The 57,671-nt window shown below is 62.2% G+C and carries 47 protein-coding genes, 4 tRNA genes and 1 pseudogene (1 of these 52 running past the window's edge); 47 read left to right on the forward strand and 5 right to left on the reverse strand.

Annotation, left to right across the window (positions count from 1 at the left end; all coding sequences use genetic code 11):
* Nucleotides 1-97 precede the first annotated feature (97 nt).
* Together LK493_RS03580 and LK493_RS03585 are read left to right on the forward strand one after the other, a co-directional pair.
* Complete coding sequence (locus tag LK493_RS03580) at nucleotides 98-676, forward strand: xanthine phosphoribosyltransferase (RefSeq protein ID WP_035138016.1); 579 nt, start codon at nucleotides 98-100, stop codon at nucleotides 674-676.
* A 152-nt stretch (nucleotides 677-828) separates the two neighbouring features.
* Nucleotides 829-1,140: pseudogene (locus LK493_RS03585) on the forward strand (peptide chain release factor-like protein); the annotation flags it as partial.
* An 85-nt stretch (nucleotides 1,141-1,225) separates the two neighbouring features.
* Here the strand turns inward: LK493_RS03585 and LK493_RS03590 are convergent.
* Together LK493_RS03590 and LK493_RS03595 are read right to left on the reverse strand one after the other, a co-directional pair.
* Nucleotides 1,226-2,188 (reverse strand): diacylglycerol/lipid kinase family protein, encoded by a 963-nt coding sequence (locus tag LK493_RS03590; RefSeq protein ID WP_227790139.1) that lies wholly within the window; start codon nucleotides 2,186-2,188, stop codon nucleotides 1,226-1,228.
* 87 nt (nucleotides 2,189-2,275) lie between these two features.
* Nucleotides 2,276-3,697, reverse strand: coding sequence for a chloride channel protein (locus LK493_RS03595; protein WP_227790140.1), 1,422 nt, complete (start codon nucleotides 3,695-3,697; stop codon nucleotides 2,276-2,278).
* 211 nt (nucleotides 3,698-3,908) lie between these two features.
* Between LK493_RS03595 and LK493_RS03600 the strand changes: the two genes are divergently transcribed.
* The 16 genes from LK493_RS03600 (at nucleotide 3,909) to LK493_RS03675 (ending at nucleotide 19,514) form a co-directional block, all read left to right on the forward strand.
* Nucleotides 3,909-5,171, forward strand: coding sequence for a molybdopterin molybdotransferase MoeA (locus LK493_RS03600; protein ID WP_227790141.1), 1,263 nt, complete (start codon nucleotides 3,909-3,911; stop codon nucleotides 5,169-5,171).
* A 10-nt stretch (nucleotides 5,172-5,181) separates the two neighbouring features.
* Nucleotides 5,182-5,661, forward strand: a complete 480-nt coding sequence (locus tag LK493_RS03605) for a MogA/MoaB family molybdenum cofactor biosynthesis protein (RefSeq protein WP_227790142.1) — start codon at nucleotides 5,182-5,184, stop codon at nucleotides 5,659-5,661.
* Nucleotides 5,662-5,864: 203 nt separating this feature from the next.
* A complete protein-coding gene (gene modA / locus LK493_RS03610) occupies nucleotides 5,865-6,737 on the forward strand; it encodes a molybdate ABC transporter substrate-binding protein (RefSeq protein WP_227790143.1) in 873 nt (290 codons plus the stop codon).
* Nucleotides 6,738-6,805: 68 nt separating this feature from the next.
* Complete coding sequence (modB, locus tag LK493_RS03615) at nucleotides 6,806-8,248, forward strand: molybdate ABC transporter permease subunit (protein ID WP_227790144.1); 1,443 nt, start codon at nucleotides 6,806-6,808, stop codon at nucleotides 8,246-8,248.
* 3 nt (nucleotides 8,249-8,251) lie between these two features.
* The gene (locus tag LK493_RS03620; RefSeq protein ID WP_227790145.1) at nucleotides 8,252-9,322 is read left to right on the forward strand and encodes a sulfate/molybdate ABC transporter ATP-binding protein; all 1,071 of its coding nucleotides are present in this window, start codon (nucleotides 8,252-8,254) and stop codon (nucleotides 9,320-9,322) included.
* 434 nt (nucleotides 9,323-9,756) lie between these two features.
* Nucleotides 9,757-11,040 carry a double-cubane-cluster-containing anaerobic reductase gene (locus tag LK493_RS03625; protein ID WP_055286139.1) on the forward strand — a complete coding sequence of 428 codons (1,284 nt, stop codon included), beginning with the start codon at nucleotides 9,757-9,759 and terminating at the stop codon, nucleotides 11,038-11,040.
* 154 nt (nucleotides 11,041-11,194) lie between these two features.
* Nucleotides 11,195-12,358, forward strand: a complete 1,164-nt coding sequence (locus LK493_RS03630) for a double-cubane-cluster-containing anaerobic reductase (RefSeq protein ID WP_227790146.1) — start codon at nucleotides 11,195-11,197, stop codon at nucleotides 12,356-12,358.
* A 155-nt stretch (nucleotides 12,359-12,513) separates the two neighbouring features.
* Nucleotides 12,514-13,278, forward strand: coding sequence for an acyl-CoA dehydratase activase (locus LK493_RS03635; RefSeq protein WP_227790147.1), 765 nt, complete (start codon nucleotides 12,514-12,516; stop codon nucleotides 13,276-13,278).
* 70 nt (nucleotides 13,279-13,348) lie between these two features.
* Complete coding sequence (gene selD / locus LK493_RS03640) at nucleotides 13,349-14,398, forward strand: selenide, water dikinase SelD (RefSeq protein WP_265333258.1); 1,050 nt, start codon at nucleotides 13,349-13,351, stop codon at nucleotides 14,396-14,398.
* Nucleotides 14,399-14,455: 57 nt separating this feature from the next.
* On the forward strand, nucleotides 14,456-15,082 hold the full coding sequence (yedF, locus tag LK493_RS03645) for a sulfurtransferase-like selenium metabolism protein YedF (protein ID WP_227790149.1): 627 nt from the start codon (nucleotides 14,456-14,458) through the stop codon (nucleotides 15,080-15,082).
* A gap of 19 nt (nucleotides 15,083-15,101) precedes the next feature.
* Nucleotides 15,102-15,353 carry a DUF3343 domain-containing protein gene (locus tag LK493_RS03650; protein ID WP_196022389.1) on the forward strand — a complete coding sequence of 84 codons (252 nt, stop codon included), beginning with the start codon at nucleotides 15,102-15,104 and terminating at the stop codon, nucleotides 15,351-15,353.
* Nucleotides 15,350-16,489, forward strand: a complete 1,140-nt coding sequence (locus LK493_RS03655; RefSeq protein ID WP_227790150.1) for an aminotransferase class V-fold PLP-dependent enzyme — start codon at nucleotides 15,350-15,352, stop codon at nucleotides 16,487-16,489. The genes LK493_RS03650 and LK493_RS03655 overlap by 4 nt, the downstream gene beginning before the upstream one ends.
* A 68-nt stretch (nucleotides 16,490-16,557) precedes the next feature.
* The gene (gene brnQ, locus LK493_RS03660; RefSeq protein ID WP_227790151.1) at nucleotides 16,558-17,916 is read left to right on the forward strand and encodes a branched-chain amino acid transport system II carrier protein; all 1,359 of its coding nucleotides are present in this window, start codon (nucleotides 16,558-16,560) and stop codon (nucleotides 17,914-17,916) included.
* 91 nt (nucleotides 17,917-18,007) lie between these two features.
* Nucleotides 18,008-18,084 (forward strand) — tRNA-Pro (locus LK493_RS03665).
* Between the two features lie 6 nt (nucleotides 18,085-18,090).
* Nucleotides 18,091-18,164, forward strand: a tRNA-Gly gene (locus LK493_RS03670).
* A 348-nt stretch (nucleotides 18,165-18,512) separates the two neighbouring features.
* On the forward strand, nucleotides 18,513-19,514 hold the full coding sequence (locus tag LK493_RS03675; protein WP_227790152.1) for a hypothetical protein: 1,002 nt from the start codon (nucleotides 18,513-18,515) through the stop codon (nucleotides 19,512-19,514).
* Nucleotides 19,515-19,655: 141 nt separating this feature from the next.
* Here LK493_RS03675 and LK493_RS03680 read toward each other — a convergent pair whose 3' ends face one another.
* Nucleotides 19,656-20,111 (reverse strand): PIN domain-containing protein, encoded by a 456-nt coding sequence (locus LK493_RS03680; protein WP_227790153.1) that lies wholly within the window; start codon nucleotides 20,109-20,111, stop codon nucleotides 19,656-19,658.
* Entirely contained in the window at nucleotides 20,104-20,427 is a 324-nt protein-coding gene (locus tag LK493_RS03685; protein WP_227790154.1) for a type II toxin-antitoxin system RelB/DinJ family antitoxin, read from the reverse strand. Before LK493_RS03685 ends, LK493_RS03680 begins: the two co-directional genes overlap by 8 nt.
* A gap of 428 nt (nucleotides 20,428-20,855) precedes the next feature.
* On the opposite strand from LK493_RS03685, the gene LK493_RS03690 reads away from it, so the two are divergent.
* The 29 genes from LK493_RS03690 to LK493_RS03835 all read left to right on the forward strand — a co-directional run bounded on the left by LK493_RS03690 (nucleotide 20,856) and on the right by LK493_RS03835 (nucleotide 57,207).
* The gene (locus LK493_RS03690) at nucleotides 20,856-21,374 is read left to right on the forward strand and encodes a 4Fe-4S dicluster domain-containing protein (protein WP_022095206.1); all 519 of its coding nucleotides are present in this window, start codon (nucleotides 20,856-20,858) and stop codon (nucleotides 21,372-21,374) included.
* A gap of 76 nt (nucleotides 21,375-21,450) precedes the next feature.
* A complete protein-coding gene (gene fdhF / locus LK493_RS03695) occupies nucleotides 21,451-23,673 on the forward strand; it encodes a formate dehydrogenase subunit alpha (RefSeq protein ID WP_265333259.1) in 2,223 nt (740 codons plus the stop codon).
* Nucleotides 23,674-23,751: 78 nt separating this feature from the next.
* Nucleotides 23,752-24,369, forward strand: a complete 618-nt coding sequence (locus LK493_RS03705) for a 4Fe-4S dicluster domain-containing protein (protein WP_022095203.1) — start codon at nucleotides 23,752-23,754, stop codon at nucleotides 24,367-24,369.
* Nucleotides 24,362-26,380, forward strand: coding sequence for a hydrogenase 4 subunit B (gene hyfB, locus LK493_RS03710; RefSeq protein ID WP_227790155.1), 2,019 nt, complete (start codon nucleotides 24,362-24,364; stop codon nucleotides 26,378-26,380). The genes LK493_RS03705 and hyfB overlap by 8 nt, the downstream gene beginning before the upstream one ends.
* Nucleotides 26,381-26,392: 12 nt before the next feature.
* A complete protein-coding gene (locus LK493_RS03715) occupies nucleotides 26,393-27,319 on the forward strand; it encodes a respiratory chain complex I subunit 1 family protein (protein ID WP_118237871.1) in 927 nt (308 codons plus the stop codon).
* A gap of 15 nt (nucleotides 27,320-27,334) precedes the next feature.
* Nucleotides 27,335-28,792, forward strand: a complete 1,458-nt coding sequence (locus tag LK493_RS03720; RefSeq protein ID WP_227790156.1) for a hydrogenase 4 subunit D — start codon at nucleotides 27,335-27,337, stop codon at nucleotides 28,790-28,792.
* A 13-nt stretch (nucleotides 28,793-28,805) separates the two neighbouring features.
* Nucleotides 28,806-29,459 (forward strand): hydrogenase 4 membrane subunit, encoded by a 654-nt coding sequence (gene hyfE / locus LK493_RS03725; RefSeq protein WP_195363860.1) that lies wholly within the window; start codon nucleotides 28,806-28,808, stop codon nucleotides 29,457-29,459.
* A gap of 3 nt (nucleotides 29,460-29,462) precedes the next feature.
* Nucleotides 29,463-31,022: a hydrogenase 4 subunit F gene (locus tag LK493_RS03730; protein ID WP_227790157.1), complete on the forward strand. Its 1,560-nt coding sequence runs from the start codon at nucleotides 29,463-29,465 to the stop codon at nucleotides 31,020-31,022.
* 3 nt (nucleotides 31,023-31,025) lie between these two features.
* A complete protein-coding gene (locus LK493_RS03735) occupies nucleotides 31,026-32,798 on the forward strand; it encodes a hydrogenase large subunit (protein WP_022095197.1) in 1,773 nt (590 codons plus the stop codon).
* A 1-nt stretch (nucleotide 32,799) separates the two neighbouring features.
* Nucleotides 32,800-33,516 (forward strand): formate hydrogenlyase complex iron-sulfur subunit, encoded by a 717-nt coding sequence (locus LK493_RS03740; RefSeq protein WP_227790158.1) that lies wholly within the window; start codon nucleotides 32,800-32,802, stop codon nucleotides 33,514-33,516.
* Nucleotides 33,517-33,518: 2 nt separating this feature from the next.
* A complete protein-coding gene (locus LK493_RS03745) occupies nucleotides 33,519-34,301 on the forward strand; it encodes an NADH-quinone oxidoreductase subunit B family protein (RefSeq protein ID WP_227790159.1) in 783 nt (260 codons plus the stop codon).
* The gene (locus LK493_RS03750; protein ID WP_227790160.1) at nucleotides 34,302-34,883 is read left to right on the forward strand and encodes a formate hydrogenlyase maturation HycH family protein; all 582 of its coding nucleotides are present in this window, start codon (nucleotides 34,302-34,304) and stop codon (nucleotides 34,881-34,883) included.
* Entirely contained in the window at nucleotides 34,883-35,386 is a 504-nt protein-coding gene (hycI, locus tag LK493_RS03755) for a hydrogenase maturation peptidase HycI (protein ID WP_227790161.1), read from the forward strand. The genes LK493_RS03750 and hycI overlap by 1 nt, the downstream gene beginning before the upstream one ends.
* A 38-nt stretch (nucleotides 35,387-35,424) precedes the next feature.
* Nucleotides 35,425-36,264, forward strand: coding sequence for a formate/nitrite transporter family protein (locus tag LK493_RS03760; protein WP_227790162.1), 840 nt, complete (start codon nucleotides 35,425-35,427; stop codon nucleotides 36,262-36,264).
* Nucleotides 36,265-36,386: 122 nt separating this feature from the next.
* Nucleotides 36,387-38,504, forward strand: a complete 2,118-nt coding sequence (locus LK493_RS03765) for a molybdopterin-containing oxidoreductase family protein (RefSeq protein ID WP_227790163.1) — start codon at nucleotides 36,387-36,389, stop codon at nucleotides 38,502-38,504.
* A gap of 52 nt (nucleotides 38,505-38,556) precedes the next feature.
* Nucleotides 38,557-40,014 carry an L-seryl-tRNA(Sec) selenium transferase gene (gene selA, locus LK493_RS03770; RefSeq protein WP_227790164.1) on the forward strand — a complete coding sequence of 486 codons (1,458 nt, stop codon included), beginning with the start codon at nucleotides 38,557-38,559 and terminating at the stop codon, nucleotides 40,012-40,014.
* Complete coding sequence (gene selB, locus LK493_RS03775) at nucleotides 40,011-41,978, forward strand: selenocysteine-specific translation elongation factor (protein WP_227790165.1); 1,968 nt, start codon at nucleotides 40,011-40,013, stop codon at nucleotides 41,976-41,978. The genes selA and selB overlap by 4 nt, the downstream gene beginning before the upstream one ends.
* Before the next feature lie 36 nt (nucleotides 41,979-42,014).
* Nucleotides 42,015-42,111: transfer RNA gene (locus LK493_RS03780), tRNA-Sec, on the forward strand.
* Nucleotides 42,112-42,266: 155 nt separating this feature from the next.
* On the forward strand, nucleotides 42,267-42,899 hold the full coding sequence (mobA, locus tag LK493_RS03785) for a molybdenum cofactor guanylyltransferase (protein WP_172676322.1): 633 nt from the start codon (nucleotides 42,267-42,269) through the stop codon (nucleotides 42,897-42,899).
* A 15-nt stretch (nucleotides 42,900-42,914) separates the two neighbouring features.
* A complete protein-coding gene (locus LK493_RS03790; protein WP_227790166.1) occupies nucleotides 42,915-43,310 on the forward strand; it encodes a DUF3343 domain-containing protein in 396 nt (131 codons plus the stop codon).
* Between the two features lie 257 nt (nucleotides 43,311-43,567).
* Nucleotides 43,568-44,923 carry an NADP-specific glutamate dehydrogenase gene (gene gdhA / locus LK493_RS03795; protein WP_227790167.1) on the forward strand — a complete coding sequence of 452 codons (1,356 nt, stop codon included), beginning with the start codon at nucleotides 43,568-43,570 and terminating at the stop codon, nucleotides 44,921-44,923.
* A gap of 132 nt (nucleotides 44,924-45,055) precedes the next feature.
* Nucleotides 45,056-45,958, forward strand: a complete 903-nt coding sequence (locus LK493_RS03800) for an FAD binding domain-containing protein (RefSeq protein WP_227790168.1) — start codon at nucleotides 45,056-45,058, stop codon at nucleotides 45,956-45,958.
* Nucleotides 45,958-48,789 carry a molybdopterin-dependent oxidoreductase gene (locus LK493_RS03805; protein WP_227790169.1) on the forward strand — a complete coding sequence of 944 codons (2,832 nt, stop codon included), beginning with the start codon at nucleotides 45,958-45,960 and terminating at the stop codon, nucleotides 48,787-48,789. Before LK493_RS03800 ends, LK493_RS03805 begins: the two co-directional genes overlap by 1 nt.
* Before the next feature lie 140 nt (nucleotides 48,790-48,929).
* Nucleotides 48,930-49,013 (forward strand) — tRNA-Leu (locus LK493_RS03810).
* 88 nt (nucleotides 49,014-49,101) lie between these two features.
* The gene (gene tig / locus LK493_RS03815) at nucleotides 49,102-50,403 is read left to right on the forward strand and encodes a trigger factor (RefSeq protein WP_227790170.1); all 1,302 of its coding nucleotides are present in this window, start codon (nucleotides 49,102-49,104) and stop codon (nucleotides 50,401-50,403) included.
* A 162-nt stretch (nucleotides 50,404-50,565) separates the two neighbouring features.
* Complete coding sequence (locus tag LK493_RS03820; RefSeq protein ID WP_227790171.1) at nucleotides 50,566-51,186, forward strand: ATP-dependent Clp protease proteolytic subunit; 621 nt, start codon at nucleotides 50,566-50,568, stop codon at nucleotides 51,184-51,186.
* 1 nt (nucleotide 51,187) lies between these two features.
* Nucleotides 51,188-52,600 (forward strand): ATP-dependent Clp protease ATP-binding subunit ClpX, encoded by a 1,413-nt coding sequence (gene clpX / locus LK493_RS03825; RefSeq protein WP_227790172.1) that lies wholly within the window; start codon nucleotides 51,188-51,190, stop codon nucleotides 52,598-52,600.
* A gap of 286 nt (nucleotides 52,601-52,886) precedes the next feature.
* Nucleotides 52,887-55,583 (forward strand): valine--tRNA ligase, encoded by a 2,697-nt coding sequence (locus tag LK493_RS03830; protein WP_227790173.1) that lies wholly within the window; start codon nucleotides 52,887-52,889, stop codon nucleotides 55,581-55,583.
* A gap of 280 nt (nucleotides 55,584-55,863) precedes the next feature.
* Entirely contained in the window at nucleotides 55,864-57,207 is a 1,344-nt protein-coding gene (locus LK493_RS03835) for a bifunctional folylpolyglutamate synthase/dihydrofolate synthase (protein ID WP_227790174.1), read from the forward strand.
* A 105-nt stretch (nucleotides 57,208-57,312) separates the two neighbouring features.
* Here LK493_RS03835 and LK493_RS03840 read toward each other — a convergent pair whose 3' ends face one another.
* Nucleotides 57,313-57,671, reverse strand: the 3' end of a protein-coding gene (locus LK493_RS03840; RefSeq protein WP_227790175.1) for a M24 family metallopeptidase. It continues 730 nt past the right edge of the window; only the last 359 of its 1,089 coding nucleotides appear in the window; its start codon lies beyond the right edge, outside the window — the gene reads right to left on this strand; it ends in the stop codon at nucleotides 57,313-57,315.

Raw genomic sequence — 57,671 nt, forward strand, 5'->3', positions numbered from 1 at the left:
ATGCGGCTTGTGGGGCGGGCGGGGGTAGGTCCGTGGTAGACTATCGAACAACGTTTATTAATCGCGCGGTATCGTTGCCGCGAGAAGGGGTTGCGCCATGCAGGAGCTTGAGGATCGTATTCGCCATGACGGCATCGTAAAGGCCGGTAACGTCCTTAAGGTTGATGCCTTCCTCAACCACCAGTGCGACGTTGAGCTGTTCGACCACATGGGTGCCGAGTGGGCCCGTCTGTTCGAGGGTGTCGAGATCAACAAGATCCTGACGATCGAGGCTTCGGGCATTGGTATGGCCTGCATTGCAGCCCAGCATTTTGGCGGCGTGCCGGTGGTCTTTGCCAAGAAGGCACAGTCCATCAACCTCGACGGCGAGCAGTATGCCACGACCATCTATTCCTTTACCAAGCAGAAGGAGTACCCGGTCATCGTTGGCAAGCGCTTCCTGTCCGAGGGCGACAAGGTCCTGATTATCGACGACTTCCTGGCCAACGGCTGCGCGCTCGAGGGTCTTATCAAGATCTGCGAGGCCGCAGGTGCCGAGGTATCTGGTATTGGCATTGCGGTGGAGAAGGGCTTCCAAGGCGGTGGCGATAAGCTCCGCAAGCGCGGCTTCCGCGTTGAGAGCCTGGCCCGTATCGCCGATATGGACTGCGAGAACGGCGAGATCACCTTCGCCTAGGCTCGCAACGCAAGCGATTGGTATGCGATGTGACAAAGGGGCTGTCCCTTTGTCACATTTTTTGTATGAGGGGAGGTGTCGATATGGATGAGAACAAGATGGGATGGCGCGAGTATGCGCGCTATGCCGAGATGTCGGTCGAGGAGTTGGCGCGCGATTGCGAGGTGCAGGTGTTTCGCGCGACAGGTCCGGGCGGGCAGGGCGTGAACACGACGGATTCAGCGGTGCGCATGAAGCATGGGCCCACTGGGATTACCGTGACGGCGCGCGAGAGCCGCAGCCAGTTTCAGAATCGTGCGAGCTGTTTGCGTAAGCTGAGGGCAGAGCTTGAGCGTCGCGGGCGTCCACCGCGTCGACGCGTAAAGACCAAGGTGCCTCAACGCTCTCGCCAGCGCAGGCTCAACGACAAGCACTTCAACGCGATTAAAAAGGCCAACCGTCGCAAACCGGGCAGCGACGAATAGCCACCCCTAAGTTGCGGTGAAATAGGGACTGTTTATGCAGCTAAAGCCGCAAGGCAGTCCCTATTTCACCGCAACTTAGGTGGGGTTAGTGGGTGGGGTGCCAGACGTGGAGGGCTCCGCCGAGGACGTCGACCTCGATGCGCGAGGCGACAACGGGCTCGCCGTCGGCCTGGATGGGGTAGTCGGGCTCCTCGAACGTGAGCTCGGCATGACGGCAGCGGCGCATGCGAACCGGTGGCAGCTTGGTATGATGGCCGTCCTTGGCTGAAAGGAACATGGGCAGGGCGACCGCACGGGGGACGGGGCCGCAGGCGTAGCAAACGTCGAGTATGCCGTCGCACGGGTCGGCGTTGGGACAGATGCGATAGCCAGAGCCATAGGTGGGCCCCAGCTGGATGGCCATGATAATCGCCCGCACGCGCTCGGCGGGCGCGCCGTCAAAGCTGACCGTCATGGGATAGTTGCGGTAGCGCAGGCCAAACTGCTCAAGTCCCGATAGGGTGTAGAGCGGAGCGCCGGCGAGGCCCGTCTTTTTGCGCAGCTCGGTGGTGCCAAGGCCGATGGCGGCATCGATGCCGACCGAAAGCGTCTGGTCGTAGTACTCAGCGGCAGCCTCGCCGCTGCCGCTTGCAGGGCTCCACGAGCGAATGCGCCCGATGTCCTGATGCTGCAGCTCGCAGGTGAGCAGCGCGCCAAAATCCTTGCCGGAGAAATCGTCGATGCCGAGTGTTTGGGCAAAATCATTGCCGGAGCCTACGGGCAGGACGGCAAGCGCCGGTCGAACCGCCTCTTCTTGCGCCATCAAGCCATTGACGACCTCGTGGATCACGCCGTCGCCGCCGAGTGCGATAACCGTGCGGTAGCCCTGGGCCCGTGCGGCAAGTTCCTTGGCATGTCCCATGCGCTCGGTCAGCACCAGGTCAAACTGGGATGCGCGCGCGGTCATGTCCAAAAAGCGCTGCAGGCGCTCAGCGACCTCGCGCGCCGCACCCGACTGGGCGGCGGGGTTGGCGATGATGAGCGTGCGACCAAAATCAGTTACGTGCATGGGGCGACTCCCGGCGTATGACGTGACGGTGCGGTCGCGCTCAGGTCGAATTGCCCCCGATTGTGGCTGCACGGCGAATACTTACGTCTACTCTATCAGGTCGTTGTGGCGCTCGATAGCATCCGCTACCGTACCGCCCTCATCCACAATAAGCGAACGACGCTTGGGTGAGATAATGCGCTGGGCGGGGTACACGCCGCGGTGGCCGCCGACGAGATAGCTGATAAAGGCCACGATGACAAAGAACCCGGCGGCCGTGCCGTGGAACAGATCGATGGCCATCATGCAGGTGGTGATGGGCACGTTGAGGCCGGCGCAGAACACGCCGAGCATACCCAGCGCTGCCAGAAAGCTGGGGTCGATTCCGACGAGGCAACCGATCCAGCCGCCGAGCGCCGCACCGATACCAAACAGGGGCGTGACCTCGCCGCCTTGGAAGCCGGCACCCAGGGTGAGCGCCGTCACCACGAGCTTGATGGCTGCGTCGGCAAGGGTCGTGTTACCGGCGAACCCGGCGCCCGAGAGCCAGGTGGCAAGGCCGGCATACTTCCAGGCGTCGAGCATCGCGTAGGCCGCGAGCACCACGAGCGCGCCCACGAGTGCGCGAGCAAGGTAGTTGGTGATAAAGCGACCGTACAGGCTCTTGACGGTTCGAACCGACCAGGCAAAGAGGCGTGCCGTCAGACCGAAGATAATGGCGCTGATAACAACGATGACAACCGTCCGTGGTGTCATTTTGGGAACGCTGGCGATAACATTCGCCTCGTACTCGGTTCCCAAGGCAAGCGACGTAAAGTAGCCGGTAAACGAGGCGACCAGGCAGTAGATGCCCGCGGTGTAGTCGATCTTGCCGATAAAGCACATCTCCATGCCAAAGAAAGCTCCGGCAAGGGGCGAACCGAATACGGCGCCAAAGGCCGACGAGATGCCGGCGAGCATGAGGTCGTGGTGGTCATGCTTTTTGAGGTGGGCGAGGCTCGAGATGTTGCTGGCGATGGTGCCGCCAATCTGCACCGCGGCGCCCTCGCGGCCGGCCGATCCGCCCGTTAGGTGCGTGAGCGTGGAGCAGACGAAGGTGAGGACGGCCATGCGCATATGGATAAGGCGTGTGCCCAGGGCGGAGTCGATGACCAGGTTGTTACCTCGTTTGGCGGCAAGGCCATGGTTTTTGTACACCCATGCGGTGGCAACGCCCACAACGGGAAGCAACACGTAAATCCACACGTGGTGCTCGCGATAATCGGTCGCGATATTCAGCGAGGCCAAAAATGCCCAAGCGGCAACACCCATGGCGAGCGAGACGATGACGACGAGCGCGAGCAGTTTGGCGCTTGCAAACAGGTTGCGGGCGTTGCGGCGTGTGTCGGCGGCCAAGAGCTGCTCGGAGCGGGTGAGTTGACGCCTGCCGGCCATGATGACGTCGCTAAGGGAGAAAAAGCCGCCATCGTCGAGCGGCTGGGAATGATCCTGCGCTTCGTTTGCGCTTTCGGGTTTGTTGTTATGAGCCATATATTCCTCTTTTAGGTTGCAACGCAAGCATTATAAAACGCGGCAAGCGCGACGAGCCGGTGGGTTGGTTTCCATTCTGTTTCGCGGCTTGCGGCCGACAGGTGTATTTGCGGGTACAGGCCAAATCGCGGTCGCGCGTCGGGGGATTATACTGAGACAAGCATAAAGAATCGGCGTCCCTGTTGTGCGCCGTGGCATTAAAGAGGTGCATATGGCAGAGAAACTCATTCCGCTGGAGGACGCGCAGTCGATCGTTCTGTCGCACGTTGCTCCGACCGATCTCGTCGAGATTCCCGTGTGGCAGGCCGCCGGTCTTCCCTTGGCCGAGGACGCGGTGGCCGATATCGACATCTCGCCGTTTGCCAACAGCGCTATGGACGGATATGCCGTGCGCTCGGCGGACTTGGCGCAGGCATCTGACGAGGCACAGGTGACGCTCGACGTTATCGGACACGAGGCAGCGGGCCATGTCTTTGGGGGCGTGGTCGGCACGGGCGAGACCGTCCGCATCATGACGGGCGCGCCGGTGCCCGAGGGTGCTGACGCCGTAGTGAAATATGAGATCGTCGACGTGCTTGACGGCGATGGCAACGAGGGCTCGCCCGTTCGCTTCTCGGCGCCTGCCAAGGTAGGGGAGAACGTTCGCTCGGCTGCCGAGGAGGCCCATGCCGGCGATGTTGTGATGCACGCCGGCGAGGTCGTGGCTCCGGCCGGCGCCGGCTTGCTGGCAAGCGCCGGATACGCGAGCGTGAAGGTGCACGCTGCCCCGCGCGTGGGCATCATCTCGCTGGGCACGGAACTGGTCGCACCGAGTAGGGTACCGGCACGCGGTCAGATTCGCGATTCCAACTCCTCGGCGCTGATGGCCGAGGCGCTCGAAGCAGGAGCCGAGCCCGTGTTCTACGGCATCGCTCCCGATGATGAACAGGCGATTGCCGAGCTCGTACATCGTGCCGTGCAGGAGTGCGATTTTGTCATTACGAGCGGTGGCGCCTCGGCGGGCGATTACGACTATGTGACGGCGCTGGTCAAGCGCGAGGGCGAGGTTCTGTTCGATCGGATCTCGATGCGTCCCGGCAAGGCCATTACGTTTGGCTTGCTCGGGGGTAAGCCTTACCTGGGGCTTTCAGGCAATCCGGCCGCGGCGTATGTGGGCTTCGAGATGCTCGCCCGCCCGGCGATTCGTAAGATGCGCGGCTTTGCCGAGGGCGCGCGTCCCGTGCAGCAGGCGACGCTCACGCACGGTGTGAAAAAGCGCCAGGACCGACGCTTCTTCGATCGCGCCACGGTTTTGCGCGACCCCGAGACCGATGAGCTGCTGGTGACCGAGGCCAAGACGCAGAATTCGGCGCTGCTCGGCACGATGCAGCGTGCCAACTGTCTGCTGCGTATTGACGAAGGGCCGTGTGAGCTCAAGGCAGGCGACGTCGTGGATGTCGTGCGTGTCGACCTGCCTGAGGGCACGGTGCTATAGGAGGAATGCTATGGAGCTGAAGATTTCGATTGTGACGTGCTCGGATACGCGCGATCTTGCCCAGGACGAGGCTGGAGCTGCGCTCGAGGAACTTATCGAGGCGCAGGGCTGGACGGTCGCCTCACATGTGGCCGTGCGCGATGACGTCAGCGAGATTGGTGATGCCATTGTGGAAGCCGCCGATGAGTGCCACGCCAATGTCGTGCTCACCTGCGGCGGCACGGGGCTTTCGATGCGCGATGTGACGCCCGAGGCGACGCGTGCCGTCTGCGACCGCGATGTGCCGGGTATTGCAGAGGCAATTCGTGCGTACTCGATGACCAAGACGCGCCGCGCTATGCTCTCGCGTGCTATTTGCATGCAACGAGGTCATACACTTGTCGTAAACTTTCCCGGTTCCACGAAGGCCGCCCGCGAAAGCTGGGAGGCCATAGCGGACCAGCTGGAGCACGCGGCTCAGATGACAGCGGGCGGCGGACATACCAACTAAGCTATTTTCCTGCGGTGGGGCGACCTTATCGGTCGCTCCGCTTTTGTTTTCCGCCGAATCGACGCCGAGGTGTACGGTAACTCGAAACTATATTCTCAGGCGAGAATAATTTCTCACTAACATTATTCGCGCAAAAGTATAATCTGATTGCAGATTAAAGCCCGCGGTGGGGTACCCGGGCACAAGGTCCGAAAGGGTTGAATATGTTCGATATGGTTTCTCGCCGCGGATTCGTCTCGCTTTCTGCTGTCGCCGCTGCCGGCCTTGATCTTGCTGGCTGCTCGGGCAGCAAGACGTCCGAGCCGGCCGGATCCGATGCCGGTTCTGCTAAGGCATCTTCCAAGAAGGCTGTCGAGCTGCAGGTCTTTGCCGCCAACTCGCTCGAGAAGGCTCTGCCCGAGGTTCAGGAGCTCTACACAGAGCAGACCGGCACCACGTTTGCAGACACGCAGTTTAAGGCCTCCGGCGACCTTGTCGAGCAGATGCGCGCCGGTGCCGCTGTCGACGTGCTCATCACAGCCTCCAAGGGCACCATGGACGACGCCGAAGCCGCCGAGCTCGTCGACGTCGATACGCGTGAGGACATGTTCGTCAACGACCTCGTGATCATTCGCGCCGAGGGCTCCGACACCAAGGTCGAGGCCATCGCCGACGTCGCGAATCTGGACGGCAAGATCGCCATTGGCGACGCCAAGACCGTCCCTGCCGGCAAGTACGCCAACCAGGCGCTGGCTTCCGTGGGGCTCTATACCGGTACCGAGGGCGACGACGGCGAGTATGCTCCCGAGATCGCCGACAAGGTCGCACTGGCCGATAAGGTGGGCACCGCCGCCGCCTATGTCTCTACGGGCGACTGCGTAGCCGGTTTTGTCTACAGCTCCGATATCTTCCGCTACGACGGCATCGAGGAGGCCTTCGTGTGCCCCGAGGATTCGCACAAGCCCATCGTGTACCCGGGTGCCGTTGCCGAGAGCTCCGAGCATGCCGACGAAGCCGAGGCGTTCATCGACTTTTGCCTGTCCAACAAGAAGGCTCAGAAGATTTGGGCTAAGTACGGCTTTGAGCTTTCCGCGTAGTGCGGCTTGGCGCGATAATTCCATCGTTTTGTGTTTTACTCCGTCCTTGTATTCGCTTGGAGCTTTTCGTGCTTAATAGATTCCGCATGCTTGTCGCCTGTGCTTTGACCTTCGCGCTTTGCTGGGTGCCGGGATTTGCGTTTGCTGGGGACGCTGAGGACGGGGCCCAGGCTGCTGCGACCGCTCATGGGCTTTCCTATGGGATCGAGGGTTTTGAGCGGTTGGCCAAGGGGACCGCTCGTGCGATGGAGGGCCAGCCTGAGGGCTACCGGTTTCCCGTTGACGAGGACGTGGACCTTGTAGTGGCGCCTGCTGCTGATCGCGTTGTGGTGTGGATATCGCCCAAGGCGGTCGAGAAATATGGATTGGATCCCCAGGACAACGAGTGCGTATCGGGTCTCAAGGCCCTCGTCTGTGAGCTCGACAGCGCAAACTGCATGGGAGGTGCGCAGCTAGGGGACGTGGATCTTCCTTGGTATGTTACGGCGGAAACAACGTTTGATGCCGGCGGGTATACCTATGGCTTTGACGAGCGCGGTGCGGATGGGGACCGCTATGTGGTGATTGCATCAGCCTCGGGTGATGCCAAGGGCGGCGCGCGTTGGCTTGATAGCGCTCAAATGGTAGAAGCGTCGTCTGTCGTGTTGCGGGATGAGCAGGGGCCCTTGACCTCTCTGGCTTCCTTATTGGGCGGCATCGACTACCGACCGTTTTGGGTTTCCATTAAAACGAGCGGCCTTGCCCTGCTGATCTCCTTTGCGCTGGGCCTGTTCGCCGCGTGGAAGACTATGGGTACCTCGAGCCGCGTCAAGGGCTTGCTCGACTCGGTCTTTACCATCCCCATGGTGCTGCCGCCTACGGTGTGTGGCTTTTTGCTGCTTATGCTATTTGGTCGATCGACCGGGGTCGGTCGGTGGCTGATTGCGCACGGCATCTCGATTGTCTTTACGTGGCCGGCGGCGGTGATCTCTGCCGTGGTGGTATCGTTCCCCCTGGTCTACCGTACGGCGCTCGGCGCCTTTGAGAGCCTCGATACGCAGATGCTTGACGCCGCGCGAACCCTGGGATGGTCCGAGCGTCGCATCTTTGCCAAGCTTATGATGCCGCTTGGCTGGCCCTCGATTGCCGCCGGCACGGTGCTCGCCTTTGCCCGCGCCATGGGCGAGTTTGGCTGCACCCTGTTCTTTGCGGGCAACTATGCCGGTATTACGCAGACCATTCCCATTGCGATTTACTTTGAATGGATGGGCGGCAATACGTCGGTGGCCCTCTTTTGGGTCGTGGTCGTAATAGCGTTCAGCTTCCTAGTCATCCTGTTCATCAACATGTACACGGCGCATTCGCAAAAATACCGCGAGCGGGGCCTTTCCCGTGCGGAACGTAAGCAGGCCAAAGATCTCGCCGGACAGGGCGATTCACTCGACCCGGCGGGCGGTGATGCCTTGCGTATCGATCGCGAGGCACTGGCCGAGCTCATGCGCGATGATGCCGCATTACAGGGAGGTCGATAGGCCATGTCGCTCGTTCTGGATATTAAGAAACGTTATCCCGGGTTTGTGCTCGACATGCAGCTTGAGGCCGGCGAGGAGCGCGTGGCCTTGCTCGGTGCCTCCGGATGTGGCAAGAGCTGCACGCTGCGCTGCATTGCCGGCGTGGAGACGCCCGACGAGGGCAAGATCGTCGTCAACGGCGTGACCTTTTTTGACTCGGCGGCGGGCATCAATCTGTCGCCCCAGGAGCGAAAATGCGCCCTGCTGTTCCAAAACTATCAGCTTTTCCCCAACATGACGGTGGCCGATAACGTATGCGCCGGTGTAAAGGATGCGGGCGACGCCGCCGCGCGCAAAAAGCTCGCCGAGCGCTATCTGAGCATTTTCGGTCTAGCCGATTTCGCCGACCGCTATCCCGCGCGACTCTCGGGCGGTCAGCAGCAACGCGTGGCGCTTGCCCGCATGGTGGCGGCGCATCCGGGCATCTTTATGTTCGACGAGCCCATGAGCGCACTCGACGCGTATCTCAAGAGCGCGCTTGAGCAAAACATGCTCGACCTGTTCGACGTCTGCAACCGTACCGTGCTCTACGTGAGCCACGACATCGACGAAGCGTGCCGCCTGTGTCAGCGCATCTGCGTGATGCACGACGGGCATGTTGAGGAGATCGGCTCCATCGAGGACGTGGTCCGTCGTCCGCAGACGCTGGCGGCACTGCGCCTGACGGGCTGCAAGAATACGAGCCGCGCGCGCAAGATCGGCGACGAAGAAGTTGAGGCCCTCGACTGGGGCATGACCTTTAATGTGGGCCGTGAGGTTCGAGATGACGTGGCGTACCTCGGTATTCGTGCGAGCTACTTCCATGTTGACAATCGCGCGGAGCGGGGCCGTAACAGCTACGATTTGCACGTGGCCCGTGTGAGCGATTCGCGCTTTGAGCGGCTGGTGCTGTTGGACGTGCTGCGCGTCGATGCGCCCACGCGTCTGCAGTGGAAGGTCAACAAGGTGGGCGTGCCTGTAGAAGAGTTGCCGCAGGCGGGGGAGACCTTGCGCATGCATTTTGATGCGAGCAGGATTCATCTGGTTCGTCGGTAGGGTAGAGGGCGGGCCGTCGAGGTTTTTCGGCAGCCCGCAGTTTCGTTCCCTACCGTTCGCCGAATGTAGAATGGTAATTAATTATCAAGCAAGATAATAATTTATTAAAAGGCAACGGGTGCCTCTGTCGTACGAATGTCAACGGTGTTCGCATGGTCGATAAACGTTGATATAGTTGACCTCAACTTGTAAAGGAGGGTGCGCACATGCCGCAGACGACATACATTCGCCGCGTTGCCGCGCGCGCCCTGTATATGGCTCGGAGCCGCATATGAGCAGGTATGTTCACGGCTCCGGGAGAGACGACGCACAACTAAATAATCGACCGCAAAGCAGGTTCCCTAAAATTCCTGGTTTAGGCGCGGCTGGGTTTTCGCCACCCACCGTGCAGCAATACCGTAGTTATCCGTATTTGGTTCGAGAGGGGAACCGTCATGGCTGAAGAATTCGATTTCCATCCGATGTGGGAGAGCCTCGGCATGAATCTTGCCGATCACGACATGCTGCTGGGCGCCGTGGGCCAGATGTACGGCGATATGTTCCTGACGCAGAACAATCGCCCCAAGTCCACGTCCTACCTGGATTTTGTCGCCACCAACATCCACAGCGGCCGTATTAAGGAGATGCTCGACAAGAAGGAGGCCGGCGAGGCCACCAAGATCGTCGGTTCGTTCTGTGTGTACGTGCCCGAGGAGATCGTACTTGCCTGTGACGGCATCCCCGTGGGCCTGTGCTCGGGTGCCGATTGGGCAACCGATAAGGTCGAGGAGCACCTGCCGCGCAACACCTGCCCGCTTATCAAGAGCTTTGCCGGCTTTAAGCTGGGCGAGGTCTGCCCCTACATTGAGTCGAGTGACCTGGTGGTAGGCGAGAACACCTGCGATGGCAAGAAGAAAGCTTACGAGTTCTTTGCCACGCAAAAGAACATGTACGTCATGGATATTCCCAACGTACACGACGAGTCGACGCTCGTGACCTGGAAGGCCGAGGTCAAGAAGCTCGCCGCCAAGATCGAGGAAGAGTGCGGCGTCAAGATTACGCCCGAGCGCCTGAAGGCTGCCATCCACGCCGTCAACGAGAAGCGTCGCGCCCTGCAGCGTCTGGCTGCCACGCGCGCTGCCGATCCGGCGCCCATCAGCGGTCTCGACAGCCTGCTGACCGTTCAGGCCGCCTTTATGGACGACACGCCGCGTCTGACCGGAGCCATCAACGAGATGGCCGCCGAGTGCGAGCAGCGTGTCGAGGCCGGCGAGGGCGTGGCGCCCAAGGGGACCAAGCGCATCCTGTACACCGGTACGCCCATGGCCGTGCCCAACTGGAAGCTGTTCAACCTCATCGAGAAGGCCGGCGGCGTTGTGGTAGGCGAGGAGTCCTGCACGGGCTCGCGCTACTACAAGGATCTGGTCGACGAGTCCGGCGAGACGGTCGACGAGATGCTCGACGCCATCGCCGAGCGCTACTTTAAGATCAACTGCGCTGTCTTTACACCCAACGACCAGCGTATGAAGGACATTGTCCAGATGGCCAAGGACCTGCATGCCGACGGCATCGTCGACGTGGCCCTGCAGTTCTGCACGCTCTACGAGATGGAGTCGTTTGCCGTGGAGAAGGCCGCCGAGGAGGCCGGCATTCCGTTTATGCACATTACGACCGACTACGCCGGCGAGGATGCAGGCCAGCTACAAACCAGGATTGAGGCTTTCTTGGAAACCATTTAGGGCTATCCGTCCCGGCGGCTTTCCCGGACACCCGATCTTGCCGTTCAAACCGTCGCTTGCGTGTCAAAGTACGCGGCGCTCCTCTTTCACGGCAACCTCGGGCACCTGGGAAAGCCGTTTCCTTGGTTGGCTAAAAGGTTTGTTAAGGAGTTATATGTCGGAAAATATTGAGCAGCCGTTGCCGTCCACGTTTGAGGAGTTCAACGAGCAGCGCAAGGCGGCGTTTATTCGCGTCAAGGATTACAAACAGGCCGGCAATCGCCTGGTCGGCTTTTTGTGCAGCTATACGCCGCTCGAGATTATCGATGCCGCGGGCGCTGCAAGTGTGGCCTTGTGCGGCACGTCCGATGAGGTGATTCCCGAGGCCGAGAAGGTGCTGCCGGCAAACCTCTGCCCGCTCATCAAGTCGACCTACGGCTTTGCCTACTCGCAAAAGTGTCCGTTTACGTACTTTAGCGACATGATCATCGGCGAGACCACCTGCGACGGCAAAAAGAAGATGTACGAGCTGCTCAACGAGCTCAAGCGCACGCACATTCTGCATCTTCCGCAGGGTCGCGATCGTGCCTACGAGCGTGAAAGCTGGTACGAGGAGTGCCGCCTGCTCAAGGAGGAGCTCGAGAACTTCTACGGTATTACGATTACTGATGACGACCTGCGCGCCGCCGTCCGTCGTCGCAATCGCCTGCGTGCGGCGCAGCTCGATATGTTCGCGCTGCAGGCCAACCAGCCTGCGGCCATGAGTGGCGTCGACCTGATGAGCACTATGTTTGCCGGTACGTTCAGCTTTGATATCGAGGCCTATACGCAGCAGCTGGAGCAAAAGGTCGTCAAGCTGCGCGAGGCCTACGACGCGGGCGAGCGCCCGGTTGCGGCGGATGCCAAGCGCATCCTGATCACCGGTTGCCCGGTGGGCGGCGTGATCAACAAGATCGGTCGCACCATCGAGTCCAACGGCGGCGTGGTCGTGTGCATGGACGATTGCTCGGGCGAGCGCACGGCGGCCATGATGATCGACCCGTACGCGCCCGACATTCTGCGCGCCATCGCCGACCGTTACCTGGACATCAATTGCTCGGTCATGACGCCCAACGACGGTCGTATGGAAAATACGCTGGCCTTGTGCGAGAAGTATCACGTTGATGGCGTGGTCGAAAACGTGCTCCAGGCCTGCCACACCTTTAACGTGGAGAGTGCTCGCATGCAGGAGGCTGTCGAGGGCGCGGGTATTCCGTATATGAAGATCGAGACCGACTACAGCAACGGCGACATGGGTCAGATCGAGACCCGCATCGCCGCCTTCATCGAAACCCTCTAGGTTTCTCAGGCACCGGATTTTGCCCCTCAAACCGTCGCTTGCGTACCCAAAGTACGCTGCGCTCCTCTTTCGGGGCAATCTCCGGCACCTGAGAAACCTAGAGCTAAGGCGCCTGAACGCGCCGTTACCTTTGATGTTTAGATTGGGAGAGAGCCATGATAGGGATCGGGATCGATATTGGGTCTACGGCGGCTAAGGCTGCTGTGGTCGACGGGGAGGGTTCGGTGGCGTGGACGTGCGTGCAGCCAACCGGGTTCTCCTCGGTCGATGCTTCCGAGCGGTTGCGCGAGGCACTGGCAGCGGCGGGTTATGACGTGACGGGTGACGATGTTCGCGTGGTCGCGACTGGCTACGGCCGTGTCGCCGTGCCCTATGCGCACAAGGTCGTGACCGAGATCACCTGCCACGGTACCGGTGCCGTGCGCCTGTTTGGCGATCACGGTACCGTGATCGATGTGGGTGGTCAGGACACTAAGGTCATTACGATCAAGGGCGGCCGCGTGGCCAAGTTCGCCATGAACGACAAGTGCGCCGCCGGCACGGGGCGCTTTCTGGAGATCATGGCCGACCGCCTGGGCATTACCCAGCAGCAGATGGCCGACCTTGCGCGTTCCGGCGAGCCCACCAAGATATCCAGCATGTGCACCGTGTTTGCCGAAAGCGAGGTCATCAGCCTGATCGGTCGCGGTGAGCCGCGCGAGAACATTGCGCGTGGCGTGATCGAAAGCGTCGTGTCGCGTGTGGCGACTATGGCCGGGCAGGCGGAGGGTGCTCCGTACTACCTGACGGGAGGTCTGTGCGAGAACGCCTACGTTGTGGAGCGGTTGGCCGCGCTGCTGGGGTCACCAGTGACTACGTCGCCCCAGGCCCGCTTTGCTGGCGCCATCGGCGCGGCGATTCGCGCACGGGCGCTCAATTAATGCATCCGTCGCAGGCTCGCATTCATGCGTATACTGGGAGAAAATGATTGCCCGATGAGAGGAGGTATCGATGGCTGACGATCAGATTAGGCTCACGTCTATGACGGCCGCGAGCGGTTGAGCCGCTAAGTTGGCTCCTGGAGCCCTCGCCCAGGTCCTGGGCGACTTGCCAAATGTGCATAACGACAACTTGCTCGTGGGGTTCGATACTTCTGACGATGCGAGCGTCTTCCGCGTAGGGGAGAACCTGGGGCTTGTGCAGTCCATCGACTTCTTCCCGCCGATGGTCGACGACCCGTTTCTGTTTGGCCAGATTGCCGCGGCCAACTCGCTGTCGGACATCTACGCCATGGGCGGGCGGCCGAGCCATGCCATGAACCTACTCTGCATACCCAGTTGTCTGGGCATCGAGGTTGCCGGTCAGATTCTGGCGGGCGGCGCCGACAAGTGCGTCGAGGCGGGTTGCTCCATCGCGGGCGGCCATACCATCAACGACGACGAGCCCAAGTACGGCCTGTCCGTGAGCGGCTTTGTCGCGCTCGACCGCATGCTCGCCAACAGCGGCGCACGCGTGGGCGATGTTCTGCTGCTGACCAAGGCGATCGGCTCGGGCATCATCACTACGGCAATTAAGGGCGAGCTCATCGAACAGGATGACGCCAGTCCGATGTTCGACTCGATGCGCACCCTCAACGAGGCGCCGATTCGTCTGGCCGAGGGGCTCGAACTTCACGGCTGCACCGACATTACGGGCTTTGGCCTGATCGGGCACGCGTGCGAGATGGCCGAGGGCTCGGGCGTGCAAGTTGAGCTTGCGTCGGGATCGGTGCCGCTCTTTGATCAGGTGCTCGACATGGCGCGTCTGGGCATTATCCCCGCGGGCTCCTACCGCAACCAGGACTTCTTTGGCCCGCGTGTGGCTGCCGACGAGGATCTGGAGCCGGGCATGCTGGATGCGCTGTACGATCCGCAGACGTCTGGTGGCCTACTCATCGCGGCACCTGCTGCCGATGTTGATGAGCTTGCGTGCCGTCTACATGCTGAAGGACGTATCGCCGCCGTCGTCGGTCGCGTGTGCGTGCCGGTGCCAGGTGCTCCTGCCGTTCGCGTTGTCCGTTAACGACACGTTTATTGAGCTATGTACCGTTCTAAAACGATTTATTCGAAAGGAAAAACTATGTCTACCAAAATTGAAGTCAATGCCATGGGCGATGCCTGCCCGCTGCCCGTCGTCAAGACGCTTAAGGCACTCAAACAGCTTGACGGCGAGGGTGCCGTGGTGACCTCGGTCGATAACGAGACCGCCGTCAAGAACATCTCCAAGATGGCGCAGGAGAAGGGCTGCACGGCCTCGGTCGAGAAGGTCTCGGACGCCGAGTGGCACGTGACCGTGGCGACCTCTGGTGCCGTTGCCGTGGCCGATCCCGAGCAGGATGGCGCTGCCTTCTGTGGTGCCGGCGCCGGCAAGGGCAAACTCGTCATTTCCGTCTACACCGATTGCATGGGCCGTGGCGACGACGAGCTGGGCCACAAACTTATGAAGGCCTTTATCTTCGCCGTGACGCAGCAGGATGAGCTGCCCGCGACCATGCTGTTCTACAACGGCGGCGCTAAGCTCACCGTCGAGGGCTCTCCGGTGCTCGACGACCTGAAGGGCCTGGCCGAGCAGGGCGTCGAGATTCTCACCTGCGGTACCTGCCTGGACCACTATGGCATTAAAGACCAGCTTGCGGTGGGCGAGGTCACCAACATGTACGTGATCGTGGAGAAGATGGAGCAGGCCGTGCGCGTTGTGCGCCCGTAGCGTATTGGTTGGAGTTGCCATGAGGGAGAAGCGCCCGGCGCTTGTCATCACGTTTCCTACCACGGCGGCCGCCATGGGCTGCGAGTCCCTATGCATCGAGCGCGGCCTTCCCGGGCGCACGATTCCCGTGCCCGGGGAGGTCGCTGCCGGCTGCGGCTTGGCGTGGAAGGCGTTGCCTTCGGATGAGGACCTGCTGCGCGGCGAGCTTGCCGCGGCGGGCGTCCCCACCGAGGGCTTTACGGTGATCGACATGTGGGAGGTCGTGCGATGATCTACCTGGATAACGCTGCGACGACCATGCATAAGCCGCAAACGGTCATTGATGCCGTGACGCAGGCGATGTGCTCGCTCGGCAATGCCGGCCGTGGCGCCACGTCGGGTGCGCTCGATGCGGCGCGTACCATCCACGGCTGCCGCGCCAAGCTTGCGCGCTTGCTGGGCTGCCCGCGTGCTGACCATGTTTGTTTTACGCCCAACTCCACCGCGGCGCTCAACACCGTCATCAATGGCGTGGTGCGCCCCGGCGACCGTGTGGTCACAACGGTGCTCGAGCACAACTCCGTGCTGCGTCCGCTCAACCGCCTGGCGGTAGAGCAGGGCGTGACTGTTGAACATGCGGACTGTGACGCGAACGGCGTGCTCGACTACGACGAGCTCGAGCAGCTGGTCACGCCGGGCACGCGTGCCGTGGTGGTGACGCACGCCTCCAATGTGACCGGCAATGAGGTCGACATTGCGCGCGTGGCCGCCATGGCCCATGCGGCCGGTGCACTGGTGATCGTCGATGCCTCTCAGTCTGCCGGCACGGCGAAGATTGACATGGATGCCATGGGCCTCGACGTCGTGTGCTTTACCGGCCACAAGGGGCTCATGGGTCCACAGGGCACCGGCGGCTTGGCCGTGGTGGAGGGCGTTGACGTGGCTCCGTGGGCCATGGGCGGCACGGGCGTGCACAGCTTCGATGCACTGCAGCCGCTCGAGTGGCCCACGCGCCTTGAGGCGGGTACGCTCAACGGTCACGGCATCGCGGGACTTTCCGCAGGTCTCGACTTTATCGAGGCCCAGGGCGGGGTCGAGGCGATTGCGGCGCATGAGCGCGCGCTTGCCGAGCGCTTCCTCGCCGGCGTTCGCGAAATCCCCGGCATTGCGCTCTACGGTGCGTTTGACCAGCCTGTGCGCTCGGCGATCGTCTCGCTCAACGTGGGCGATATCGACTCTGCCGAGATCTCGGACGCGCTTATGCAAGGGCGGGGGATTGCGACGCGCCCCGGTGCCCATTGCGCTCCGCTCATGCACCGCGCGCTCGGGACCGAGCGCCAGGGTATCGTTCGCTTCTCGTTTGGGTATTTCAACACGGCCGAGGAAGTCGACACCGCGATTGACGCTTTGCGCGATTTAGCCTGCTAGAGCGTATATACTTGCGGGACGGGTGTTTTTGCCCGTCCCGTTTTTGTTTCGACCCGAAAGGTGTGCCTATGGCCTCATCCGCCCTGCGCGGTCTGCGCTCCGACCATGTCGTCACCGTCGGCATCGCCCTATTCTCGATGCTCTTTGGCGCTGGTAACCTCATCATTCCGCCGTTGCTGGCACTTCAGGCCGGCACAGCCACGCCGCTTGCCATGATCGGCTTTTTGATTGCCGCTATCGGTCTGCCCGTTATGGGCTTTATCGCCGTCGCGCTCGCCGGAACGGCGCGCGAGCTTGCCGGCCGCGTGCATCCTAAGTTTGGCGAATTCTTCGTTGCGGCGGTCTACCTGGCCATCGGTCCGTGCCTGGCCATTCCGCGTACAAGCTCTACAGCGTTCGAAATGCTGGTGCCGCTGCTGCCCGAGGGCGTTTCGCTCGGCGCAGCACGTCTGGTGTTTGCCATCGGGTTCTTCGTCGTCGCGTTTGTGCTCACGCTGCGCCCAGGTGTCATCACGCGCGTGCTCGGCCGCATTACGGGCCCCGCGCTCATTGCGCTCATCGTGCTGGTCGTGGGTGCTGCCGTGATCTCGCCGCTGGGACCGGCTGCCGCGCCTCAGGCTCCCTACGATGCAGGCGCCGCCGTGCAGGGCTTTCTGACTGGCTATCAGACCATGGACCTGCTCGCGTCGCTCGCCTTCGGCATCATCATCGCCGAGACCATCCACGAGTTGGGTGTTACCGATGACAAGCGCGTGGCCTTCGAGATTTCGCGTTCCGGTGTGATCGCCGGCGTGCTTATGGCCATCATCTACTGCGGCTTGGGCCTTGCCGGTATGCAGCTCGGCACCGTGATGCCTGACGCTACCAACGGCGCCGCCATCCTCGCCCGTTCGGCCTCCATGCATTTTGGGCTTGCCGGCACGGTCGTGGTCTTTGCGATCTTCTTCCTCGCCTGCATGAACGTGTGCATTGGCCTTATCAGCTGCTGCTCGCGCTACTTTTGCGAGACGTATGTGGTCGAAGGGGGAGCAGAGGCTTCCGAGGAGGTCATGCGCCGTCCCTTTGCGGTTCTCGCCTTTGTGTTCGCAGCGTTTTCGTGCGTGCTTTCCAACGTGGGCCTCGACGTGATCCTCATGTTCTCGGTGCCCATGCTCAACGCCTTGTATCCCGTTGCCATTGTGCTGGTACTGATGGGTCTGGTGCATGGTTTTTGCGACGCGCATCCGCAGGTGTGGGTCTGGGTCGGCGGCGTGGTTGCTGTGCAGAGTGTGATCACCTCGGTCCGCGATGCGTTCTTTGCGGGCGCGTGGCTGCCATTCGATGCATTGCCGCTGGCGGACATTGGAGCCGCGTGGGCGCCGGTTGCCGTGGTGGCATTTGTGATCGGTCTGCTCCATAGTCGTTTTGTTGCACATTCGAGGAGCTAAGGCATCAATGCTTGCACAGGCGGGGAGTCTCCCCTATAATTTCCTTCGCTTTGGGACACGCAAGGTTTAGACCTTAGCTGCTCAACACCTTCGGGACGTGGCGCAGTTTGGTAGCGCGCCTGCTTTGGGAGCAGGATGTCGCAGGTTCAAATCCTGTCGTCCCGACCATATCTTGCGGGCGTAGTTCAATGGTAGAACCCCAGCCTTCCAAGCTGATGACGCGGGTTCGATTCCCGTCGCCCGCTCCATAAGATAGATGAACGGCTCTGGTTCCTTTTAGGAATCAGAGCCGTTTTCGTAAGTGTACGGGTGTCGGGAATCGATGCCGCCCCACGCCCCACCTAAGTTGCGGTGAAATACGGACTGTTTTTCGGCTTTTATGGCCTATGTAGTCCGTATTTCACCGCAACTATTTGTAAGGTTGGATTTTGATGCCGTTGGGAGGGTCGTAGCGACCGTCTACCGAGAGTGGAAATATTTTTTGAAGCCTTGACCTGCGACGTCAAGCTTTTGGTCAGCTTTTGGCAAGGCCTGCGGACGGAAGCATGCGATAGCGTAATGGTATTCTCTCCGCCGTGATGGTTATGGGGTTGGCCATGCTCGATAAAGGCAAACATTTTCCGCAGTCATATGCAAGGATGCTATTCTCGGCCCTTGGAATTCATCAAGATGGACAGCTGCTTATAACAATTGATCCTTGGGAAGAACGCCGTGCGCGCGAGCTTATGCAGGAAGAGCTCATGCTTCGTCTTTACAACCACGTGTATGCGGATCCGGTCTATTGGAATAATCTTGGGGTTGAAGATCGCATCTTTCAGCTGACATCCGCTATTGCGGTCGTTGAACCGGATGCTGTGTTTTGCGGATCGACGGCAGCGCTGCTCTATGGCATCGGCTCGGCTTATTCGCTTCTGGATAAAGTGCAAGTGCTGCTGCCACGGTCTACAAGGCGTGATACGTATGAGTTCGTTGAATATAAGCGCTGGCGGGCGGGCGAAGTGTGGCGGCTCGGTCTGTTTACGCTGACGGATCCGTATCGAACGGTTGTTGATATCGCTCGAACGAGCGCCTTTCGCTATGCGCTGGGCTATGTCGATGGCTTGGCCCGTGAGTACGATGTCGAACGTGAAGAGCTGCGAGCATATGCGCAGGCAAATTGCCGAGGGTTGCATGGCATCGCGCGTGCTTTTGACGTTTTTGAGCATATGGACGGCAGGTCAGACAATGGTGGCGAGTCCGAGGCGAGAGCAGTGATGATTCTCGCTGGGGTTGCCGCGCCTGAGCTTCAAGTTGAGATAACGCGACCGGGAAACGCTGGTTATTATCTAGCAGATTATGGCTGGCAGATGCCAGACGGCTCATGGACGCTGGCAGAGCTGCATGGGCTGGGTAAGTTTGAAGACGAAGCTCAAGATGATCCAGAGCAAGCGGCGGCAAAAACCTATCGAGCGGCCCTCATGCGCGACGCGAACCTTCGTGCCATGGGCCACAACGTCATTCACTTCAAACTTTCGGACACCTACGACGTAGAATCGTTCGGTGCCATGATGCGCGGTTACGGCATTCCGACAACAAAACCCTACGCCGACTCCCGATAGCGAAATCGTTCGCAGCCAACCTTCAATAAGTTGCGGTGAAATACGGACTGTTGAGGCCTTTAAAGGCATGAAACAGTCCGTATTTCACCGCAACTTAGGAGGGGATGGGGCTGAGGGGCGGGCGATGCCGTTGTCTGTCGGTTAGTGGCGGGATTGGTGGCGGAGCTTGTCGATGGTGGAGTCGGTGCTGCGGCTGCGGGCTTCGGCTGCGGTTTGGCGCTTGTGGCGGTAATCGATCATGCCTTGGATGATGGGCTTGCCAAAGCTCACGACATCATCGTTGTAGATGGCGGTTCGGGCTGCGAGGAGACAATCGGTAAAGTCCATATGGGTCTTGCCAAAGAGTTTGACGGCAAGGGCGACAACGGTGGGCTCGTCGACCATGACGTCATCGAGCAGCCTTTTCATGGCCGCAGCAATCTCAACGCGGGGAACCTTATAGACGTCGCGCAGCGTGACCACGACGCGCGTGATGATTTCGGGGTAGACACGAGCGGTGCGCGTGGCGATGACCTTGGCGGCGCGCGGTGACAGAACTTCGTCGTCGTCCAGCAGGTAACGTAGTATGACGGTCTCGTCGATGATGGTGCTACTCATGGATATCTACTTCCTCGGGACCCAAAACCGAATCGTCGCTTTCTGTGGCAAGATATTCAATCCAGGCATTGCGCTCCTCGGAGCGGCGATTGGGGTCACCATATGCTTTGAGCGATCCATAGGCGGCGGTGCCATCCTTTGAGCGCACGGCGACCGGCTGAAAGGGGGGCTTGCGCATCAAAATGCTTTGCGCGACAAATAGACGGACAGCCTCGGCGAGCGATGTGCCCATGGCGTCGTAGAGGCGCTCGGCATGCTGTTTATCTTCCTCGCGAATGCGCACCTGCAGGATGGCTCGTTTTTGCGTCGATGACATCACTGGCCTCCCTTAATGAGCGGGCAATATGAATAGTCAAATACAGTATCGGCTAATAATAGCCAATTTTATAACGACTACTTTATTGCACTCGAGTAATTGAGTGTGAACAATACTACAAACGTACTACATCCTTTAGAAGCGGGCGTGAAATCTCTCTCGAACGTACGCGTGTAATACACTCACCTTTATATCCTATCGAGAATAATTCCAACCTGCCAAAACCCCTGCAATACACCCGTATTGCAGGGCTTATGCTCAAGTTTGCCCCCCGCAACTGCGTATATTCAACCTGTATACCGTTGGAGAAATTCTACCGAGTGCCTGTTTCGCCGCATGCATTCGATACGCCGATGCCAGGCCACGGGCGGCTTGGGGCAACGTCGACAGGGTCTCTCCGGCATGGGATTCAGGAGGGAGTGAACAACATGGGCAATAAACGAGTCGTAGCCGATTCCTCGCGCTGCATTGGGTGTCAAACCTGCATGGCGGCGTGTATCGAGGCACACGACATCCCCGGCAACATCGCCGCGCCGCGCCTGCGCGTGACGCGCACCTACGAGATCTCCGCACCGGTGGCTTGCCATCACTGCGAGGATGCCCCGTGCGCCAAGGCCTGCCCCACGGGTGCCTTGTTCTTTGATCCAAAGAACCATCGTATCGGCGTCAACGAGGACAACTGCATCGGCTGCAAGAGCTGCGTCATGGCCTGTCCCTTTGGCGCCGTGAGCGTGGCGACCACGCAGGTCCCCGTCTTGATGGGCGACGTGCGCGTGGGTTCGCAGACCAAGAGCTTCGTGCTCAAGTGCGACCTGTGCGTGGACCGTCCCGGCGGTCCGGCGTGTGCCGAGGCGTGCCCGACCAAGGGTCTCACCCTGGTAGACGAGGAGCGCCTGGCGGAACTAACCGCCGAGCGTGCCCGCGCCACCATCGAAAACGAGGCGTAGGCGGGCGGCCATACAGGCCCAACGATTGTCAAATACGTACCGATTAATCGGTAGCAGAGAAAGGAAGGAGGGTGTCATGGAGAAGCATAAAGTGATCTGCCCGTATTGTGGCGCCGGTTGCCAGTTTAACCTCCTGGTCCAAAACGGCCAGGTCGTGGGTACCGAACCGCTCAACGGCATCACCAATCAGGGCGAGCTGTGCCTTAAGGGCATGAGCGGCTACGACTTCATCAACGACACCAAGATCTTGACTCCTCGCGTACTGCACCCGATGATCCGCCGCACTAAGGGCGCGGATCTTGAGCGCGTAAGCTGGGACGAGGCACTGGATTTCACCGCATCTAAGATGCAGGCCATAATTGACGAATATGGTCCTAACGCTGTCATGACCACCGGCTCCTCGCGAGGCGGCGGCAATGAGGCGAACTACGTCATGCAGAAGTTTACGCGTGCGTGCATCGGCACCCACAGCGTGGACAACTGCGCCCGTACTTGACACGGCCCTACTGTCCTCGGTCTGATGGACACGGTTGGTTCAGGTTGCATGTCATGCTCCATCCCCGGTATGGAGGATGCGGGCTGCATTTTCCTCTTCGGCTATAACCCTGCCGATTCGCACCCCATCGTCGCAAGGCGTATCGTGCGAGCCAAAGAAAAGGGTTGCAAGATCATCGTCGCCGACCCGCGCCATATCGAAACCGCGCGTATCGCCGATCTCTACCTTCCGATCAAGAACGGTTGCAACGTTGCGTTCCTCAACGCCTTTGCCAACTGCTTGGTCAACGATGGCCTCTACGACAAGGAATTCGTCGCCGAGCACACGAACGGCTTTGACGAGTGGTGGGAGACCATCAAGAACTACACTCCCGAATCCGTACAGGACATCACGGGTGTCGAGCCCGCGTTGATCCACCAAGCTGCCGAGATGTACGCCACGGCGAAGCCTTCTGCCATCATTGGCTGGGGCATGGGCGTATGCCAGCAGAAGCAGAACCTGAAGACGGTGCACACCATCGCCTCCATCGCCTGCGTTGCCGGCCAGATCGGCAAACCCAACTCCGGCCTCGCGCCCGTGCGCGGCCAGAATAACGTCCAGGGCTCCTGCGATATGGGCATGCTGCCCAACCTGTACCCTGGCTACCAGAAAGTCACCGACCCGGCAGTGCGTGCCAAGTTTGCCAAGGCTTGGGGCGTGCCCGAGGAAAAGCTCCCGCTCGAGGAGGGCTACAAGCTCACCGACCTGGGCCACCTGGTCGACGAGGGCAAGGTGCACTGCTTCTACAACTACGGCGAGGACCCGGTGCAGACCGAGCCCGATTCGGCCGGTATGCGCAAGACGCTCTCCGAGCTGGATCTGTTCATTTGCCAGGACATCTTTATGACGCAGACGACCATGCTCGCCGACGTCATCCTGCCTGCCACCTCCTGGGGCGAGCACGAGGGTGTCTTTACTGCATCCGACCGTAGCTTCCAGCACTTTGACGCGGCTGTTCCGCCCAAGGGCGAGTGCCGTCACGACTGGGAGATCTTCGCGGACCTGTCCACGCGCATGGGCTATCCCATGCACTACGACAACACCGAGCAGATCTGGAACGAGTGCATTAGCCTGTGCCCCAACTTTGTGGGCGCAACCTACGAGAAGATGGCTCCCGAGGGCGACTACGCCCAGTGGCCGGTCAAGAGCACCGATGTGAACGACCACGGTACGCCCGACATGTTCGCTGGTGGCAAGTTCACCACCAAGGACGGCCGCGCCAACCTGATGGCGCACGACTGGGAGGCGCCCTCCGAGCTTCCCGACGATGAGTACCCGCTCATTCTGTGTACCGTCCGCGAGGTCGGCCACTACAGCTGCCGTTCGATGACCGGCAACTGCAAGACGCTGGCGCTGCTCGCCGACGAGCCCGGCTTTGTCCGCATGAATCCCGCGGACGCCCAGGCGCGCGGCATCAAGAACGGCGACATCGTCTCGATCCACAGCCGCCGCGGCCAGGTATACAGCCGCGCCGACGTGAGCGACCGTATCAACAAGGGCACGGTCTATATGACCTACCAGTGGTGGATCGGCAAGTGCAACGAGCTGACCATTCACAAGGTCGACCCGGTCTCGCACACGCCCGAGGACAAGTTCTCCGCCTGCCAGGTCGACGCTATCGCCGACCAGGTTTGGGCAGAGGGCGAGGTCGAGCGTCAGTACACCGAGCTCAAGCAGGCTCTGGTGGATGCCGCCGCTCCCCAGGATGTTGAGCCCGGCGCCGCCAAGTTCGACGACGAGACGCACGTGAATCAAATCGTGTAGTCCCGTTCTCGTTGGCTTTTTGGGCCGGGCGTCCCGTACGTTCGGGAGCCCGGCCCGTTATTTTGAAAGGAAGTGGGGATGAACCGCTTCATCGACATCAACCCGGAGAGGTGCATCGGCTGCGGAACATGCCAGTCCGCCTGTGCCGACGCCCACCGGATGCAGGGTCTTCAGGATACGCCGCGCCTGGCGCTCGTGAAGACCGGCGGTATTTCGGCCGCCCTTGCCTGCCACCATTGCGAGGGTGCCCCTTGCGCCGAGGTTTGCCCGGTGAATGCCATCGAGCACGATGGCGATCGCATCCACGTTAAGGAGCAGGAGTGCATCGGGTGCAGGCTGTGCGCCATCGCGTGCCCCTTCGGAGCCATCCATCCCGATGGCACGTCTATCGCCGGTGTCGCAGGCATGTGCGACCCGACGCCTTCGTATCCTAAGTCCCTGAGCAGCCTGCTTACGTGGGCTCCCGGCCAGTACACCTGCGCTGTGAAGTGCGACCTTTGCGCCTTCGATCCGGACGGCCCGCATTGTGTGGCGGCGTGTCCCACCAAGGCGCTGACCGTCATGGGCGGCGCGGCCGATCGCGAGCTTGACGAAGCCAAGCGCCTGCGCTCGATCGAAAACGGTCCGGTCGTCGACGTTACCGCTGTGGCCCAGGGCCTGTCCGAGAAAGCAGAAGGGAGCGTAAACAATGGATAGCATGACGCTGTTTATCGCATCGCTTGCCGTCTCGTGCATCGGTGCGCTCGCCTCGGTTCTGCTGATCAAGGCCGATAACGCCGCCAAGACCGCCGGCTGCCTAATCGGCGCTGTCGCCGCGGTGCTTTCGTTTGTGGCCGGTATTCAGGCCGTGCTGGGCGATGTCACGTCGGTCGACACCATCGTGTTCTTCCCGTTTGCCCATTTCCAGCTGCTGCTCAATCAGCTTTCCGGCCTGTTCGTGGCGCTCATCTCGGTTCTCGCGTTTGCCGGTTCGATCTACGGTCTCAATTACTTTGATGAGTACCCGGGCAAAAAGGGCCGCGCCGGCTTCTTCTTTAACACCTTCGTGGCGTCCATGATGCTCGTCATCACCGCCGACAACGTGTTTTGGTTCCTGGTCGCCTTTGAGCTCATGTCGCTGACCTCGTACTTCCTGGTCGTGATCGAGGAGAACGAGAACTCCATCCATGGCGGTTGGCTCTACTTTGTGATCGCGCACGTGGGCTTTGTGCTCATCATGGCGAGCTTCCTCACCATGACCAACTTCGCCGGTGGCTCGTTTGCCTTTGCGGATTTCCGTGCTACGCAGTTTAGCCCCGCGGTCGCATCCGTGTGCTTTGTGCTCGCCTTCTTTGGCTTTGGCGCCAAGGCCGGTATCATTCCGCTGCACGGCTGGCTGCCCAAGGCACATCCCGAGGCGCCGTCCAACGTGTCGGCCCTCATGTCCGGCGGCATGATCAAGATCGGTATCTTCGGTATCCTCAAGGTTGGTCTCGACCTGCTCTCCGCCTCGGGCGTTCAGGTCTGGTGGGGCCTTATGGTCATGGTCTTCGGTGCGATCTCGTCGGTCCTCGGCGTGGCCTTCGCCCTGCAGGAGCATGACATCAAGCGCCTGCTGGCCTATCACTCCGTCGAGAACATCGGCATCATTCTGCTCGGCGTCGGTGCCTCCATGGCCGCCATGGCGCTCAACTCTGTCGGCATCGCCGTCCTGGCCCTGATGGCCGCCCTCTACCACACGTTTAACCACGCGATGTTTAAGGGCGAGCTGTTCTTGGGCGCCGGTGCGCTGCTGTACTCCACGGGCACGCGCAATATGGGGAAGATGGGCGGCCTGTTCCGTCGTATGCCGGCAACGGCCATCTGCTTCCTCATTGGCGCGCTTGCCATCTCGGCCATCCCGCCCTTCAACGGCTTTGTGTCCGAGTGGTTTACCTATCAGTCGCTGTTTAATGCCGCCATGCAGGGCGACAAGGCCGTCATGATCGTGGCCGTGTTCGCTGCCGTCGCGCTCGCCATTACCGGCGCGCTGGCTGTTACGTGCTTCGTCAAGGCCTATGGTGTCTCCTTTGCCTCCGCGCCCCGCTCCGAGGCCGCGGCCAATGCCAAGGAGGTTCCCGCCCCCATGGTGTTTGCGCAGGGGCTGCTTGCGGCCATCTGCGTCGTGCTGGGCATTGGCGCTCCCGTGATCGCGCCCGTGCTGGTCGATGTCGCCGCGTCCGTGTTGCATCCGTACGGTGGCGTGTTTGCCGCCGAGGGCATGGAGCTCATGAACCAGTACTCCGGTGCTGCCACCTCCACGCCCGCGATCGCCATCGCGCTCGTGGTGCTTGTCGGCCTTGCCTGCGGCTACCGCAAGCTCAAGACCGTCGGCAAGGTGCAGAAGTCCCAGCCGTGGGCATGCGGTTATGCTCCCAACGAGCATATGCCCGTCGTGGCCACGACCTTTGCCTCCGAGGTGTCCTGGTTTATGCAGCCGCTCTACACGCTGCGCGACCGCTGCACGGCCGTCTGCTGGTCCATCGCGCACTTCTTCCAGAAGCTCACCGGTGTGGCCGAGGCTGTGGAGCCCGTACCCGACAAGGTTCTCGTCGATGCCCCGCATAAGGGTGTCGAGAAGCTCGCCGACCTCGCGACTAAGCTCGAAGGCGGCAACTACAGCATCTATATCTGCTACATCGTCGCGGCACTCGTGGTGTTCCTCGTGCTCGCCGTGCAAATGGGTTAAGGAGGGGAGAGCATGAACAACATCGTACTTGCCGTTCTGCAGGGCGTGGTCGTTATGGCCGTCGCGCCTTTCTTCTCCGGTCTCGGCCGCGTGATTCGCGCCAAGATGCACAACCGTCGCGGCCCCAGCATCATGCAGGACTACCGCGACCTGGCCAAGCTCTTTGCGCGCCCCGAGTCCCAGAGCGAGGACGCGAGCTTTGCGCTGCGCATTATGCCGCCGCTGTTCTTCGCCGTCGCCTTTATGCTCGCGATGGGCCTGCCGCTCTTTACGGCACAAAGCCCCATCCCGGTCTTTGGTGACGCCATCACCATCATGTACAGCCTGGCGCTCGCCCGCTTCTTCTTCGCCCTCTGCGGTGTGGATTCGTCCAACGCCTACGCCGGTATCGGCGGCGTCCGCGAGCTGCTCATGAGCGTGCTCATCGAGCCGTCCATGCTGCTGGCGCTGTTTGCCGCCGCCCTGGTGTGCGGCTCCACCGACATCGCCACCATGGGTCAGCACATCATGACGGGCGCCGTCGACGCGCCGGTCGCCGTGATCCTCGCCGGCATCGCCTTTGCGATTGCCTGCTACATGGAACTCGGCAAGCTGCCGTTTGATCAGGCCGAGGCCGAGCAGGAGCTTCAGGAAGGTCCGCTCGCCGAGCTTTCCGGCCCGTCGCTTGCGATGGCCAAGCTCGCCATGTCCATGAAGCAGGTCCTGGTCGTCGCCTGGTTCTGCGCGATCTTCGTCCCCTGGGGCGAGCCCGCGACCGTGGGCGCCGCCGCCGTTCTGGGCGCAGTCATCTTCCTGGTGAAGTGCCTGATCGACTTTGTCGTGTGCGGCGTGATCGAGAACTCCTGCTCACGTTCGCGTTTTAAGGTGCTTGGCAATCAGACCTGGGCCGTCGTGGGCATCGCCGTTCTGGCGTTTGTCTTCGTGGTCGTCGGCGTGTAGGAGAAGGGAGAAACAATGTCATTTGCAGTCAGTCTGTCCCTTCTCGGCTTGGTCGCTATCGCGGCCCCGATGGTGGCCTCGGTGCTCGTCGCCCTGTTCCCCCGTCCGTACGCCAAGTGGTTCAGCGTTTTGGGTGCCGCCGTCTCGACGGTCTGCACCATTGCCCTCGCCGCGAATTTCGCCGGCGCCGGCATGCCCGACACGCAGGTCCCCCTGATCTCGTTTGGGCAGACCCTCGTCATGGGATTCACCTTCGATCGCATGAGCACGCTGCTCGCGCCCGCCTTTGTGGGTATCGGCCTGCTTGTCGTGATCTATTCGATCCCCTATATGAGCGAGAATAACCGTGAGCATCCCGACGCGCCGCGTCGTCGCTTCTACGCGTACCTCGCGACCTTCATCGGCGCCATGGCCGGCCTCGTGTACAGCTCGACCCTTTTGGGCCAGCTCGTGTTCTTTGAGATCACGGGTGCGTGCTCTTGGGGCCTCATTAGCTACTACATGACGCCTACGGCCAAGAAGGCCGGCATGAAGGCCCTGATCATCACGCATATCGGTGCGCTCGGCCTGTATCTGGGCGCTGCCATCGTGTTTGCCCACACCGGCACCTTCGCCATTACCGCGATTGCCGGCCTCGATGCCAAGCTCAAGGCTATCGTCCTTTTGCTCGTGCTGTTTGCGGCCTGGGCCAAGTCCGCACAGGTTCCCATGTACATGTGGCTGCCTTCGGCCATGGAGGCACCGACGCCTGTTTCGGCCTACCTGCATGGTGCCTCGATGGTTAAGGTCGGCGTGTGCGTGTTCGCGCGTGCACTCGTCTCTGCCGGCGAGATTCCCGAGATCGTGGGCTGGGTCGCCATTATCGACGCCATGGTCACCATGCTCTTTGGTTTCCTTATGTACCTGCCGCAAAAGGACATGAAGCGTCTGCTGGCCTTCTCCACGATCGCCCAGCTCTCCTATGTGTTCTTTGGTCTGGGCCTTTCGGTCTTTGGCAGCCAGCTGGCCTTTGATGGCGCCGTGTGCCACATCTTTAACCACGCTTTCGCCAAGACGCTGTTCTTCCTGATCGCCGGTTCGTTCTCCTTCACGCTCGGCACGCGTATGCTGCCCAAGCTTCGCGGCATCGTAAAGAAGTACCCGATCTCGGGCGTGGGCTTTGGTGTCGCCGCGCTCGCCATTGCCGGCGTGCCGCCCATGAACACGTTCTTCTCGAAGTTCCAGATCATCGCCGGCGGCTTCTCTGTTGGTGCCGGCAACGTTGCGATCCTGGTGCTCGTGTGCATCATGGTTGCCGAGACCGTCGCCACCTTCGCCTGGTTCCTCAAGTGGATGGGCTATTGCCTGTCCGGCGAGCCGAGCGAGGAAGTCGCCGCTGGTGCACCGCTCCCCAAGGCAATGGCATTCGTGTTCATCGTACTCATCATCATGGTCATCGTCAGCGGCCCGCTTTCGGCCAGCTGGATCGGTTAGGAGGTAGAACGACATGGGTTATTCGATCGTCAACATCCTTGGCGGCCTTCTGATCGTCACGTCCACCATGGTGGTCGTCTCAAAGAACATCAAGCACGCCATCAGCTGGTATGCGGTGCAGTCGCTGGTGCTTGTGGGGTTGCTCGCCACGCTCGGTGCCACTACCGGTGCGCAGGAGCTGCTTATGTGGGCCGGATCCGCCTTTATCACCAAGGTCGTCCTGGTCCCTTACATCCTCAACCGCGCATACAAGAAGATGGGCGAGCCGAGCGACGCATCGCTCAAGGCCGGCCTTAAGCCCGCGTGGGCTATCTGCATCATCGCCGTCGAGGTTGCGATTTGCTTTGCCGTCGTGACGCAGATCAGCCTGCCCACGGCCGAGGTCGCAACGCCTGCGCTCGCTATTAGCTTCGCTCACTTCTTTGTGGGCCTCACCTGCATCATCTCGCAGCGCAACATCATGAAGCAGATCTTTGGATACTGCCTCATGGAAAACGGCAGCCACGTGACGCTCGCGCTTTTGGCCCCCACCGCTCCCGAGATCATCGAGATCGGTATCGCCACCGACGCCATCTTTGCCGTCATCATCATGTCCATCGTCGTGCGTCGCATTTGGGACGACTCCCACTCGCTCGATGCGCGCGACCTGTCCGAGCTGAGGGGGTAGTCCATGGAAACGTTGATTCTCGCCCTGCTCGCGACTCCTTTGGTGTTCTCGCTGGTCATGGCGTTTTTGCCCAAGAACACGTCCTATAACGTGTTTGCCGGTCTCAACCTGGTCTCCGTCGCAGCCGTCCTGGTGCTGTCGATTATGACGGCCGGTGACGTCCTTATGAGCGGCGACACCGCGAGCGCTTTTGGCCTGTGGTTCCACCTCGATTCGCTGGGCGCCATCTTTGTGCTGCTCATCGGCTTTATCGGTTTTCTTACGGGGCTGTTCTCGCTGCCCTATGTAAAGGCCGATATCGAGGAGGGCTCCATGCCCGCCGAGCGCGCCAAGCAGTATTTTGCGCTGTTTAGCCTGTTCGTGTTCACCATGCTGCTCGCGTGCCTGTCCAACAACATGATCCTCACGTGGGCCGCCGTGGAGGCAACCACGCTTTCCACCGTGTTCCTCGTGGGTATCTACAAGAACAAGACGGCCCTCGAGGCTTCTTGGAAGTATGCGATGGTATGCACCGCCGGCGTGGCCTTCGGCCTGTTCGGTACGCTGCTGATCTACGCCAACGCCGCCGACGTGATACCCAACGCCCACGAGGCCGCGTTCCTGTCGTGCGTGCTGCCGTATGCCGACCAGTTCGACCCGACGCTCATGCGCCTTGCCTTTGCGTTTATCGTGATCGGCTTTGGCACCAAGGCCGGCCTGTTCCCCATGCACACTTGGCTGCCCGATGCCCACTCCCAGGCCCCGAGCCCTGTCTCGGCCCTGCTCTCGGGCGTGCTGCTTAAGTGCGCCATGCTTGTGATCATGCGCTTCTACGGCTTTACTATCCAGGCCGTGGGCGCCGAGTATCCGCAGCTTTTGCTGCTGATCGTCGGCACGCTGTCCATTTTGGTGGCGGCACTTTCGATGTTTCGCCAGGACGACCTCAAGCGCCGCTTTGCGTACTCGTCTGTGGAGAACGTGGGCGTTATCGCCCTGTGCCTGGGTATCGGTGGCCCGCTGGGTATCGCCGCAGCCCTGCTGCACTGCGTGTTCCACGGCTTTACCAAGACGCTTGCCTTCTGCGTGTCCGGCAACATCCAGCACGCCTTTGGCACGCGTAGCCTGGCCAAGATCCAGGGCGTCGTCGAGGTTGCCCCCGCAACCGCCGCGCTCGCCGTCCTGGCGCTGCTCGGTCTTGGTGCCTTCCCGCCCTTTGGCATGTTTATCTCCGAGTTCCTGACTTTTGTCGCCGGTGTTACCGCCGGTCCCATGTGGCTGGTCGTCGTGGTCGCCCTCGGTCTTACCGTGGCCATCTCCGCGCTCACCCGCATCGCACTCAAGTCGGTATTCGGCCATGCGCCCCAGGGCATGGGCAAGCATGAGGCCCCGGTGCTCATGCTTATCCCCGAAATCATCCTGGCTGTCATGATCTTGTGGTTTGGCATCGCCACCCCGCTGCCCCTCGTGCACGGTGTGGAGACCGCGACCGGCATCGTGCTCGAGCAGAGCACCGAGGAACTTCACGCGACGCCGATGTACCGCGCTGTGTTCGGTACCGAGACCGCTCAGAGCGAGGTGGAGTAACGAATGATTGAAACTGAGAACAAGGTGTATGCCCGTCGCTGCGAGAGCCATGTCGAGGCCCTGCGCCGCGCCGTTCCGGGCTGCATCGAGAAGGTCGAGTGGCAGTGCGAGGACCAGCTGACGATTACCGTCAAGCAGGACAAGCTGCCCGAGGCCGTCCATTACCTGTATTACGAGCGTTATGGCTGGATTCCCGTGATCATCGGCAACGATGAGCGCAGCCTGTGCGGCCGTTACGCCGTGTACTACGTCATCTCCATGGAGGGGGAGGACCCCGGCTGGGTGACCGTGCGCACCGAGGTCGATCCCGCCAAGATGACGTTCCCGTCCGTGACGCCGTTCGTCCCCGCCTGCGTGTGGGGCGAGCGCGAGCTGCGCGACATGTTCGGCCTGATTCCCGAGGGCCTTCCCGATCGTCGTCGCCTGGTGCTGCCCGACGATTGGCCCAGCGGCCTGTACCCGCTGCGCAAGGACTCCATGGACTACCGCTTCCGTCCCGCTCCCGCGAGCGACATGGAAAACTATGAGTTCTTGGCCGATACCAAGGGCAAGGAGACGACGCTCGTCCCCATGGGCCCGTTGCACATTACCTCCGACGAGCCTGGCCACTTCCGCCTGTTTGTCGAGGGCGAGACGATTGTCGACGCCGACTACCGTCTGTTCTACGTGCACCGCGGCATGGAGAAGGTTGCCGAGACGCGCCTGAACTATGACGCCGTGACGTTCCTCGCCGACCGCATCTGCGGCATCTGCGGCTGCGCCCACTCGGTGGCCTATGCCGAGGCCGTCGAGCGCGCCCAGGGCATTCATGTCCCGCCGCGCGCCCAGTACATCCGCGCTATCATGCTCGAGGTCGAGCGTCTGCACTCGCATCTGCTCAACATTGGTCTGGCGTCGCACTACACCGGCTTCGACTCCGGCTTCCAGCAGTTCTTCCGCGTCCGCGAGAAGTCCATGGACCTGGCCGAGAAGCTCTCCGGTCACCGCAAGACCTACGGCCTCAACGTGATCGGCGGCGTGCGTCGCGACATTTTGGCCGAGCAGAAGCTCTCCACGCTCACGACCATCCACCAGCTGCGCTCCGAGGTTCAAGAACTCGTCGACGTCTTGCTCTCGACGCCCAACTTTATCGAGCGTACGAGCGGCATCGGCATCCTCGACCGCAAGATCGCACGCGACTTCTCGCCGGTCGGCCCGCTCATGCGTGGCTCGGGCTATGCCCGCGACGTGCGCTTTGACCATCCCTTCGACGGCTACGCCGATCCGGATGTCCAAAAGATGCACGCCGCTACGGCCGACACCTGCGATGCCTTCGGCCGTACCGCCGTTCGCATCCAGGAGGTCTACGACTCGATCGACATGATCGAGACCATGCTCGAGAACTGTCCGTCGGGCCCCATCCTCACCACGGATTGGGAGTACACCCCGCACAAGTACGCCATCGGCGCCACCGAGGCGCCGCGTGGCGAGGACGTGCACTGGGCCATGCTCGGCAATAACCAGAAGTGCTACCGCTGGCGCGCCAAGGCCGCCACGTACAGCAACTGGCCGGTCCTGCGCTACATGTTCCGCGGCAACACCGTGGGCGACGCGGCGCTGATCGTCGGCTCGCTCGACCCGTGCTACTCCTGCACCGACCGCGTGACGGTGACCGATGTCGCCGCCAAGCGCGACCACGTGCTCGACAAGGAGCAGTTCGAGAACGTCTGGCGCGACAAGTCGCCGCTCGCGGGCGAGGGCACCATGGCCGCTCCGCTCGATGAGGAGGCGCTCTAATATGCTGAAGCTTTGGAAGGTTAACGCCAAGGCCGGCGACGCGACGGTCAAGTACCCGTTTGCGCCGTTCCCCACCAACAAGGACATGCGCGGCAAGCCCGAGCACAACGCCGAGCTCTGCATCGCCTGCGGTGCCTGCGGCGTGGCGTGCCCGGCCGATGCCATTCGCATGGACACCGACCTTGCGGCCGATACCATCACCTGGTCGATTGACTACGGTCGCTGCATCTTTTGCGGCCGCTGCGAGGAAGCCTGCCCCATGGAGGCCATCAAGCTCACCGAGGAGTTTGAGCTGGCCGTCATGAGCAAAGACGACCTCACCAGCAAGAGCGTCTACACGCTCGAGCACTGCTCGCGCTGCGGCAAGCCGTTTGCCCCGCACAAGGAGATCGACTACGCCAAGCGCCTGCTGCAAAAGGCCGGCGGCATGGAGGCCGAGCAGGCCGCCCGTACCGTGCGCGTGTGCCAGGAGTGCAAGCGCGAGCTCGACGCCCTGCGCGCCGCCTCGGCCGTAAAGACCGGCAACGCGCACGGCATGGCTGCCAACGAGACGCTTGCGTCCAGTGAGCCCCAGGGCCCCGGCATGGAGTATCTGGGCGGCCACGGCGTGAACCCGGAGTATATCGACCGCGAGCTCAACCCCGATGCGCCCGAGATTCCTGCCGGTCCGGCGCCGGTCGAAGGCATCATCATGGATTTTGATACGAAGGAGGAGTAACCATGGCCGAACCCACGCTTTTGCCCGAGCGGCTTCAGTACCGCCCGACCAAGATCGAGCTCGACGAGAGCATCGAGAAGGCCAAGGCGACCCTTCTTAAGAAGATCAAGCGCTCGGTGTACGTCTACCGTGTTGACTGCGGCGGCTGCAACGGCTGCGAGATCGAGATCTTCGGTTCCATCACGCCCGTCTTCGACGTCGAGCGCTTTGGCATCAAGGTCGTGCCTTCGCCCCGTCACGCCGATGTGCTGCTGTACACCGGCGCCGTGACGCGTGCCATGCGCATGCCGGCCCTGCGCGCCTTTGAGGCTGCACCCGATCCCAAGATCGTGGTGTCCTATGGCGCGTGCGGCTGCACCGGTGGCATCTTCTACGACAACTACTGCGTCTGGGGCGGCACGGATAAGATCCTGCCGGTCGATGTCTACATCCCCGGCTGCCCGCCCAGCCCCGCGCAGACCGTCTACGGCTTTGCCATGGCGCTCGGTCTGCTGGACCAAAAGCTCCATGCCGAGACCACGGTGGAGGCCGCCGGCGAGCAGGCCGATATCCTGCACCCCGGCGTGCCGTACAAGCTGCGCGTTGCCATCGAGCGCGAGGCTCGCGTCATGAGCGGCTACCGTTACGGCCGCGACCTGGCCAACGAGTTTATGGATACGCTCGAGGGCGCGCCCAAGGGCGATATCCGCGGTGCTATGGCGCTGCTCATCGATAAGCAGGACGATCCCCGCCGCGTTGAGGTCTACTCGGCGCTGCAGGATCTGGTGCTGGCCGGAGGTCGCTAGATGGAACTCACGGACCGCTCTGGTTACTTTGCGGGCCCCGGTATGCTCGGCGGCTCCTTTGGCGACGCCTCGCGCGCAAGCGACGAGGCTGCCGAGGGCGTCGCCGACCCCTGCCTGGGTCATGCGCCCGACCAGGTGGTCTTCTATGAGCTCACGCGTAAGTTTGTGGAGACCGAGGAAGACGTTCCCCAGGAGGCCTGCGACGTGCTGTACTACACGCTCGCCGTGGGCCACCACACCGGCGTGCTCGACTGCTTTGAGCCGCGCCTGTCGGTGCCGGTGGATGTGTTCTATACGCTTATCGACGCGCTGCCGGAGGGGGAGGCCCGGACTAAGTTTGAGGCCATCCGCTCCTTTGGCGAGTGCCAGCTCGACAAGGCGGCGGTGCCGTCGCTGCTCGAGGCCTGCGATGCGCTGCTCGACGAGCGCGGTTTTCGCGGGTCGGCCAAGGCCGGCATCTCGGTGTTCGACGACGACTTTGGCCTGCATGCCCAGCAGGTCGCGTTTCTGATGAAGTTCCGCGATCTGGTGGAGCGCGTGCGCGATGTGTCGGGCGTGTATCTGACGGGGAGGTTGCAGTAATGGGTTGCGTTGTGGATGGACGTGTGAACGGCGCCCCGTTTGCGGGTATCGTACTCACGGCGGGAAGCGTGCTACGTGCCGACGATGCCGCCGGCCCCGTGCTCTCCAAAAAGATGGAGGACGTGCCGCTTGCCGGCTGGTACACCATCGATGGCGGTCAGACGCCCGAGGATGACATCATCGAGGTCAAGCGCGAGCGTCCGCCGCGCCTGGTCTTGGTCGATGCCGCCGACATGGCGCTGCCCGTCGGGTCCATCCGCTTGCTCGACAAGCGCGATGTGGCCCGCAAGTCGATGTTCACCACGCATTCGCTTCCTTTGTCGATTCTGATCGAAGAGATTGAGCAATCGTGCGAAGATATCGTCTTCATAGGGATTCAGCCGGGCGACACGGAGTTCTACAACCCCATGTCCCCGGAAGTCTTTGACGCCGTCGACGCCGTGTACGACGCCGTAGCCGCCAACGACTTTTCCCACTTTGTCCGCTTGGGGCAAGAGCAATAGAGCGCTTGTCCCTGCTGATTAGGAAAGAAGTGATTGACATGGCAGATTCCAAGGTGGAGTACCCCGCTCCCGATTGCCTGGCGCCCGCCGCGATCGAGGCCAAGACCGAGGCCGCCGGCGTGACCAAGGCCAACCTGCCGGTCGCAAAGGCCTTTCTGTTGGCAATGTTCGCCGGCGCGTTCATTGCCTTCGGCGGCCTGTTCTTTACCGTGTTCTTGAGCGACAGCACGCTGGGCTGGGGTGCCCAGCGCGTCGTGGGCGGCCTGTGCTTTTGCCTGGGCCTGGTGCTCGTGCTGGTGTGCGGCGCCGAGCTGTTTACCGGCAACTCGCTTATGGTCTGCGCGCTCAAGAGCAAAAAGATCACCCTGGTCCAGATGCTCAAGGCCTGGGTCGTCGTGTGGGTCGGCAATTTTGCCGGTGCCCTGTTCATTGTCTTTTTGGTGTACATGGCCGGCATTTACAAGCTCAACGGCGAGGCGGTCGCCAATTCCATGGTGAGCGTCGCCGCCGGCAAGGTGACGGTCGACTGGGTGACGATCTTCTTCCGCGGCATCCTGTGCAACATCTTTGTGTGCCTGGCCGTGTGGATCGGTACCGCTGGCAAGACCGTGGTCGATAAGGTTGTGGGCATTCTGCTGCCCATCGCCGCCTTTGTGGCCTGCGGTTTTGAGCACTGTGTCGCCAACATGTACTTTTTGCCTATGGGTGCCGTGATGCATGCGTGCGGCTATGGTGCCAAGGTCGCCGGCGCCGATGCGCTCAACGCTGCGGGCATTGCGTTTAACCTGTCCGCCGCCACCCTGGGCAACATTGTGGGCGGTGCGGTTCTGGTCGCGCTCGGCTACTGGTTTATCTATGCCAAGAAGTCCGAGGCGTAAGGTGCCGTCTGTTTGACGTTGGGCCTCCCGCGGGGCGTTGCCTTGCGGGAGGCTTTTTGGGTCTTGGGCTCGTTGCCGGGCTGTTGGCCTGTTGTGTTTGGCTTGTGAAAGGGGTAATCGAGATGGCATCTGCTGTGGAGCGTGACGGTCGCGCCGTGGTGACCACATGCGGGGGATGCTATGCCGATTGCGCCTTTGCGGCACGCGTTGAGGATAGTCGCGTGGTGGCCGAGTTGCCGGTGTCGGGGCATCCGTGCGCGGCGCGTGCCCTGTGCGCCCGCGGGCGCCATCGACTGTCTATGCCGTTTGACGAGCGCGACCGGATTTTGCACCCCATGCGCCGACGAGCTGATGGCTCGGGTTTCGATGTGATTTCGTGGGACGAGGCGTTCGCGCAGATCGCTGCGCGCCTTGGGGGGATTGTTGACGGGCATGGTCCGCGTGCGCTGGGCATGACACTCGGCGTGCCCTCGTTCGACCGCTACTGGGCGTATCGCTTTATGCGTGCGCTTGGCTCGCCCAACGTATACGGTGCCGACGGTGCCTGCGAGGTAAGCCGACTTACGGGTTGGGAGCACAGTCTGGGCTACAGCCCCGCCTCCGACCTGGCACATACTGATTGCATCATGTATTTGGGGCGTTCCATTGTCGATTCATCGACGATGGAGGCGGTTGATGCGCTCAACGATGCCCGTCGCCGTGGGGCGAAGATTATCGTGGTCGATCCCCGGCGCAGCGGCTCGGCCGCGCTTGCCGACCGCTGGCTGCGCGTGCGTCCCGGATGCGATCTGGCGTTGCTGCTGGGTATCGCACATGTGCTGGTAGCCGAGGACCTGTTCGACCACGAGTTCGTGGACCGCTATACCACGGGTTTTGACGAGCTGGCACAGGCGGCCCGTGCTTGGACGCCCGAGTGGGCCGAGTCGATGTGCGACGTGCCGGCGGACGATATCCGTGCGACTGCGCGAGATTTGGCTGCCGCGGCGCCTGCTGCGGTGGTGGACGCTGGCTTTCATGGTGGCATCGGTATCGCGTATGCGAACAGTACTCAGACGGCGCGAGCTATCTGCATGGTCGATGTGCTGCTAGGCTGTATTGGACATGTGGGCGGCGTGCTCAATCCGCCCACGCCGCTTGTGTTGGGCGACCTCGATCCCACGCGCTTTACAACGCCGCCGGTGCCGCGTGAGCCTAAGTTGGGGTCCGAGCGCTATCCGCTGGTCGATCCGGTGCGCGGCCTGTGCACGACCATCGGTCAGTCGATTCTTGCCGGCGATTTGCGTGGGCTCATCGTCTATGCCAGTAACCCCGGTGCGGGCTATGGCAATGCACAGGCTTGGTTGAGTATTTTGCAGCAGCTCGACTTGCTCGTGACGATTGATATTCGCTGGTCCGAGACGGCGCGTGCTTCCGATTTCGTGCTGCCCGACGTGACGTATCTGGAGGCTGACCGCGGCGTGGGAACGGTGACAGGTGCCAACGATGCGCGCGTGTTCTACCGCAACGCCGTGCTGCCTGTGCAGCATGACGACACACGTCCCGGTCGGGAGATTTTTGCCGGTCTGGCGCAGGCGTGTGGCGTGGGCGAGTATTTCCAGTTTACGTCTGACGATCTGGCGGCTGCCCAGGTGGCGCCTTTTGGGATCGATCTGGACGAGCTCAAGGAGCGCGGCTGGGCCGATACGGGCATAACGCTGCCGACGCGTACGGGTGAGCCGGTGATTCCGCTTGCCGGCGGCAAGATTGCGCTGGCAAGCGTCATATGGGAGCGAGCCGGCATGGGTCGTGTGCCCAACTGGATCGCTCCCATGGTGGAGCCCGGCCCGGGGATGTTTCGCCTCATTAGCGGCAACCGTCCCTTTGAGTCGCATACTTCGCGCAGGCTCGCGGCCCAAGGTGCCGCTGAGGCTGGATCGGACCTGGATGCCGTGCAGATGAATGCCGATGCCGCTGCGCACATGGGCATCGCCGATGGCGAGGTCGTCGAACTTGTGAGCGATTTGGGCCGCGACCGCGTGCGCGTGGAGACGACGCCGTATCTGCATCCGGCGTGCATCTTCACCTCGGCCGCCCCCGGCGGGCGTTCGTTTGGCGCCGATGCCGGTGGCGCTCAAGCCTTGGGCGTGGGCCCACTCGACCATACGCCGCTGCGCTGGGACCCGTTGACGGGTGCCGCGCTCACCCAGGAAAACGCCGTTCGCGTGGAAAAGATCGCGGCGCGCGAGGATAATAACGAGTAATTGACTCAGCTGATGCATTAGACTGATCCACGTTTCTTTTGAAAGGCCGTACATGAGCGATAGCCAGAACATGTCCGATGAGGTACGCGCCCGCCTGCGCGCCATTCCTTCCGTCAACGAGCTGCTTGCCGAGTGGCCGGTCGTGAAGGCGGCGGGGGAGACCTGCGACGCGGTGGTGCATGCCGCCGTGACGGCCGAGCTCGACGAGGAGCGCGCCGCCATTCGTGCCGGCGCCGCCCCGCGTTCCAAGCGCGAGCTGGCCTCGGCCATCGAGTGGCGTGCGCATCGCTCCGCGCTGCCGAGCCTGCGTCCCGCCGTCAACGCCACGGGTGTGGTTATCCATACCAACTTGGGTCGCGCTCCGCTCGCGGAATCAGCTGCCAAAGCCGTGGCCGAGGTCGCGCGCGGGTATAGCACGCTCGAGTACAGTGTGGACACCTGTTCGCGCGGGTCGCGCAAGGAGCACGCCGCGCAGCTGATCCGCTCACTCACCGGTGCCGAGGACGCGCTCGTGGTCAACAACAATGCCGCCGCGGTGCTGCTGGTACTGGCGACCCATGCCGCGGGCAAAGAGGTTATCGTCAGCCGCGGCGAGCTTGTCGAGATCGGCGGCAGCTTCCGCATCCCCGATGTCATGGCGGCTTCGGGCGCCAAACTCGTCGAGGTCGGCGCCACCAACCGCACGCACCTGGCAGATTATGAGCAAGCCATCACACCCGATACGGCCATGATCCTCAAGGTTCATCCTTCCAACTATCGCATCGAGGGCTTTCACGAGGAGGTAGGCTCTCGGGAGCTTGCCGCCCTGGCCCACAAGCATGGCCTGCTGTTCTACGAGGACCAGGGGTCGGGCGCGCTGTTGCCCGACGACATCTTGGTGCGCGGAGGCGAAGAAACCACGCCGGCTTCGGTCGCGGCGGGGCTCGATATCGTGTCATGCTCGGGCGATAAGCTGCTCGGCGCCGCGCAGGCGGGCATTATCATGGGTCGTCGCGATCTGGTCCAGGCCTGCGGGTCGCATCCGCTTATGCGTGCCCTGCGTCCGGGTAAGCTTGCACTGGCGGCGCTCGAGGCTACACTGCGCATTTACATGGACGGGGCGGATGTGGCCCATCGCGAGGTGCCGGTACTCAACATGCTCACGCTTCCGCAGGCTCATCTGGAGCGTCGCGCACGCAAGTTGCGCGATCTGATGGTGGCGGGCCTCGATAAGGCTGGCTGCCCGTGCGCCGTTCAGGTGGAGATCGTCGAGGAGTCGTCGGCTCCCGGCGGCGGCTCGCTGCCTACCGTCGAGTTGCCCACCATGTGCGTTGCCGTGCGTCTTGTCGATGAGCGTCTTTCCGTTGACGCACTCAAGCGCTTGCTCGTCCAAGATTTCGACACGCCGGTCGTCACACGAACCTCGCACGATCGCATTTTGTTTGACGTCCGTACGCTCGTGGGCGACCGCGATATCGAGACGGCGGCATCGACGCTCGTCGCGTGCGTTGAGAAGGCGATTGCTCGATGAGTGAGGTTCAAGCGCTGGTAGAGTGTCCCGTTATCGTTGGCACGGCGGGCCACGTTGACCATGGTAAGTCGGCACTGATCGAGGCGTTGACCGGCAAGAATCCCGACCGTCTGGAGGTTGAGCGCCGTCGCGGTATGACCGTGGAGCTGGGCTTTGGCGAGCTGGCACTGCCGAGTGGCAAGATCGTTGGCCTGGTCGACGTGCCGGGCCACGCGCATTACTTGCGCGCCATGGTGCAGGGCGCCACGGGCATCGACGTGGCGGTGCTGGTGGTTTCGGCTGTCGAGGGCGTGATGCCGCAGACCCGCGAGCACGTGCATGTGCTGGAGCTGCTGGGCGTTACGCATATGGTGGTCGCGTTGACGATGTGCGACCTGGCCGACGCCGAGATGACCGAGCTTGCCGAGCTCGATGTCGATGACTTTTTGTCGGGTACCGTGTTTGCGGGCGCGCCGATGGTCCCCGTGTCGTCCAAGACCGGCGAGGGGATTGACGCGCTGCTGGCCGCGCTTGACGATCAGGTCGGTGCCTGCTGGGATTCCTGCCGCGACCGTGCCGAGCGCACCGATGCTGCGCCGCGCTTGCCGATTGACCGCTGCTTTACGATCAAGGGCGCCGGCACCGTCGTGACAGGGACACTGCACGATGCGCCGGTTGCGGTGGGCGATGAGCTCGTCGCGCTGCTGTCGCGCACGGCCTGCCGCGTACGCGGGATCCAAGTGCATGGCGACACGCAGCAGGCGCTTCCCGGTCAGCGTGTGGCGCTCAACCTGGTTGGTGACGGCGTCGCCGCGCTCGATCGCGGTGAGATGCTCAGTGTGGCGGGTCGCTTTGGCCAGACGCTGCGCTTTATGATGGCGTTTACGTATTTGGGTCGCGAGGGAGCCAAGCCGCGCGTGCTCGAGTCGGGTGCGCGTGTGCACGTGATGGCGGGTACGGCCGAGGTCGGCGGCCGCATCATGCTTTTGGAGGGCGAGGCCCCCATGGCGGTGGGCGAGACCCGTACCGTACAGGTGCGCTTGGAGGAGCCGCTGCCGCTGCGAGCCGGAGACCATGCCGTGGTGCTGTCGTATTCGCCCGTTATGCTTATTGGCGGCGGGCGTGTGCTGCTTTCGCGCTGCCGTCGCTCGCGCGAGCTTGCCGAAGGAGAGCGTGCGCTGTATGCGGCGATCGAGTCCGGCGATATCGCGGGCGGTGTGGGCGCTTGGCTGGCGCTGCAGACGCTGCCGGTTACGGCGGTTGATGTTGCCGAGGCTTTGGATCTTGGTGTCGGCGAGGCCGATGTCGCACTGCGTGGGTTGGTGGCGCAGGGCGCTGCTTGCGCGCTGGCTGGCTCGGATGGCTCGCTGTATGCAGATTCTTCCGCGCTCGACGCCGCTATGGATGCCCTGGCGGCGACCCTGTCAGCCATGCACGCGGCAGCTCCCAAGGAGACGGGCTTTACGCCCGGCGCCGTTGCCCATGCTGCGTGGCCTGCCGCAGATGAAGGCGTTGCCGCGGCTCTGATTGCCGAGGGCTGCTCGCGTGGCGTGTGCGCCTCCGAGGGGGCCGAGGTGTTCGACCCGCATTCCGCAGCCGCCGCGGCGCGTGTGGTGCGCGAGGTCTGCGGGCGCATCGTTGCCTTGCTGGACGAGGCCGGACTCGATACGCCGACGTTGCCCGAGGTGGGCGAGCAGCTTCAGCTCGATCGCGACATCATGACGCGTGCCCTGCGCGAGCTTTCGCTCAACCGCTCGATCGTCAAGGTCGAGCGCGACGTTGCCCTGTCCGCTGCCGCTGAGGCTCACGCGCGCGAGCTCGTCGCCGCCGCCATCGCCGAAGCCGGCGGTGCTGCCACCACGAGCGTGCTGCGCGAGGCGCTGGGTGTGTCGCGCAAACGTGCCATCAGCATCTTGGAGCACCTGGATGCCGTGCGCTTTACGGTGCTCGACAAGGATGCCGGCGGCCTGCGCTCCCTGCGCTAGATTGGCTGCTCGGTTTGGTAAAATACCGGCGCACTTGGGAACGGATGGGCTCCGGTGGGCTCCGCGGTCCTCAAAACCGTTGCGAGGCGTGCAAAACGTCTTGGATGTGTTCGATTCACATACGTTCCCGCCATACGCTACCAGCGCTTTTGTGCTCGCGGTCTTGCTGCGTGCCGCAAAGGCGCTGTTTTGTTTTTGCACAGGTTTGCCGTACCGCCCGCTTTATCGGCGACGGTATTTGGCTTCGCGTGCCGGGTTTTGAGCATGCCGATGGGGGTGGTTTGCCGTATGACTACCGTAAGACGGGCCGATCTTTCTTGCGTCGTTCAAGCGGGCGGGATGTCCTCGCGCATGGGCTGCGATAAGGCTCGCATGGCGTTTTGCGGCGAGCCGCTCATCGAACGCGTGCTGGGTCGGCTGGCGCCAGTTGCCGGCGAGTTGGTCGTGACGACGTCGCGTCCCAGCGAGCTTGCCTTTCTTGAGGAGTGCGCGTTTGGCGGCTTGGTGCCGCGTGTGGTGGCGGACCTAGAAGGGTCGGCGGGCGCCATGCGCGGCATCGCGAGTTCGCTGACTGCGGCCCGGCTGCCTCTCGTTGCTATCGTCGCCTGTGATATGCCGTTTGTCTCTTCGGAGCTAATCGGTGCCCTTGCTGGCTGTGTCGAGGCCGAGGCGCTCGACGTGTGCGTGCCGCGCGAGGAGCGGGGGATTGAGCCGCTTTGCGCCGTCTGGCGCCGTGACGCGTGTGCGCCGGTTGCCCAAGAGCTGCTCGCCGATGACCGTCAGCGAATCCGCTGCCTGATCGACCGGGTGAATGCCGGGTATTTGGACGAGCCTCAGATTGTCGCGGTCGCCGGCTCGACGCTCTGCTTCGAGAACGTCAATACGCCCGAGGAGTTTGCGGCGGCCGAGTTACTCGCCTAGACGATTGGAGTTGCCATGTCTCACGATATTTGCCCCGACACGGGAGAGCTTTGCACTTGCGATGGTTCCGAGCCCTGTACCTGCGGCTGCGGTGGCTGTGGACATACTGCGGAAGAGGAGGCGGCCGCTGCGGCGTATCGTGAGGCACACCGCGAAGACCCGTCCGGTGATGCCCTCGACCACGAGCGCAAGATTATCGTGTCGTTTGACAGTACCTTCGATGTGATGGAATGCGAGCAGCTTTGCCTGGATGCCGGCGTGCCCGGGCGCATTATGCCTTTGCCCGGCTCCATTACCGCAGGTTGCGGTCTGTGCTGGGCCATGCCGTTCTCGGGCGATGCGCTCGCCGCCTTCCGCGCTGCTACCGAAGGCCGCGTAACCCCCGCCGACTACCATCAACTCGTCCTCTAACCACCCACACCACAACAAAGGTGCCTGTCCCTAATGTGATGGCTTGGAACACGTGGACGAAACAGGTTTGAAACACGGGTTTTGCACGTCAGCTACTCAAAAACGCATCTACCTGCATCGTAATCAAAACGAAACATCCGCTCGTCGGCTTATGCGAAACTTTGCTGCAACAGTGCGATATTATCCATACTCGATAAAGCTCACGGCGCATGGGGCGCCGCGAACGACACCTTTCTTTTCCATCAATTGGAGGAAGCATGAGCTACACGCAGAAAGTTCTCGACGAGCTCAAGGCCCGCTATCCCGAGCAGCCTGAGTTCATCCAGGCCGCGACCGAGATCCTCGGCACCATCCAGCCGGCGCTCGACGCCCATCCCGAGTACGAGGAGGCCGCCCTGCTGGAGCGCCTCGTCGAGCCCGAGCGCATCGTTATGTTCCGTGTCCCCTGGGTCGACGACCAGGGCAAGGTTCAGGTCAACCGCGGTTACCGCGTCGAGTTCAACTCTGCCATTGGACCCTACAAGGGCGGCCTGCGCTTTAACCCGACGGTCACCCTGGGCATGCTCAAGTTCCTGGGCCTGGAGCAGATCCTCAAGAACAGCCTGACCACCCTTCCCATGGGCGGCGGCAAGGGCGGCTCCGACTTTGACCCCAAGGGTAAGTCCAACAACGAGATCATGCACTTCTGCCAGTCCTTCATGACCGAGCTCTATCGCCACATCGGCCCCAACACCGACGTTCCCGCCGGCGACCTGGGCGTTGGCGGCCGCGAGGTTGCCTACCTGTTCGGCCAGTACAAGCGCCTGACCAACGAGTGGACCGGCGTCCTCACCGGCAAGGGCCTCTCCTTTGGCGGCTCGCTCGCCCGTACCGAGGCCACCGGCTACGGCCTGGTCTACTTTGTGGACGAGTACCTCAAGAGCCGCGGCGACTCCTTCGAGGGCAAGAACGTCGTCGTTCATGGCTCCGGCAACGTCGCCATCTACGCCGTCCAGAAGGTCGCCCAGCTCGGCGGCAAGGTGCTGGCCTGCTCCGACACCCACGGCTGGGTCGAGGATCCCGACGGCATCGACTACACCGTGCTCGAGCATGTCTACAACAAGAAGCGCTCCGGCCACGACAAGGGTGTCACGCTCGCCATGTACGTTGACGAGAAGCCCAACGCCGTGTGGCACGAGGGTGACGGCCGCGGCGTGTGGCAGCTGCCCTGCGACATCGCGCTGCCCTGCGCTCGTGAGAACACGCTGCTGCTCGAGGACGCCCAGGCGCTCGTCGCCAACGGCTGCAAGGTGGTCGGCGAGGGCGCGAACATGCCCACGACCATCGAGGCCACGAACTACTTCCAGGAGAACGGTGTCGCCTTTATGCCCGGTAAGGCTGCCAACGCCGGTGGCGTGCTCGTGTCCGGCCTGGAGATGAGCCAGAACGCCGAGCACCTGTCCTGGACCTTCGAGGAGGTCGACGGCAAGCTCGAGCAGCTCATGCGCGGCATGTTCCACAACGTGGACGACACCGCCAAGGAGTATGGCCAGGAGGGCAACTTTGTCATGGGCGCCAACATCGCCGGCTTCCTGAAGGTCGCCGACGCCATGCTCGCCCAGGGCGTCTGCTAAACCCTGCCTGACATAGCATGTGATGAGGCTCCCAGCTGTCCGGCTGGGAGCCTTTTTCTATGGTGACGATGGCGGCGCCCCCTCGTTTGGTACACTTAAACGTACTGGACAAGTGGAGAGATGGGGGAGAACGTGCTCAAGTTCGGTACCTACGTCCGTGTTGGAAACGCGGCCGAAGCCTATGAGCTCTTGCAGAAGAACCGCAACAACAAGATTGTGGGCGGCGGCATCTGGATGCGTCTGGGTTCGCGTCGTGTGGCGACGGCGATTGACCTTTCGGCCTGCGGACTCGATCAGATCGAGGAGACCGAGACCGAGTTTCGCATCGGTGCTATGTGCACCCTGCGCCAGCTCGAGCGTCATGCCGGGCTCAACGCGCTTGTCAACAATGTCTTTGAGTTCGCCGTCCACGATATCGTCGGCGTTCAGCTGCGCAATACCGCCACGGTGGGCGGCAGCATTTACGGTCGCTTTGGCTTCTCGGACGTGCTCTCCGCCTTCCTGGCGCTCGATTCCTATGTTGAGCTGACGGGTGCCGGCCGCGTGCCGCTCGCCGAGTTCGTTGACATGGGCTACGTGCGCGACGTGATCGAGCACGTCGTGGTTGTTAAGCACGACTACCGCGCGAGCTATGAGGCCGTGCGCAAGGCCGCGACCGACTTCCCCTCGCTCAACGTCACCGCCGCCTGGTGGGACAACAGCTGGCATGTCACCGTGGGTGCCCGTCCGCTGCGCGCGACCCTGCTGCAGGGCGAGGCGTGCGGCCTGGTGAACGAGCAGCCTTCCGAGGACGAGCTGCGTGCCCTTGCCGCGTCCGTACGCGCACTGAGCTACGGCACCAACTTGTGGGGCTCGGCCGAGTACCGCCGTCGCATCTCGGCGCCGCTTGCCGTGCAGGCCGTGCGCCGCGCCGCCGGCATCGAGCTTTCGGCCGCGCTTGCCCGCGAGCTCGAGACCGTGCAGACACCTAAGTTTGCCACGGACGAGTATTCCTGCCGCCGCGTGCCCGGCGTCGATTCTAGCGAGGTGCGCTAATGGCTGCCAAACTCATCGATCTTTCCTTTACGCTCAACGGCCGCAAGGTCAAGGTTCAGATTGCCCCCGACACCATGCTCTTTGCGCTGCTGCGCGAGCAGGGTTGCGCGTCGGTGCGCTGTGCCTGCGAAACCACCAACTGCGGCCTGTGCACGGTGTGGCTCGACGGCGACCCGGTGCTGAGCTGCTCAGTTCCCGCCGCCCGTGTTGAGGGACACAACATCACCACGCTTGAGGGCCTTAAGGCCGAGTCCGAGGCTCTCGCCCGTGCGATGGCTGCCGAAGGTGCCGAGCAGTGCGGTTTTTGCGCCCCCGGCCTCATCATGAACGTGCTGGCGCTCGCCCGCGCCGCCAAGGAGGACCCGAGCCTCGTCGCCACGCGCGAGGAGCTCTCGCGCCAGCTTGCCGGCAACCTCTGCCGTTGCAGCGGCTACGAGAGCCAGCTGCGCGCCATCGTCCGCTTCCTCAACGAATCTGGCGTGCAGGTGGGCTTTGAGTTGCCCGAGCTGCCGGTCAACGACACCAGCTGCGACGGTGTCACCTACAAGCAAATCACCCACAAGCAGCCCAAGAAGGATTCGAAGGCTCTGCTCGAGGGTCGTCCGGTCTACACCGGCGATATGGTGCCCGCCGGCGCGCTCATCGTCAAACTCAAGCGCAGCCCCTATGCCCGCGCCAAGATCCGCTCCATCGATACCTCGCGCGCCCTGAAGGTGCCCGGTGTCGTGGGCGTCTACACCTACGAAGACGTGCCCAAGCGCCGTTTTACCATCGCCGGCCAGAGCTATCCACAGCCGAGTCCCTACGACCGCCTGATCCTCGAGAACCTCGTGCGCTACCAAAACGAGGAAGTGGCGATCGTCGCTGCCGAGACCGAGGAGGCCGCCGACAAGGCGCTCAAGCTCATCAAGGTCGACTACGAGGTGCTCGAGCCGCTGCTCGACTTTACCCAGGCACTCGATAACGACATCGTGGTCCACCCCGAGGGCGACGTGACCTTTATGTTCCCGCAGGGCGGCGACGTCCCGCGCAACCTGGTGTGCAGCGGTACCAGCGATTTTGGCGACCTGGACGAGGTCTTCGCTCAGAGCGACATCGTCTTTGAGCGCACCTACACCAGCCAGGCCACGCAGACCGCGCCCATGGAGACCTTCCGCGCCTTCGCGATGACCGACGCATTCGGCCGCATTTCGGTGACCACGTCCACACAGGTGCCCTTCCACGTGCGCCGCATGATCGCGCAGTCGCTCGACATTCCGCAGTCGCAGGTGCAGGTTATTAAGCCGCGCATCGGCGGCGGCTTTGGCTCCAAGCAGACGGGCTGCTGCGAGATCTTCGTGGCGTTCGTGACCCAGCAGACCGGCCGTCCGAGCTACTGCTGCTACACCCGCGAGGAGACCATCACCGCGGGCAACTCGCGCCATCAGATGCAGATGACCGTTAAGCTGGGCGCCATGAACGACGGCACCATCACGGCCATCGACCTGCACACGCTGTCCAACGCCGGCGCGTACGGCGAGCACGCTACCACGACGATCGGCCTTTCGGGCCACAAGAGCCTGCCAATCTACAACCATGTGAAGGCGAGCCGCTTTAGGTGGGACGCCGTCTACACCAACACCAACCGCGGCGGCGCGTATCGCGGCTACGGTGCCACCCAGGGCCAGTTTGCCGTGGAGAGCGCCGTCAACGAGCTCGCCGACATGTTGCACATGGATCCCGCCGACCTGCGCCTCAAGAACATCGTGCGCGAGGGCGAGATCATGCCGCAGTACTACAACGAAAAGCTCAACGCCTGCGCGCTCGACCGCTGCCTGCTGCGCGCGATGGACATGATCGGCTGGCGCGACAAGCCGCTGGCCGTGGACCTGGGCGACCGCGTACGCGCCCTGGGCTGCGCGCTCACCATGCAGGGTTCTGGCATTTCCAACGTGGATATCGGCGGCATCGACATGCGCCTGGAAGAGGATGGCTTCATTACCATCGGCACCGGCGCCACCGATAACGGCATGGGCGTCGACACCATTCTGGCGCAGATTGTCGCCGAGGAGCTGGGCGTGGAGAGCTCGCTGATCGTGGTACGCGGCGTAGACACCGACGTGTCGCCGTTCGACGCCGGCTCGTACGCGAGCTCCGGTACCTACGTCACGGGCCTTGCCGCCAAGAACGCCGCGACCGAGCTGCGCGAGAAGATTTGCGCCAAGGCCGCCCAGATGTGGGACGTTGACGCCGCCGACGTGGTCTTCGATGGGCAGTACGTGCGCCTGTCCGACGAGCGTGCCGCGCGCGAGCAGAACCGCTACCTCACGCTGCGCGACTTTGCCAACCTGTGCGTCAAGAACATCGCGGGCGGCGACGCGCTCACCTCGCACGCCTCTGCCTGCCTGCCCGTTTCGCCCCCGCCGTTTATGGCCGGCATTGCCGAGGTTGAGGTCGACAAGGCCACCGGCAAGGTGACCGTGGTGGACTACGCGGCGGCTGTGGACTGCGGTACCGTGATCAACGAGGCGCTCGCGCGCGTCCAGGCCGAGGGCGGCATTGCCCAGGGCATTGGCCACGCGCTCTACGAGATCGTCGAGCACGACGATCGCGGCCGCCTGCGCACCGGCAACTTTATGAGCTACAAGCTGCCCACGCGCCTGGATATCGGCAGCATTCGCGTGGCCTTTGAGCCGAGTTACGAGCCGACGGGCCCGTTTGGCGCCAAGTCGATCGGCGAGGTCGTCATCAACACGCCGCTCGCCGCCGTTGCCTCGGCCGTGGCACACGCCACCGGCCATCAGGTTCGCTCGCTGCCGATCACGCCGGAGAAAGCACTGCTGGGGGAGTAGCGGGTCAGCGAACAAGTCGTAATTGGCGGGGCGGGGCAACTCGTCCCGCCTTTTGCACTCGTGGTGAGGTCGTGAGCCTGTAAAAGGTGTGCGTGCGCTTGCCGTTCGTATCTGCTATCATTCATAGTCTGTGCGCTCATGCGGGCGTGGCGGAATTGGTAGACGCGCCAGATTTAGGTTCTGGTGGGATTCCCGTGAAGGTTCGAGTCCTTTCGCCCGCACCAACGCACCTGCGTCGGCTCCCGCCGTCGCGACTCTTTGTTGCATAAAGGTACCAGCACCTCAGATAAGCTGGGCAGTATGAGGAGGAACGTGTTGAACATCACCGCTTCTGACGTCAAGGACGCCAAGCTCACCGCTACGGTCACCATCCCGGCCGCCGACGTCGACGCCGCGATCAAGAAGGCCTACAAGGACACCGCCAAGAAGTACCGCTTCCCGGGCTTCCGCGCCGGTAAGGCTCCCCGTCCGGTCATCGACTCTGCTCTTGGCGCCGAGGCTACCCTCGCTCAGGCCACCAACGACCTGATCGCCGCCAACGAGCCCGTCGTCCTCAACGAGCTGGACATCGTCCCCACCAAGAACGGTGACTACAAGGAGCTCGACCTCGCCAAGGATCACGAGGACTACACCTACACCGTCGAGTTCTCCCTGCGTCCTGCCGCTGAGCTCTCCTCCTTCGACGCCGTTGAGATTGAGATGCCTCCCGCGGAGGTCACCGAGTCCGAGATCAACAACCAGGTCGAGATGCTCCTCAACTACCGTGCCACCTTCGAGGACGTCGAGGGTCGCGCCGTCGAGGCTGACGACTACGTGACCGTCGACCTCAAGGCCGTCGAGAACGCCGACAACTTCGCCGCCGAGGGCCGTATGCTCATCGCCGGTAGCGACAGCAACCCCAAGGAGTTCAACGAGGCCCTGATCGGCGCTAACGTCGACGACGTCAAGACCGTCACCTGGACCGACGAGGTCGAGGAGGGCGAGGAGGCCGAGACCCACACCGTCGAGGTCACCGTCAAGGGCATCAAGGTCCGCAACACCCCCGAGCTCACCGACGAGCTCGTCAAGTCCGACTTTGGCTTCGACAGCATCGACGCCATGCGCGACGCCATCAAGATCGAGATCGAGCAGGACAAGGCTTCTCGCCTCCCGGCCGAGAAGGAGAACCGTTGCGTCTCCGCTCTCGCCGAGCGTCTGCAGCTCGACGAGATGGACGCCGACTACGAGCAGTCCGTCTTTGAGGAGCTTGGCCAGAACTTCCTGTCCAACCTCGCTGCCCGCGGCATGACGCTCGACACCTGGCTGCCCGCTTCCGGTCTGACCATGGAGCAGTTCATCGGCGACCTGCACAAGCAGGCCAACGACGTTGCCCGTGAGTCCCTGGCTCTCGACGCCCTCGCTCGCGAGCTCAAGATTGAGGTCACCGAGGACGATATCAACGCCGAGTTCGAGAAGGCCGGCGTCAAGGACGTCGAGGCTTCCAAGGCCGAGTTCATCGCCGATGGCCGCATGCCTGCCGTCCGCGAGTCCATCCGTCGCTCCAAGGCCGTCGATCACCTGGTCGAGAACGCCAAGGTGACCGAGGTCGACGAGACCGCCAAGGACGCCGAGTAATTCTCGCCACCTTTTCCGCGAGCGCATGGATGCGCCCGTGATGGGGTAAAGTTATAAGCCGGTTATCCGGTTGCTTCGTACGGTGCCAGCCAATGCATAGCATGCGGGCACCGTACGTTTGTCTAGAACCACTATTGGTCCGTAAGAGAAATGGAGATGCGTATGATCGCCAAGTTCGATTCCGCCCTCGTGCCATACGTTATCGAGCAGACGCCGCGCGGCGAGCGCAGCTACGATATCTATTCGCGCCTGCTCAACGACCGCATCATCTTCTTGGGCGAGGAGATTAACTCCGTCAGCGCCAACCTGGTCGTTGCCCAGCTGCTGCATCTTGAGAGCCAGGATGCCGAGAAGGATATCTCGCTCTACATCAATTCGCCCGGTGGCGAGGTCTACTCCGGTCTGGCGATTCTGGACACCATGAACTTCATTAAGCCGCAGGTCTCCACCATTTGCGTTGGTATGGCCGCGTCCATGGCCGCTGTGCTGCTTTCGGCCGGCGCCAAGGGCAAGCGCTTCTGCCTGCCGCACTCCAAGGTCATGATTCACCAGCCCAGCGGCGGTGCCCAGGGCCAGCAGACCGAGATCGAGATCGTGGCCGAGGAGATCAAGAAGACCCGCCGCGAGCTCAACCAGATCCTGTCCGACGCATCGGGCCAGCCCATCGAGAAGGTCCAGGCCGATACCGAGCGCGACAACTACCTGACCGCTGCCGAGGCCCTCGGCTACGGCCTGATCGACCGTATCGTCACCTCGCGCGACCTCGCCGCGAAGGACGCCTAGGATGGCAGGTAACATGCAGGACAACTTTGACGAGAACGGCAACCCCATCCGCTGCTCCTTCTGCGGAAAAGAGCAGGGCCAGGTCCGTCGTCTCGTAAAGGGCCCGACCAACATCTTTATCTGTGACGAGTGCGTCGCCGCCTGCTCCGAGATCCTTGAGGAGTCGCTGGCTTCGGACTTTATGGACGCCGCCCGCAACGGCAATCTCCCGGGTTTCCTCAACGACCACGGCCAGGCTGCGTCCCAGCCCGCCGTTGACCCCGAGGCCGAGGGTTTTGAGCTCGAGGACGACCGTCAGGTCATCACGCACGTGCCGACGCCGCACGAGATCTATGACGAGCTTTCGGCCTATGTTATGGGCCAGGAGGATGCCAAGCGCGCCATGTCGGTGGCCGTGTACAACCACTACCGCCGCGTGATCGAGGGCGGTGCCGCGGTGTCCGCCTTTGACGAGGCTGATGGTATGGGCGGCCAGTTTGACGATGACATAGATGAGGTGGAGCTCGCCAAGTCCAACATCCTGTTGCTCGGTCCCACCGGTACCGGTAAGACCCTGCTTGCCCAGACGCTCGCGCGCATCCTCGAGGTGCCGTTTGCCATTGCCGACGCCACCGCGCTTACCGAGGCAGGTTACGTGGGCGAGGATGTTGAGAACATCCTGCTCAAGCTCATCAACGCCGCCGATGGCGACATCGAGCGCGCGCAGGTGGGCATCATTTATGTCGATGAGATCGACAAGATTGCCCGCAAGGCCGAGAATCTCTCCATTACCCGCGATGTCTCGGGCGAGGGCGTTCAGCAGGCGCTGCTTAAGATTCTTGAGGGCACGGTGGCAAGCGTTCCACCCACTGGCGGCCGTAAGCATCCCCAGCAGGAACTGTTGCAGATCGATACGACCAACATCCTGTTTATCTGCGGCGGTGCCTTTGTGGGCCTGGACAAGATCATCGCCGACCGCGTGGGCAACAAGGGCGTGGGCTTTAACTCCGAGATCGCCGGTCCCACCTCGGTCGACGAGAACGACCTGCTGCGTCAGGTGCTCCCGCAGGACCTCAACGCCTTTGGCATGATTCCCGAGTTCGTGGGTCGTACGCCCGTCGTCACCCAGACGCAGGCGCTCGACGAGGACGACCTGGTGTCGATCCTGACCGAGCCCAAGAATGCCGTGGTGCGTCAGTACCGCAAGATGTTCCAGCTCGAGGACGTTGAGCTTGAGTTTGAAGACGCGGCTCTGCACGAGATCGCCCGCATGGCACTTGCCCGCAAGACCGGCGCCCGCGGCCTGCGTGCCATCTGCGAGGACGTGCTGCAGCAGACGATGTTCGACCTCCCCAGCGAGGAGGGCGTTTCCAAGGTCGTCGTAACCGAAGCCTCCGTAAAGGGCGAAGAACAGCCCCAACGCATCTACGGCTAAACCAGCCTAAAACGTGTTTGCAAATAGCCTCCGACCACCCGCGGTCGGAGGCTATTTTATATATACGCAATAACCCCAACTACCTGTGTTATTCTGTGTGTTTGTTTAAGCCTCAGCGAAGTCATATCAGACTGAAGTAATCGATACCTAAGGGGAGGAATGCAGGCCCGATTTTCGTAGATTCCGCACGAGCCGAAGACCACTTAATGTGGTCTTCGCGCGAGCCAGGACCTGACCGAGCGAAAATCGGGCCTACATTCCTCCCCGGCGGGACAGGGAGAGATATATGGAAGAAATGCCCAAGAACTACGATCCGTCGACCAACGAGCCGGCGATCCTGCAGAAGTGGCTCGACGGCGGCTACTACAAGCGCCGTGAGGGCGTGGGCGACTGCACCGTCACCATTCCGCCTCCCAACGTGACCGGCAAGCTCCACATGGGTCACGCCACCGACGACTCCATCCAGGATGCCATCATCCGTATGGCCCGCATGCGCGGCAAGTCCACGCGCTGGGTGCTCGGTACCGATCACGCCGGTATCGCCACGCAGACCAAGGTCGACAAGAAGCTCAAGAGCGAGGGCATCAGTCGCCTGGAGATCGGTCGCGACAAGTTTGTCGACGCCTGCTGGGATTGGACCCACGAGTACGGCGGCATCATCGTCGAGCAGATCAAGCGTATGGGCTGCTCCGTCGACTTTGATAACGAGCGCTTCACCATGGACGAGGACTACGCCCAGGCCGTGCGCAAGGTCTTCTGCGACTGGTATCACGACGGCCTGATCTACCGCGGCAAGCGCATCGTCAACTGGTGCCCCAACTGCACCACCGCTATCTCGGACGACGAGGCTGAGTACAAGGACGAGAAGGGCCATCTGTGGCACCTGCGCTACCCGCTGACCGAGCCGGTCAACGGCCAGGACTACATCGTCGTCGCCACCACGCGCCCCGAGACCATGCTCGGCGACACGGGCGTCGCTGTCTCCCCGAAGGACCCCGAGAAGGCCGCCTTCGTGGGTAAGACCGTCAAGCTCCCCATCGTCGACCGCGAGATCCCCATCTTTGAGGATTGGCACGTCGACGCTAACTTTGGCTCTGGCTTCGTCAAGGTCACCCCGGCCCACGACCCCAACGACTACGCCATGGGTCAGGCCCACGACCTGCCGCAGATTAACATCTTCGACGAGCACGCGGTGGTCGTCGAGGGCTATGGTGAGTTCACCGGCATGACCCGCGAGGAGTGCCGCGAGGCCGTCATCAAGTGGTTTGAGGAGCATGACCTGCTCGATCACGTCGAGGACCACGACCACTCCGTCATGCACTGCTACCGCTGCGACGCCGCCCTGGAGCCGTGGCTGTCCGAGCAGTGGTTCGTCGCCGTCGACAAGCTCAAGGGGCCGGCGCTCGACGCCGTCAACTCCGGCAAGGTCACTTTCCACCCCGCGCGCTGGACGCAGACCTACACCACCTGGATGGAGAACCTTAAGGACTGGTGCATCAGCCGTCAGCTGTGGTGGGGCCACCGTATCCCTGTGTTCTACTGCGAGGACTGCGGCTGGGAGGACGCCCTTACCGAGGACACCGACGTGTGCCCCAAGTGCGGCGGCCATCACGTGCACCAGGACGAGAACGTGCTGGACACCTGGTTCAGCTCGCAGCTGTGGACCTTCGCCACGCAGGGCTGGCCGCAAAAGCCGGAGCTGCTCGAGGGCCATCACCCCACGACGGCGCTCGTCACCGCGCGCGACATCATCGCGCTGTGGGTCGCCCGCATGGTCATGAGCTCGCTGTATTTCCTGGACGAGGTGCCGTTTAAGGACGTCGTCATCTATCCGACGATTCTGGCCAAGGACGGCAGCCGCATGTCCAAGTCCAAGGGCAACGGCGTTGACCCCATGGATCTCATTGGTATGTACGGCGCCGACGCCATGCGTTACAACCTGCTCACGCTGTGCACCAACAACCAGGATGTTAAGTTCGACGCGAACATCGACAAGAAGACCAAGAAGCTCATCGACAGCCCGCGTACCGAACAGGCCAAGAGCTTTGTGACCAAGATCTGGAACGCCAGTCGCTTCCTGCTCATGAACATGGAGGGCTACACGCCCGGCGAGCCCGTCGTGGAGACGCCGGCCGACGCCTGGATGTTCAGTCGCCTGGCCAAGGCCGTTAAGATGGTCACCGAGGGTATTGAGAACTACACCTTTGGCGACATGGCCCGCGGCGTGCAGCAGTTCTTCTGGAACGAGGTCTGCGACTGGTACGTCGAAGTCACCAAGGCCCGCCTGAAGGGCGAGGGCCGTCTGCAGGCGCAGCGCAACCTGATTTTTGTGCTCGACACCTCCATTCGCCTGATGCACCCACTTATGCCATTTGTCACCGAGGAGATCTGGGACAACATGCCGGCGAGCGTGCTCGATCTGGACGCCGAGGGCAACGTCGACCGCGCCGACGCGCTCATGATCGCCAAGTGGCCTGAGCCCGCCGACTACGCCAAGTACGTCGACGAGGACGCCGAGCGCGCCTTTGAGCTGTGCCGCACCGTCGTTTCCGCCGCCCGCGCCACGCGTTCGCGTTATCGCTTGAGCCCCAAGGCCGAGCTCGACGTGGTCGTGCGCGCCGGTGCCGAGGACATCGAGAAGCTCGAGAGCCTGCGTTCGACCATCGAGCCGCTTGCGAACACGGCTTCGCTGGTTATGGGCACCGACATTGAGAAGCCGGCCGCGAGCATCGCCGTTGTTGACAGCGGCGTCGAGGTCTTTGTGGTGCTCGAGGGCAAAGTTGACCTTTCGGCCGAGAAGGCACGCCTGGAGAAGGAGATTGCCGCGGCCCAGAAGGAGCTCGCCGGCTGCGAGAAGACGCTCGCCAACGAGGGCTTTGTGGCTAAGGCCGCGCCCGCGGTGGTCCAGAAGAAGAGGGACCGTGCAGCTGAGCTCAAGGAGATCCTGGCGGCGCTGACTGCTCAGGTTGCTGACTTCTCGTAGATCTTACTGAGGGGCGCGTCCCGACGCTTTGCTCGCTACTGCGGACAGTCCTGCGCAAGACGGACAGCACATTAAGTGCTGTCCTTTGCGTGCGGAACTTGTATCGAGCAAAGCGTCGGGCCGCTCCTAGTGCGGTTACGTTGTCGTTTGCATCTGGTTGGTTAGGGCCACCGGGTTGTGGCCTTGATTCCGCTGCAATCGGGTAAAGGCTGATATTGTCAACGCGAGGGGCTCATTCTTTTTGATGGGCCTCTTTTTCTTTAATTGGAGACTTTGGGTTATGGCTAAGCGTTCTGGGTCGTATGTCGTTCCTTTCTCGTTTGAGTTGCTTTCGTTTGATGAGGCTGTTGGGCTGGCTGCTGATACGGGGCGGATTTCTGGGGATGCTGGTCCTTTGCTCGAGACGGTTGTCGATATGCTTGATGAGCTGGGACGTCCGGACGAGTATTTCGATTGCATCCAGGTTGCCGGTACCAATGGCAAGACTTCGACCACGCGTTTTTCGGCTGCCATCCTTCGTGGTGAGGGGCTCAAGACCGCACTGTATACGTCTCCGCAGTTGGTGCGCTATCCCGAGCGCATGGAGGTTGACGGGCGCGTTGTGAGTGACGAGGCGTTTGCTCGTGGCGTTTCGGCCGCTGTTGAGGCGGGGCATCGAGTGAATGCCCGTCGTGCGGCGGCGGGGGAGCGCGCCTATACCATCACGCCGTTTGACCTGCTGACGGCTGCCGCATTGGTGGTGTTTGCCGAGGCCGCGGTGGACGTTGCTGTGCTCGAGGTTGGCATGGGCGGCCGTTGGGACGCCACGAGTGCGACCGATCCCGTCGCCGTTGCCATCACGGGTATTGGCCTCGACCACACGCGCATCCTGGGCGACACGCTCGAGGCCATTGCGGGGGAGAAGGCCGCGGTCATTAAACCCGGGCGACTGGTTGTGCTGGGCGAGGGCACGCATGAGCCGAGCGTTCAGCGCGTGATGGATGCCCGTTGCCGTGAGTGCGGTGTGGTGCCGCTGGTGGTGAGCCACGCCACGACCAAGGTGCCGGCGCATGTGGGCGACACGGTGGAGTTCAGCTGCACCACGCCGCGCGCGATTTATACGTCGAGCATGGTCAAGCCGGCCTACCAGCCGCAGAATGCTGCGTGCGCGATTATGCTCTGCGAGGGGTATCTGGGCCGCGAACTCGACCACGATGCGCTCGACACCTCGCTTATGGGCTGCCCCACGCCGGGCCGTTTTGACGTGCTGGGGATCGACCCGCTCAAGCTGATTGATGCCTGCCATAACCCTCAGAGCTGCGAGAACTTTGTGAGCGCGCTGGACGAGATCGACCCGTGCGTGGAGAATCGCCCCACGCTGCTGTGCGCTGCGCTGGCCGACAAGGACGTGGCGGGTATCGTTGATGTGCTGATTCCAGCCTTCCCGAGCGTGGTCGTGACGCAGACCGATTCCGATCGCGCCCTGCCGGCAGAGGAGCTCGCCGCCCTCGTTGATGCCGATAAGCTCGCGGGCGTGTACCCCAGCGTGTCCGAGTCCCTCGCAGCTTTCGAAGCTGCAGGCGAGCCCTTTGTAGCAGCCGGCACCATCACCCTAGCCGGCGAAGTTGCCGGGCTGCTCCGTTAACCCATCCCCTCATCAGTTGCGGTGAAATAGGGACTGTTTTATGGGCTAGAAGCCTTGAACAGTCCCTATTTCACCGCAACTTCTAGGGGAGCTTTGGTGGCGTGCCTAGTCTAGGCGGACTGGGTCGTGGGGGTGGGCGTTGAGGATCTCGACGCCGGACTCGGTGACCAGGGCAAGGTCTTCGATGCGGACGCCGGTGCGGCCGGGGAGGTAGATGCCCGGCTCGATAGAGAACGTCATGCCCGGCTCTACGACCTGCTCGTTGACGAGCGAAACGTCGCCCGGTTCGTGGTCCTGCAGGCCGATTGAGTGGCCCAAGCGATGCGTGAAGTACTTGCCGTAGCCAGCGTCCTCAATCACGTCGCGCGCGGCACGGTCCAGGTCACACATGCGCACGCCCGGGGCGATGAGCGCCTCGGCGGTCTCGTTGGCGCGGCGCACGATGTCGTAGATGTGTGCCGTCT

Source organism: Collinsella aerofaciens (genome assembly GCF_020709435.1).
GTDB classification, from domain to species: domain Bacteria; phylum Actinomycetota; class Coriobacteriia; order Coriobacteriales; family Coriobacteriaceae; genus Collinsella; species Collinsella aerofaciens_AU.

Coding starts and splice junctions, on each gene's coding strand:
- modA (WP_227790143.1), top strand. CDS start 5,865: ATGTTCGATATGGTTTCTCGCCGCGGATTCGTCTCGCTTTCTGCTGTC.
- LK493_RS03655 (WP_227790150.1), top strand. CDS start 15,350: ATGATCTACCTGGATAACGCTGCGACGACCATGCATAAGCCGCAAACG.
- LK493_RS03625 (WP_055286139.1), top strand. CDS start 9,757: ATGGCTGAAGAATTCGATTTCCATCCGATGTGGGAGAGCCTCGGCATG.
- LK493_RS03705 (WP_022095203.1), top strand. CDS start 23,752: ATGAACCGCTTCATCGACATCAACCCGGAGAGGTGCATCGGCTGCGGA.
- LK493_RS03715 (WP_118237871.1), top strand. CDS start 26,393: ATGAACAACATCGTACTTGCCGTTCTGCAGGGCGTGGTCGTTATGGCC.
- clpX (WP_227790172.1), top strand. CDS start 51,188: ATGGCAGGTAACATGCAGGACAACTTTGACGAGAACGGCAACCCCATC.
- LK493_RS03720 (WP_227790156.1), top strand. CDS start 27,335: ATGTCATTTGCAGTCAGTCTGTCCCTTCTCGGCTTGGTCGCTATCGCG.
- LK493_RS03650 (WP_196022389.1), top strand. CDS start 15,102: ATGAGGGAGAAGCGCCCGGCGCTTGTCATCACGTTTCCTACCACGGCG.
- LK493_RS03685 (WP_227790154.1), bottom strand. CDS start 20,427: ATGTCATCGACGCAAAAACGAGCCATCCTGCAGGTGCGCATTCGCGAG.
- selB (WP_227790165.1), top strand. CDS start 40,011: ATGAGTGAGGTTCAAGCGCTGGTAGAGTGTCCCGTTATCGTTGGCACG.
- hyfE (WP_195363860.1), top strand. CDS start 28,806: ATGGGTTATTCGATCGTCAACATCCTTGGCGGCCTTCTGATCGTCACG.
- LK493_RS03595 (WP_227790140.1), bottom strand. CDS start 3,697: ATGGCTCATAACAACAAACCCGAAAGCGCAAACGAAGCGCAGGATCAT.
- LK493_RS03760 (WP_227790162.1), top strand. CDS start 35,425: ATGGCAGATTCCAAGGTGGAGTACCCCGCTCCCGATTGCCTGGCGCCC.
- LK493_RS03750 (WP_227790160.1), top strand. CDS start 34,302: ATGGAACTCACGGACCGCTCTGGTTACTTTGCGGGCCCCGGTATGCTC.
- LK493_RS03620 (WP_227790145.1), top strand. CDS start 8,252: ATGTCGCTCGTTCTGGATATTAAGAAACGTTATCCCGGGTTTGTGCTC.
- LK493_RS03740 (WP_227790158.1), top strand. CDS start 32,800: ATGCTGAAGCTTTGGAAGGTTAACGCCAAGGCCGGCGACGCGACGGTC.
- LK493_RS03690 (WP_022095206.1), top strand. CDS start 20,856: ATGGGCAATAAACGAGTCGTAGCCGATTCCTCGCGCTGCATTGGGTGT.
- LK493_RS03580 (WP_035138016.1), top strand. CDS start 98: ATGCAGGAGCTTGAGGATCGTATTCGCCATGACGGCATCGTAAAGGCC.
- LK493_RS03790 (WP_227790166.1), top strand. CDS start 42,915: ATGTCTCACGATATTTGCCCCGACACGGGAGAGCTTTGCACTTGCGAT.
- LK493_RS03675 (WP_227790152.1), top strand. CDS start 18,513: ATGCTCGATAAAGGCAAACATTTTCCGCAGTCATATGCAAGGATGCTA.
- LK493_RS03635 (WP_227790147.1), top strand. CDS start 12,514: ATGATAGGGATCGGGATCGATATTGGGTCTACGGCGGCTAAGGCTGCT.
- LK493_RS03835 (WP_227790174.1), top strand. CDS start 55,864: ATGGCTAAGCGTTCTGGGTCGTATGTCGTTCCTTTCTCGTTTGAGTTG.
- LK493_RS03605 (WP_227790142.1), top strand. CDS start 5,182: ATGGAGCTGAAGATTTCGATTGTGACGTGCTCGGATACGCGCGATCTT.
- selA (WP_227790164.1), top strand. CDS start 38,557: ATGAGCGATAGCCAGAACATGTCCGATGAGGTACGCGCCCGCCTGCGC.
- yedF (WP_227790149.1), top strand. CDS start 14,456: ATGTCTACCAAAATTGAAGTCAATGCCATGGGCGATGCCTGCCCGCTG.
- LK493_RS03630 (WP_227790146.1), top strand. CDS start 11,195: ATGTCGGAAAATATTGAGCAGCCGTTGCCGTCCACGTTTGAGGAGTTC.
- gdhA (WP_227790167.1), top strand. CDS start 43,568: ATGAGCTACACGCAGAAAGTTCTCGACGAGCTCAAGGCCCGCTATCCC.
- LK493_RS03590 (WP_227790139.1), bottom strand. CDS start 2,188: ATGCACGTAACTGATTTTGGTCGCACGCTCATCATCGCCAACCCCGCC.
- LK493_RS03680 (WP_227790153.1), bottom strand. CDS start 20,111: ATGAGTAGCACCATCATCGACGAGACCGTCATACTACGTTACCTGCTG.
- LK493_RS03805 (WP_227790169.1), top strand. CDS start 45,958: ATGGCTGCCAAACTCATCGATCTTTCCTTTACGCTCAACGGCCGCAAG.
- LK493_RS03820 (WP_227790171.1), top strand. CDS start 50,566: ATGATCGCCAAGTTCGATTCCGCCCTCGTGCCATACGTTATCGAGCAG.
- mobA (WP_172676322.1), top strand. CDS start 42,267: ATGACTACCGTAAGACGGGCCGATCTTTCTTGCGTCGTTCAAGCGGGC.
- brnQ (WP_227790151.1), top strand. CDS start 16,558: ATGGCCTCATCCGCCCTGCGCGGTCTGCGCTCCGACCATGTCGTCACC.
- LK493_RS03600 (WP_227790141.1), top strand. CDS start 3,909: ATGGCAGAGAAACTCATTCCGCTGGAGGACGCGCAGTCGATCGTTCTG.
- LK493_RS03735 (WP_022095197.1), top strand. CDS start 31,026: ATGATTGAAACTGAGAACAAGGTGTATGCCCGTCGCTGCGAGAGCCAT.
- LK493_RS03745 (WP_227790159.1), top strand. CDS start 33,519: ATGGCCGAACCCACGCTTTTGCCCGAGCGGCTTCAGTACCGCCCGACC.
- LK493_RS03830 (WP_227790173.1), top strand. CDS start 52,887: ATGGAAGAAATGCCCAAGAACTACGATCCGTCGACCAACGAGCCGGCG.
- LK493_RS03730 (WP_227790157.1), top strand. CDS start 29,463: ATGGAAACGTTGATTCTCGCCCTGCTCGCGACTCCTTTGGTGTTCTCG.
- hyfB (WP_227790155.1), top strand. CDS start 24,362: ATGGATAGCATGACGCTGTTTATCGCATCGCTTGCCGTCTCGTGCATC.
- LK493_RS03765 (WP_227790163.1), top strand. CDS start 36,387: ATGGCATCTGCTGTGGAGCGTGACGGTCGCGCCGTGGTGACCACATGC.
- hycI (WP_227790161.1), top strand. CDS start 34,883: ATGGGTTGCGTTGTGGATGGACGTGTGAACGGCGCCCCGTTTGCGGGT.